Raw genomic sequence first — 55,689 nt, 5'->3', positions numbered from 1 at the left:
ACGGATAGCTCGACAACATCGAATTATTGTATCGCCATATGACGAACAATAGAGTGTATTATAACAATTTATCATGCATGTTTAATAGAGTCTCGCTCTACCCTATTGGGAGAATTTAGCCTGACGAAGGGTATGGGAAACAAAGAAACCCCACACTCTTTAGAGGTGGGATGAATTTGTTTCCCATCATGAAAATCTTATATACATAACATACATCTAATGTCTTGTTGCCAAAAGGCTACAGTCGCTCTGAAACATCAGTTCATTTTATGAACTACCATTTTGTATGGTGTCCAAAATATTGAAGAAAGGTCTTAATTGGTAACAAAATTGAAAAGCGATTGAAAGAGCTACTGGTAGAAAGAGTGAAAGAAATTGGTTGTAAATTAATATCTCTTGAAATAATGCCAGATCATGTACATATCTTTGTAGAAGCACACAACCTACAGCAACTCCAAACAGAATAGTTGCCAATTTGAAGGGATACACATCAAAAAGATTCTCAGAGAAGAATTCCCAGAACTGAAGAGTAGATTGCCAACTCTTTGGACTAGAAGTTACTTTGTTTCAACACACGGTCATGTTTCAGCCGATGTAATCAAAAAATATATCGAGGAACAGAAAGGAGTATGACAAAAAGAACATACAAGTTTCGTCTCTATCCAACGGAAGAACAGGTGAAAAAATTGGAAGATACTATCGAAACATGCAGGCATCTCTACAATGATTCACTTGGCGAAAGGCGTGTAGATTGGGATGTCGGATTCTATGAACAGAAACAGCTACTGACTCTGAGAAAGCAGGACAGCAAATATCTAAAGCAGGTACACAGCCAGGTGCTGCAAGATGTTATCCTGAGGCTAGACAAGGCGTATCAGGCATTCTTCAAGAAACTTGCCAAGTATCCCAAATTCAAAAGGAAAGACAAGTACAATTCATTTACATATCCTCAATACAACAATGGTTGGAAAATCAAGGACAACAATAAGCTTGTGTTATCGTGCATAGGTTCCATTAAAATTAAGATGCACAGGATACCTATTGGTACATTGAAAAGCTGTACCATAGTAAGAGATGTCGATCAATAGTATGCTTGCATGACTACTGACGATAATGTTGAAAAATCTATCAAGATCGATGTAACAAAATCTGTCGGAATAGATGTTGGCTTGATTAATTGGCTCGCATTGAGTGACGGCAGAATGATAGAAAATCCACTAGACTTTGACGCACAGGCAAAGAAGATCAAGAAACTACAGAGGAATCTGTCACGCAAGGAGAAAGGTTCTCACAACAGGGAGAAGGCAAGGGTTGCTTTGGCAAAAGCGTGGAGGCAGGTGAGAAGATGTCGTGATGATTTTGTACACAAGACATCAAAAATGCTTGTAGATGAAGGATATACTCTAGTAGTATTTGAGAAACTGAATATCGTTAACATGGTAAAGAACCACAATCTAGCATCGGCAATAATGGATGCCACCTGGGGAAAGCTGCGCCAATTAACTGCCTATAAGGTAGAGCGGCGTGGCGGACGTTGCATAACAGTCAACCCAAGTGGTACATCGCAGAAATGCTCTGGGTGCGGAGTGGAAACAAAAGAAAAGCTTGACCTGTCGATACGCACGTTTGAATGTCATAGCTGTGGCCTTGTACTCGATAGAGACATGAACGCAGCAAAGAACATTCTGAAATCGGGTCTGGAACAGGCCCGTGCAGAGACAGAACCTCTACTTATCCGACAACGGATAAGCAAGTTTCAGTCGAGGAAGCAAGAAGCCCACGTCTTAAGACGTGGGTAGTTCACACAAGATAACGACAGAGAATAAGGAATTATTCTATTGCTTGCCGAGGCTCACAAAGCTGGCTATAACAACTGTCAGTACCGTATTGGCAGACTGACGCGATATTAATAGTTGCAGGGACGCTCTTCTGGAGAACAAACAAAATTTTATTTCAAAGAAAAACTGTTGCTCCATATTCTTTCTGGCTTTGCTAGGCTGACGAGGCAGACCAGTAAGGCATTTGACGAACTCTTAAAGCTCTTATCTGCTAATCATAATTGATGAGTTCATCTGGAATCCAAAGGATCAACACAAAAATGTAAGCCAAACCTCTGGACCCACTCAAAATTCTATTATGATGATGATAACGTGATCAACTGTCATAATGGTTATTAGCATTGGCTACTTGCTAACTCCATTCTGAGATGCAAGACCCGTTAGAGCGACCAGTGGCATCTTATGCGACTAACCGCTTTTTGCTGATAGACGGACGGACTAATGTTGCAGTGGCGGTCAGGCAGATGCAGGTAAACAAGATGGAGGCCATTGTCGTAACTCACGGCGGCTCTCCTGTTGGAATTGTTACTGATAGCGACATCCTTGAGAAGGTGGTAATCAAAGGCGAGGATTCTGACGAGGTATTGCTGAAAGATGTCATGACATCTCCCATCATAACGCTGCCAAAGGGTTCGACTGGAAAAGAAGCACTTGAATCGATGAAGTCCAACAAGATAAAGCGCATTCTCATAACCGACAGGGAAAACGGAGGAAACGACCGGATAATAGGAATGGTCACACAAAAGACGTTGGCAAACGCTGTTCGGACTTCGGTCATTGAAAGGACTTTTCGCAAATACAGGGCGAGTATAAGGGAGCGTTACAAGCCAGTCCTTGGGAACCTCGGATTTGTCATGCAGTTTGCAGGCATCCTGATGGTAGTTCCTGCCTTCCTTGGAACCGCGCATGAAGAATTCGCCCCTACTACAGGCATGTACCTTGCAGTCGTTGGCATGTTTTCAACAGGCTTTGTGCTAAATGCGTATGGTGAACGCGGCCCGCTGAGCCTGAAGGAAGCGTCCATTCTTGTAATTTCCAGCTTTATCCTGCTGAGCTTCTTTGGCAGCTTTCCATATATGTACTTGAACCCATTCTGGCCAGAGATAGATGGTCTTTCCCTGTTTGTAAATAGCTTTTTTGAAAGCATCTCCGGATTCACCACTACAGGTATGACCATGATAACCCAGCCAGAGAACCTGCCCCAAAGTTTTGTGTTCTTCCGGTCCTATACGCAGTGGATAGGCGGTCTGAGTTTCATTTACCTGATCATGGCTATTTTCTACCCAGAGAAAAAACTGAAGGCCATAAGGGGAGTACTTGGCGGCGACGCGCTCGAGTATAGGCAGCTCATTGTAACCATAGTACTAATCTTTAGCGCATATACTGCCGTGCTCTTTCTCATACTCTTGTTCTTAAATGTATCAAATCCTGTCTACGATATATCGCTTGTATTTAGTGCCATTGTGGGTGGCGGCTTTACTCCGGATTCGACAATTGTTTCTGTTGGCAATATAGTTCATCTGCTTGTGGCCAGCGTGGCAATGATAATATCGGCCCTACCGTTTGCTTTCCATTATTCTATTTTTTACAAGAGCATGCGCATCAGGAAAATAGGCATCGAGGTTCTGGCATATATTGTGCTTCTGGTGACGTCTGCAGCAATTCTTGCGGCTATTGCAGGGATTGAATGGTTGCCAGCGGCCTTCCATTCGGTCAGTGCGTCCACGAATACAGGATTTCAATTCGTAGATATCCAAGTGCTGCCAACTGAAGCGAAAATCGTTATGATAGTGCTGATGCTTATAGGAGGAACGGCATTTTCTACTGCAGGAGGCATAAAGATAGGACGGTTTTTGCTGCTATTTCAAAAGCTTGTCAAAAGAACAGACATGATCGAAACTCCTTCCTCGATTTCAAGACTTGCAGTCGTACCTGATCAAGCGATAGATTTTAAAGCGAAAAAAGAATCAGATAAACTGCTCAGAGAGACGCTACTTGTCATCGCGCTTTTTCCCGCAGTAGCTGTGCTAAGCGGCCTTGCTCTTGGCTACCTCAATAATGCCAATACCCTTGATGCAGTATTCAGCTCAACCTCTTCGCTTACCAATACAGGGCTCCAAGTTGGATTGGTCTCTATGGATTCCGACTTGATTACCAAATCCATACTTGCAGCAAACATGATAGCAGGCAGATTTGAGATCATTGCAATTCTCTACATATTCTTTGCATCGCTAAGAAGAGTATAACAAGATCGGTGCTTGCATAGCTAATCTTCTGTGACAGGAATTTGTTGAGCCGTAAGGTGTCCGGATTATGCTGCTATGCTGCTGTCACGACCCTCATTTCAGACTTGCGGGCAGTAGTATGAACCCTTTTTATGTGGTTCTTCAACTCGCCCATGCTTCCGCCGACATCAACGTTGCATGTTGGACATCTCCATTTTTCTCCAATAACTCCCATGCAAAATGGATGCAAATATCACTTATACAGATTGCCTTTGCTAGTTCTGCAATATAATAAGATAGCTGAGCATCTTTAGAACAGGGCTTTTGAGTATATTTTGCTGTATCAAACGCCGGCCAGCTTTGCACGGCCATAAAGGCGCGCTTGATGCAGCTCTCCTATTTCGTCGCGCCTGTGCTTTCTACGCTCAAGGACATAACCACTTGTCGAGTGGTATATTATCACCATGTCTTTTGGATAGAATGAGAGCATTTCGTGGTTGGCAGAATCTGACGCCATGTGCCGCAGATGGATTCGCTCCCAAGAAAAGAGCTCGTCTATCTTGCCTCGGAAATGAAAGGTGCTGCCGCAGGGGCACTTAACATCGCGCCAGCTCCCCGAGATGTTTCGCAGCCAAGTGCTGTCATCAGACAATGCAATCACGATGAGATCCTGTGGTCTTATTATTCTATCCGCCCGTCATCTTTGTGAACCGGCTGTTGCTATTTGTGTTTCTGATGTAGTCAAGATTCGCAAGGGCCACGACTGCGGACTCTCTTACCTCTTCACTCTCATCCTTTAAGGCGTCGTTAAGTACCTTTCTTGCCTCTTCCGAGCCAATGACTCCCAGTGCGACTGCCGCCTCGTGCCGGACGAAAAAGCTCGGATCCGACCTAACTGCGTTAGCAAGGGCAGTAATCCCGCTTGTAAAACCCAGCTGGCCCAATGAAAACGCTGCTTCGTGCCTTACCAACGCATTCTTGTCCTCCTTTAGCACTTTGCCTATGGGGCTGACTGCGTTTTCGCCGGCAATATCGGCGAGGATGCAGACTGCGCGCGTGCGGACAACCGAATCTGGATGGTCCAGCAGCTCCTTGAAGTACTGCTCATTCTTAATCTCAAATTGCTTTTCCATCTCCTCGAATAGCTTGATCCTGTCATATGCCATATGTGCGACACTACAGAAAGCAAAGGGCTTTTATTTTTTCGCCCTGTCGACAGCTCGGGAGCGGATCACTTTGGCCAAGATATCATCTGTAACTCGTACGTTGCCATATGACAGAGGCATCTTTTCGGAAAATGAAGAAGAATGACATTAAGCCAACTCCAAGCCGAGAAGCAATACAAACAAGAATAGTTCCGCTAATCTTCTATTCGACTATCGTACGATTTACAAGTCGCAATTATCCCTGTCGATTAAGGTAAACTTAGAGACTAAACTCGAATGAGATATCCTCTTTTAGAGTTTTGATTAGGGCCTCAATTGCAACGCCACTGCGGGAGCCCATCGGTAGTTTTGCCAAGAGAACTTGCTACGCCAAGATTACCGCATGACGCATTTCCTTTGGACCACCTTTTCACCATACAACGAACGCGCCAAGGGTCCGAATACAATGGCCGCATTGGAGCGCGCATACTGCGTTGTGATTACATCTGCCTTTTTGCCAATATCCTCAATACTCGTCACAACACTATCTCTTGCAGCCTCGGCCTTTTTAACTGTGCCATCTAGAGTATCTGCAAGAGACTTCATTCTTTCATTCAATATCTTCTTCTTGAGCTCTCCTTTCAGCTGCCGCCCTTCGTCCTTCGAGAGCAATAACTTCCGGTTCAAGTGTGTTTTTCGTCTCAAGGTCTTTAATGTCCTTTCTAAGCGCAGTTGTGATATTGCTCAAGCTGTCATGTAATTTCACCTTGTCCTTAAGCGCTGAAGGATTCCCGCCTTCGTCATCTACCAGCTGCTTGAATGCTATGACATCTACATGAGCAATTCCTTCTTTATGAAGAGCCAAAAGGTCTTCTATCGCGTTCATTTCTTTTGCATATGTTGCTTTGAGATTGTCGATCTTTTCATCTATGCCTTTTATTTCACTTTGCTTTGTCAAGATCTCACGTTCAAAGCCAGAAAGAGGCTCGTACTTCGTTAGTATATCTTCTGTCAATTTTTCCATGGCCTGCTTTTTTCCGCTCTTCAGCCAAATTTTGTTCAAGCTGCCTTAGATCTTTTTGCAGCGCGGCCGTTTTTACTTCAATATCGGCATTTAGATTTTCTTTATCTTCAATGTACTGCGGAAGATAAGAGATGTCCCGGCCATGTTTTCAATTTCTCGGTGATAGCCAAAAGATTTTCCTTTAGCGCTTCTTGGTCGATACCATGCTTTTCGCAATAGTTCGAGATTGTCAACGCGTCAGCCAGATCGGGCCATGATTTTCCGCTTTTGCATATTGTATTCCCACACGCGTTATTGCATCTACATTTGCGGCCCCAAAGCGGACTTTTTCCTTGGCAAAAATCCCGCTAATTTTGCCGGTACTGAAGCCGTTTTTGCGATTTATCTCGTCATGGTTGTATCCTTGGTAACGTAGTGACAGGACTTCTTCATCTGGAGCTAATTCACTGCTACTCAAATTATGGTAGTTTGGCTTTTCCTGGTTAAAGGGATTTTTGTCAAAGGCGATTTTTATATAGGTAGACTACATCTGCGGTGACTGGCTGCTTGCGGCAGTACCGGGTTTGCCATGTGCGTCCTTAGAACATATTATGTGGCCGCTCGGGATCAAGAGTTCAGATACAGTTATGTTTCATTTCGTGTAGCGTCATTTGCGTCATTTTTCCGTCAGGAGACTGCCACCAACCAGTCATTTTAGTCAAAAAGTTGTCAAACTTGAGGTATCCTTAGTTGTTATTGTGGCTAAATCGATCTTGTCCGGCACGGGATACTAACACTGTTTTACGCACTATACTAAATTATCAGATGACAAAATCGACTCTAAAATGACGGATCTTGGCCAGAATTGACGGACCTGATACCTTTGCACACAGCAACAGATCAAAATACTCCAATGGAGGTTAAGATATGAGAACCCGACCAGCAGCAATCAACCAAGGGTCCAGCGCACGAGCTCGCACATACATATATCATGAATAATAAGTTACCTCTAATGTGCAAGTTATGGTAACTTATTATAGCGCCTCGGATTACCGTTGGGGCATATATGCGCGTAAGGTACTGGCGTCTAGGCATCACCGACGTTTTGAATTCGGGCTATCCTGCCGAGAAGGCCAACCACTGGGATATAAAGTGCATGCAGGGCGAGTACGAGCACTTTGGTGTTTTTTGGTACCGCTACGGCACACCATTTGATAAGGAGCCGGTGCACGGCATCTGCTTCTACTTCAACGACATACCCCGAAAGACGGTTGACGAGCTGGCATCATTTTTGCAAAGCAAGTTTGGAGGACAGCTTCTCTACCGGCAGGCCAGAGGATTTTTGCAAGGGTCAAAAGAGTTTGCCGATGGCAAGTCTGTAGCGATACTTGCCAACGAACTGAGCCTCAAGTTCAACGCCCCAGTCGAGCTCACAATAGAGTTTGAGAAGGCTACAAAAGAAGAGATAGATCAGGAGGCATTCAAGCTTCCCGCTTCAAAGGCGCTCCCGATACCCGGCCCCGACTGATATTGTATATGGCATTAGGTGCCAGCTTGATTTAATTATCTGATTGGACCTTATACATATACAGTCACGAATCATCATATCGACAACCTCAGACAAGGAAAAGGCAAGCATGCGAGACATGTTAAACAGGATCATAGAAGGCAAAGTTGACGCAAACCGCTGATACATAGACGATGTCTTGGAAAAGTTGCATGATCAAAACCACCGATATTAACCTTGAAAAACTGGTCATCGAATTAGCCATGATGGAAGCGGAGAAAAAGGCCGGCAATTTGCAGACTGCATTTCGCCACAAAGTCATGACAGTACTTACAAGGGCATTATGGAAAAGGCATTTGGAATAACCTAGTAGCGTGTAACGTTCGCCGCACATACATGCAATGTGCTCCTTTGAATTCTTGCTCTTTATAGGACTATTCTTTGCAAATTACGCTCCATATGGCAATGCTTAGCATTATATTTCTCGGGTGCTTACCTACTCAGTGTCCATGGCCGCAGGGATGACCATCCGGGAGCACATTGAGGAGCTTCGGACAAGGGTGTTCAGGGTTGCGCTCTCGATAATCATCATCACTGTTTTTGCCATGACATTTGACCTCCGGCCCGTAGAGGTCGCCGGCCTGCCGCTTGCATACCCGTACCCTGACCCGATACACAACATTTCCACCCGGCTTACGTTCTACATGCAGGACACTCTGCTCCCGGAGGGCGTTGGCCTCATCCAGACCGCCCCCGGGCAGGCGTTCTTTGCCCAGATATACGTGTCTGCACTGATAGGGCTTATCGCGTCGATACCCATTATCGTTAGGGAAATATCCGCGTTCATTTCGCCGGCGATAAGCACCAAGACGAAAATCGGGGTGTTAAACATCTTTCTTCCTGCAGTCGCGCTGTTTGTCACAGGTCTTGTATTTTCCTATTTTGTAGTCATACCATTCACCCTCAACTTTCTGTACCAGTACGGCGAGGCTCTTAACGTCGCGACCTTCCTCACGATAAACGACTTTATCTCGTTTGTAATGCAGTTCTTCCTCGGCTTTGGGGTCGCCTTCCAGCTGCCGATAGTGATGTACGGCATCTCGATGACAGACGCAGTTTCGCCCCGCTTTTGGCGCGACAACTTCCGCTATGCCGCCCTAATACTGGTGATATTTGGGGCCATAATCACCCCCGATGGGAGCGGGGTGACGATGTGGTTCGTGGCCGGTCCTATGCTCGTGCTGTACGCCGCAGGCATGCTGGTTGTTGAGAGAAGGGCGGCTGTCAAAACTAACACTTAAATTCTTAAGCAAGCTAACCTATTGCAGGAGATGGTTGCAGAAGGACTGTCAGGTCTCATAATGCAGTTCGTCGGAGGCTGGGAATGGATAATCATTATCGGCCTCATTGTAGTGGTCTTTTTCGGAGCGAAAAAGATCCCCGAGCTTGCAAGGTCATTTGGCAAGGCAACAGCCGAGTTTGAAAAGGCCAGGATTGAAGCCAAGCGCGAGCTCCAGGAAATGAAAAGCGAGGGCCGCGTCGGCAGGGAAAAGCTCGAAGCCATAGCTGACTCGCTTGGCATTGACTACACCAACAAGAACGACGAAGAGCTAAGGGCTGCAATCGAAGTAGAGCTGAACAAGAGCAAGCAGTAGTAGCTTAAAACCTTTTTATTATATTCCATTTTCACTCTAGGCTGTTGATCGGCCTCCAGCAGATCGCATCCATTGTCGACCGGTATGACCCGAAGAATGTCACTGTGGGCACCATCGGCAGCCACTCGGCGCTTGAAGTGATGGACGGCGCCAAGGACGAAGGCATGAAGACGGTGTGCATCTGTCAGAAGGGGAGAGACCTGCCGTACAGGCGCTTCAAACGTCTGGCCGACGAAATCATACTGCTTGACAAGTTTTCCGACATTATGAACAGGGAGAACCAGGAAAGGCTCAGAGAGCTCAATACCATAATGGTGGCGCACCGGGCCTTTACCGCTTACCTTGGATATGACAACATCGAGAACAATCTGAAGGTCCCGATATTTGGCAACAGGTCGCTTTTGCGCGCAGAGGAGCGCACCGCGCCGCGCAACCAATACTACCTTCTGGAGAAGGCAGGCATCCGCCACCCAAAGCTCTACCGCAAGTCTTCCGATATTGATGGGCCGGCCATGATCAAGGTGCAAGAAGCAAAGCGGAAGCTAGAAAGGGCGTTTTTCATCGTGTCGTCGTACGAAGACTACAAGAAAAAGTCAAAGCAAAAGATCGAGCAGGGGCTCGTCACCAAGCAGGATCTTGACAAGGCGACGATAGAGGAATACGTGCCAGGCACGTATTTCAACCTGAATTACTTTGTGTCCCCGCTCACCGGTGAAACCGAGTTCCTCGGAATCGAAAGGAGGCTGCAGACCAACGTGCACGACTTTGTGTCGCTCCCAGCAAGGCAGCAGATTGAGATGGACCTGCCGCAGCCATCGAACATCGAAGTTGGGCACACACCGGCGAGCATCCGAGAGTCGCTCCTTGAGAAGGTCTTTGAGATGGGCGACAAGTTTGCAGTCGCAGTCAGAAAAGAGTACCCACCGGGGGTGATCGGGCCGATCTCGCTGCAGAGCGTCGTGACGACCGACCTTGATTTTGTAGTGTATGACGTGTCCTTGCGGGTGCCGGGCAACCCCATAATGGCGACGACTAGCCCATACACCAAATATTATTACGGCCACACGATGGGAGTCGGCCGCAGGATCGCGATGGAGATCAAGGATGCGGCGGCGCAGAGGAAGTTGCGTGACATCGTCACCTGATTGGCGCGCGCACGTATGTATATGTACGTGCGCGTTTCCAGTGGTTCCAGTCGAGATATCAAAAGTATAAAAGAATTAAACTGTTATTTTATTGCATGACAAGAGGCAGTCAGACCGGGAGTAATAATATATACAACAGTGGCCGCTCTTATGGTCTCATCATTAATTCTGCTTTTCTGAATCCGCCTAGCTTGTAGATAGAAAATAGCACTATTGCTATGGACATTGCAGTAAAAATAGGCGAGTATGCTGTTAGAAAAAGTGCCTGCCCTAAAGGCAGAAGAATGCCTATGAATGAGAAGCAGGCAGGACATACACCAACCATGAATCCAACAGCTGAGCCAGCAAAACCCGTTCTCGCTGCTTCTGGCTTGCAGTCAAAGCACTTGTTTCTTGTGAACATATAAAGAGAGATAAACATGCCAAAGAAAATGGAGAATGTAATGTATAATATTGAGCTCCACGGTTTCTGCAGCAAGTCAAGGAACCATATGTCAAATGCAAGCAGCGTGTTCGTAAGCTGAATCAGAGGAAGAAGAAAGAAGATGCCTGTTGCTGTTAAAGCTGCTATGGCAGGTTTATATTTCAAAGCAGAAAGGAGCCTTATGCCTGACATTTTCTACCACTACGCGAGAAGCGGCTCCAATACCTGCTTTACCTTTGAATATTCGAGCGGGTTGACATCTACCCATTTTACAATGCCATTGCTGTCAAATACATATTTAGTATCAAGGTATCGCACATGGTATTCCTGCGGCATCTGCTCGCTCTCTGCCACATACCAGTCATCCCTTCCATAATTTTGCTTCCATTGCAGATATTGCTCATCGGTTTCCCTCGGATCTACAAATACGATTAAGACATTGAAAGCATTTCCGCCAGTTTCGTCATCAAGCTTTGCAATGTTTTGAGCTCCGATCTGGCATGGAGTGCACCATGTGGTTGTAAAGAAAATGAGCACAGGCTTGCCTACAAATGTTTGCTTTGTTATACTGCCATTCTCAGGGTCAGTTAAACTAAAGCTGGGCGCGGAGTTACCAACCTTCAATCCTTCTGCCTTTTCATTTCCTGAAACAGTAGTAAGGCTTAGACTGTTAGAAGTCTGAAATGAAGAGCTCATGGCTGCAACTGCTATTATCACGGCAGCTACTGCAGCCCCTCCTATCGTTGCATACTTCTTGTTAACCATTCTAGCATCTCTCCATTTTTGCTATCTTTTTTGATACAAAATACGTTCCAGCAGCCAAGACTACTACTGTGAGCGGAGCCATAAACTTGCTGTATATAGACAGAGAAGAGAAGGCAGCCGGGCCTATTGCAAGCGCAAGTAACCCCCCACCACAGCATGAAAAGCTTGTAAAGAAAGCAGGAACAATGCCGAATAATCCTTTTGATTCTGGTTTCTTTTGTATGCCGCATACTTTCGCAACTCGTCTTGAATAGAACATTAGGGCAGTATTGATGCCTACAAGAAATGAGGAAGCCACAAGAAAGGCAAGCGCTCCGTAAAAGATGAAGAAGAATATGTTATCGGTAGGAATAGCTGATATTCCAAGATAGCTTGTCCTGAAGACAGGAATGCCGGATGCAGAAGAAAGGCCGGGAACATATGATATTATACCGACTGTTATGATATAGATTATAGCATATGCAAGTCCAGATGCTAAGGCTATTGTCCTATACTTTGGAGTTCTAAGGACATGCTTGATAGGCCTAAACATAGGATCTGGAGTCTGAAGACTTCGCATTTACCGTCACTGTTACCTCCCGATGAATAGGATTTAAGCTATCAAGTTTATAGCGAGATAGTCACTATTGAAAAGGATAGCTATGCAAAGCTACAGAAAGGAAAGCAATTATACTATCGCTTCTACAGTTTAAGGCATGGCTAAGTCAAACAGAGCGATATGTCTCTGTCCGCTTGAAGGCGTCATAGACATAATCAGCAAGAAATGGGCGCTTTTGATAGTCAATGAGATAGGCAACCACGGACGCATACGTTATAATGATTTGATGAAGGAGATACAGGCAATAAGCCCGAAAACTTTAGCTGATACGCTCAAAGAGCTAGTCAAATACAACCTTGTGAAAAGAGAGGCATTCAATGAGATCCCGCCAAGAGTGGATTACACTCTGACAAAAGACGGCGAAGAGCTCAGGAAATCAATCATACCCATATTGCAATGGGCTCTTTCAAAGAAGGGGACTGTCATCGCCCACTGCTCCTGCTCTATATGATTCCAAAGGGAAAAAGAATAGAAAAGGAAGACCTATCTGCTTAAGGTGTCAGGCTTTCCTTTAGCTTCTGTCCTGCTTTTGACATCTTTGTCATAGTCGGGCTAATTTCAGGCAGCTTTTGCAAATGTCCCTTGCTTACTGCTAGGTCGTGGAATGCCACATGCCATCTATTTGCCCGATGGAAGTTCTGGATAAACGCATCTCTTATGTCTGTGCGCTGGCTGTTTATTGCGCCCATGTCCCAAAGCTGCATAAAGCTTCTTGCAGCAAACCATTGCCCGACTACTATCATTTGATCATCAATTGCGTTTATCTGAACATCATGAACCTTGTCAGGGCTTGTAGCATTCTGCTCAGAGACAGGCACATCATAGCCGCCATCCTGCAGTATCTTTTTCATCGACATAAAGTTTTGATTGCACACATCCATCAGATAGGTCTTGATTGCCTGCTTGATTTCGGAGTCTTTTGCCACTGCGATATACATATTGCATTGACCCATGCATACATATTCTCTTAGAAGACCTTCCATCACTACTGTGAACTCGCTTGATGATAGTGAATCTCTGTCGGCATAATGCTTCCTATATCTCTCCTCTGCATATGCGGTGTTTTTCAGTCCTGCCGAGGACTTGATCTACGTCAGATTTAGTCACCATGCTCAATACCTCCATGCAAATTATTTAGTGATTAGACACGGTTGTTAGAGAACCAAAACGCTTGCCTTCAAAACATAAATAATTCAGCCGAGGCTCCCTGTAATCTTTTAACTTTCTTCAAAGATAGTGACTATCCCGATTGAAACTTTGCTTGTTAAATAGCCGTCTGGCAAAGATTGTTCATGTTCTGCTGTGCAGGTCTTTTCGGCGGATTCGTCTTGGGAGCTGCTACTGGAATACCATGGATGCCCCTTGTCGCAGCTGGTATTGGAGCGGGCGGAGGGATACTGACAGACATCACGATATTAAGAGCGCTTGATGAAAGGAAGGAGAAAAACGCCAAGAGTCAACCAATAAATCGGGCGATAGCATGCTGTAATAGCCTCATTAGGAAAAAGAAACAGAAATCCGAAGACCTAGAACTCCCAGCCGATTAATACTATCTCCAAACATAGTCACTATTACACTATAAACTACATATCTTAAATACTATACATTTGATAGTAATACTGCAATGTGCGATTGTTGTTGTGGAACAAGCGAAATGTCGGAAAAAAGTCTGAGAAAAAGGTAGGCGAGATACTTCAAGAGATTAAAGAGACCAAGAGAAAGCAAAAGGTGTGATATACATGGCATCTCAGACTGTAACTATTTTTTACTCTACGGGCAATGAAATAGTAACGAGTGAGGAATGGCAATAATGAAAAATGGCGAATACGACCTGATAATTATCGGCGGTGGAGCGGCTGCATTTAGCGCGGCCATAAAAGCAAATATGCATGGTGTAAAAACAGCAATGATAGAGCGCGCTGCGTTAGGAGGCACATGTGTCAACGTAGGATGTGTCCCTAGCAAAAACCTGCTTGGCGTAGGAGAAATGCTTCACTCAGCAAAGAAACCCCCTTATCCTTCTGTCTTTCCATGCGATTCAGATTTTGATTTTTCCAAGACAATTGAGGCTAAAGACGCGCTTGTAAAGGGATTGCGCAAGCAAAAGTACTATGATGTATTGCAGTCGCTTGAGCATGTAGATCTTGTAGAGGCAAGCGCTTCATTTGTCTCTCCAAAGAAACTCAAAGTTGATGGCAAGCAATTCGAGGCCAATAAATTCATTATCGCCGCTGGCTCCTCGCCATCTGTTCCAAGATTCAAAGGAATAGAGAATGTAAAGTATCTGACTAACAATGAAGCGTTAGCATTGAAGGAAAAGCCGTCTTCAATGATAGTGATAGGCGGCCGTGCTCTTGGTCTTGAATTTGCACAGATGTATGCCCGGTTTGGCACCACAGTGACTGTATTGCAGAGAAGCGACAGGATAATTCCAGAGCATGAGCCTGAAATATCGCAAGGACTGCATCAATATCTAACTGAAGAAGGCATAGAAATTGTCACTGGCGTTAACGTGCAGGAAGTATGGCAGAAGAATGGAAGTAGGTTTATCAAAGTATCTGTAAATAAGCAAGAAAGAGTGTTTGAAGCAGAACAGTTGCTGATGGCAACCGGCAGAAGACCAAATACTGCTGATTTGCATCTGGAAAATGCCGGCGTCAAGCTAAGAGAAGATGGAGCTATAGTTGTCAATTCGGAGATGCGCACGAGTGCACCTCACATCTGGGCCGGCGGCGACGTTGTAGGCGAGCCTATGCTTGAAACGCTGGCGGCAAAGGCAGGTGCAACCGCTGCCGAGAATGCATTGACGGGCAGCCACAAAAAGATTGATCTGCTCTCTGTACCATCTGCTATTTTCACTTCGCCGCAAGTCGCAAACGTTGGTATGACAGAAAAGCAGATGATGCAGAAATACAATTACTGCTCGTGTCGAACTCTGTCAATGAAAGAAGTGCCTAAAGCGCTGACGGTCAACGATACAAAAGGCTTGATCAAAATGGCTATAGATCCAAAGAAGAACAATCGCATTGTAGGCGTGCACATTCTTGCAAGCATTGCAGCAGATATGATTCACGAGGCAGTAATGGCTATAAAATACAAGTTGACGATTGATGACATTATTGACACAGTGCATGTGTTTCCAACAATGTCTGAAGCAATAAAACTTGTAGCGACGGCCTTCAAGCAGGACGTAAGCAAGCTATCATGCTGTGCCGAGTAAAACTGCTTAAGACTTCCTTAATGGATATTCCTTTTTGAGCTTTTGATACAGCTCGTCGCTGCATATCCAAGGAAAATCTGGAATCCCAACGACTTTGATATTGCCATCAATGATTGTAGCTGGTACAGACGTTATGCCATAATCTCGCATCTTTCTCTTTACTCCATCGGTCATGTTATTTATATCATAGACTGTCTGTGAGCAGCCCTCACATTTGCCAATCTCAACTTCATCGGTTATATGCCTGCATAGTGGGCAGCCGGCGGAGAATATCTCTATTGCGTGATTCTGTTTCACGCCAGCATTTAGCAATTCAACGATTTAAACTGCTCTATCCAAACGTTTTCTGCATTAATGAAGCGAAGCATAACTTACGCCTTCTGCAAGTGAGGGATGGAAAAAAGGTAGATTTCCTAAATCAAATGTTGTCAGCCCAGCGCGCATCGCCACCATTATCATATGGATGATGTTGTCTGCCTCCTCTACGGACACCAGCCCGCCTATTATTTTGCCACTATCTTTTTCAAATATCGTTTTGATAAAACCGTCATTTTCATTCCAGTTGCCATTTATTATTTCTCTAGGGAATTTGTTGTAAGTAGCCTTGGCAGTAGAATATTTGATTCCCTTCTCCTTTGCTTCCCCTTCCATGACGCCCACGTGATAAATAGGCGGCTCTGTGTAATACACTTCTACTGCAAGATTCAAGTCCTGATGCTTCTTTATGTTTCCTTTAACCATGTTTATGGCAGCATACTCAGTCTAGGTTTCCAACTGTCGTCAGCTTTTTTGTCGTGTTTGTAATGTCACCACCTGCATAGATGTTTGGAACGGTAGTCTGCAAGTATTCATTGACCTTTATGCAAATCTTGTCATATTCAACTCCTACAGTGTCAAGGTTCAATCCGTCTATGTTGGGTATGCGCTTTGTCATATACAGAACCAAGTCAACTTCTGCCTTCTGCACAGTTCCATTAAATGTTTCATGGTGTACTGTAAGAGGATATTCAATTGATAGACCATTGCCCAGATCCATCTTATTCTTGCCGCTTGATTCTATCTTCTTGACTTTATCTTTCAAAAATACAGTTATGCCTTGGTCTGTGATTTTTCTGTAGAGTAACGAAGATACATCCTTGTCTTTTGAGAATAGCTCTTCTTATTGAAAGATAGATTGATTTGGCAAATGGTTGAATGTTGCATACTCCAATCCGCCAAAGCCCGCACCAATTATAAACACTCTTTTCTCGCCAGGCAGCTCTCTTAGTTTCAGTACTTGATCTCCATCTATTGCATATTGTATGCCTTCGACTGAGGGCACATGATATTTTGAGCCTGTACCTATCAGGATTTTATCTGCCTGCAAAATTTGACCGTCTTCGGTTATCACTTCATTCTTTGACCTTAGAGCTCCTCTGCTTTCAATAACTTCAGCACTCCACTCTCTCATCTTACCTGTTCTCAGCTGCATCATTCCTTTGACTATCTTTTCCTGATATTCCATTACTGATCTAAAGTCATGGATCTCGCCGTTGCCTTTTACAGAATAGCCAAACTTTTGACTTTTCTATCTTATTCTCATAGTGGTCAGCCTGCCAAATGGATTTGGTGGGGATACAACCTACCTGCAAGCATGTGCCGCCCAGACGTTCGCCTATTACTGTGGCAGTCTTGAATTCGTTAGACTCACATAATGCATGGAAATCTCATCTATGATTAATCTATCGAATAGCAGTAGGAGTAATGGCTGAGTAACCTGTTGCAACTATCAAAGTGTTAAGATCTAATGTATCAAATCTAACATGTACAGACTTTGAAATCTGTGCCCTGATGTGCTCAGGTATTCCTCCATAACACTTGTTCAGTATCTCTGTATTTTCCCATCCGCCTAAACTAGCTACATAGGCTAATGACCAATTAGTGGCTGCCAGATAATATTGAGCCATAGTGTGTCTGAATAAATGCAGCGGCTTGCCGTCAAAGTACAAGCCATCTCCTAGCGCGTAAACTCTGGTCTTTTCATTAAGCCAAGTGCCTTTGTCAAGCTCGGAAAATATCTTTCTGAACCAGATTGCGATCCTCTTTGCAAAATAGCTTGCTCTCAGACAGTTGGCTCTATCACTTTTAGCATCCTCAAAGAACATAAAATCTCTTTTTGGCAGCCTGTCATAAGCAGTTTCAACAATAGCGCGGCATTCTTCTGTAGGATACTTGACCCACCACTTGCCTTCCCTTGTCAAGTACCACGATGCTTTCTTTATCTTGGGTTCAAATTGCTCTACCCTGAACGCTGGAGACATGGCTATCCTATCCCAGCTCAATGATGCCATTGCAAAAGCTCTAGCCCCGGTATGCAGGTCAATGTTCATGAATGACCATGATTGCCAGTCATTTTTCATTTTCAAGCCGCCTGTTTACTGTTTCAATTTGCTCCGGCGTAAGCATATGATGTCTTTGTATTCGCCGAGCCTCTCAGATATGGTTGATAGACCATAACGCTTACCTTCTCCATGAGCAAAGTTGATACTATGAGAGGATAAAAAGCCGCGATACGCAACTATGGTGTTTGTACGCTGCATGTGAGGATATGCAGTATTGAACCAAGCAAGGAAATTCTGCCAGTATTCAATTGCAATTTCTTTGCGCTTTGCCGTATCTATCGGCATGCCATGACTGACCAGAGTTTCCGGCATGACCATAAGTTGATCAGATATGCCATGACTCATGCTTATCATGTACTGGATTCTATTTGCCGAAACCTTGCCTGATTTCAGATAGGTTATCCATTTTTAAATTGATGGAAGCTGGCTGTACTTTTCATTCTGGAGCTTGGCATACTCAAGGGATAATTGTTGCTGGAGCGATATGACAATGCCGCCATGACAGGGCATGCAAAGGACTTTGCTCATATCAGATTTGAAGAGTGGGATGGTGCTGGTAGCATTTCAGGTAGATGAGAGTTTCGACCAATATACACATAGAGCTACGGTTGCATCAGTATTTCGCCATTAGTGGCATCTATTACATAACCCCAGTCCCTATTGTTAGGTGCTGTAATACTTACTATCCATATGTACTGGCCTTCATAGTTAGGAAATTGGCTGTGATAAAGTGTTAGAGTGTCATGCAGTGCTGTTTTGTCAACTATAAATGAAAAGCCATTTGCTTTCACGTGCAAGAGAGTAGCTTCAATTTTCTTATCGTTAAGACTTTGTTCATCCCAATTCCCTTCTTTGATTGCTAGTTGTATTGCATCTTTTTCTGCTATCAGATTTGGAATAGCTGACCTTGTAAATTGCTGATATGCTAACAGCACGCCGGCTGTTACACCTAGAGCAAATAGAGATATTGTAAGCATTATGATAATACTTTTTCTATCACTTGCAAAAAGCTTGGAGCCTTTGGCTGAGCTCAAATTATGCATGTTATTGTGGTAGTAAGATTTATCGATTTATCCAAATGATCTTTTCAGCCTTTGGTTACTACCTGATATAGCTCATATCTGCCGCCAAACCTTGAACGCTTCATAAGCAAGCAATCCTGTGCCGGCTATTGCAAATACCATGACATAGACGCTATCTCTTCCTAGTACTATAGGTGCAGTAGCAAAATACATGACAGCTAGAGCTGCAAAAAAGGCCGCATAAAACAAAAGCCTTGGAAAACGTACCCTTCCTATATTCATGAAAAGCTCCATTATTCCTATGCTGACCTTTCTAGATGCAGAATATCTGCCATGCTCATCCTTTGTTGCCAGTCCAACTCTACAAAGTTTCTCTAAGTGATGAACTGCGACATTGACGCTTGAATAATCTGGTCTTCTTTGTACCTCTCTAGCCCCAATAGGGTCAGGAGAATCTAGCAGCATAAGATAGACTTGCAACGTTTTGCCCTGTAGTGCTTCCTTTAGTTCGGCATCCGTCGTTGCATCCTTCTTACCACTGTCATCTGCTGCTGGTGCCTACATGATAATTTCACTGTGATTTGCATGTCGCTTGATATTAAAGAAAACCTTCGTAGTGCCTGTTCCAACATTGGAACAGCTCTGAATGTCGCCTAGACAGCATTTGAACAAGAAATACAAACATTATGATAAAGTAGCAAGCAGTCGTAAAGATACCTGATGACAAACGAAAATAGCAACAACACCGATAAACGAAAAGGGCAGGAATCCAGAAGAAGGGCTATCATAGCTGCCTTGGTAGCCGGAGTTTCAGTGGCTGTCTTTACTGGGATAATTATCAATACCACGTTACCAAGAAACACATTTGCATTAGATGTAATCCATCCGCCACAGTCTGTTACTGTAACTATCCCTGCAGGCGCAAGCTTGGCTGATAACAATGTTAACTTTACGCCAAAAGACATTACAGTTGTTTTAGGAGTCAACAATACGGTAGTATGGGTAAATGAAAATGTCAATCCAGAGAGAGTCATTGGACAGGACGAGGACATGCCAGGTGGCTTTGGCAAGATAAGAACTCTGATTGAACCAGAGGGCGGAACTTTTGCCTTTACCTTCACAGAGGAAGGAACGTACAACTATCTCAGTGCCGCTCATCCATGGCTCCAAGGCACTGTGACTGTAAAGAAGGCAGACAGGTAGAGGTTTCTGCCTCATTCTTTTTTCCTAAATCCTTATTGAGCCTTGGTTATACCAATAGAAAGAATAAGTTAATTTGCCAGTATCTAGCTATAAAGCAGGTAAAGCCTAAATGGAATGGTGGCAGATAGTTGCAATAATTGTTCCGATAGTAACAGGCTTGGGCATTGCTGCGATTAAGGTGTCAAACTCAATGAGAAAGGTAGAATCGCTGAAGTTTAAGCCAAGATTTCTGTGTCCTCACTGCAGTAGGTATTATGAAACTATCGAGACTCACCTCTGTCATGTTAAATAATATGCTTCCGAGCCTCTAGTTAGTTGTCACTTCGGCTACGTCTATTTAGGATTGAGAAAGAGCTCATTAGACGCAACTTCAGACTGACTTAGGCACATGATAACTTATCCTTCAAAATGTCTGATGATGATTATTCTCCTTTTGTGGTTGTGGATTAAATGACGGCAACAATGGCAAACCCTTCAATCCCAATAACAATACGATACTGCCAATCGCTTTCAATAATAATCCTGTTAAGAAGAAAGTTTGAGATTGATCAGATTGACATTGCATTGGAACTGAAGTGCCTGAATCCATATAATGTCCTTCTAGCCACCTAAGACAATTTTCATAGGTATTTTTCTCCAAAAAGCCCTTTCCAATAAGTATAGCTCCAGCAGCGACTATGGCAATACCAACTGTAACTGTGATTCTATTCACTATACCATGTTATGGACTCTGTTACTCTTGTAGTTTTTGGATGATTTGAAAGCTGCTTTCGAGCCCTTGGTCTATCTTGTTGCATATTATATTACCCACTATCTTGATTGCATCTCGTTATGCAACAAAATCGAAACATAATTAGTTCTACTTAATTTCAGCATATCAAGAAGCTTAGCATCAATGACTTTTTGAACTGTTCATGAGTATGCAACAAGTTATGCAACGCTTTTGTTGCATAACGAGCGTGAATAGAGAGATTTTTGCAGTGAATTATTTATTGTGGGCGACTACTTTTACAAGCTGCTGATCTCTTACATTAATTCTACACCTGCAAAACGCTTTGCATCACGGTGTATAAGCCTGAGCGCATACCACAGGCCAAGCTTTGTGAATGTCACGGCAACCATCCTTACAATGGGATTAAAGTGCGCAGTGCCATACCAAACCCAGTTGGAAACTGTCTTGGCATTTAGGTACCAGCAGCGAAAGTAAAGCTCCCATTGTAATTTTGTCAGCTTGTTTGCCGTTACCGTTTTGTTGGGATCATGGTAATCTGTGTAAAGTAGTGGCGCGACTACACATGCCGTTCCATCCAGCGATTTGATCAGCTCTATGGTTTCTCTGACGTCATCGTCATCTTCTCCAGGCAGGCCAATTACAATAGTGTTTGCTATAAAGTAATAATTGTCATTGAGTAACTTGATGCCATCCCTGACTATCCAGGGCCATTCCTGAGGAGAAAATGGCTTGACTTTGTAAGGCATGTGTCTCTTTATTAATTTCGCAGACGCAGTCTCTAGCCCGATCTGCACTCCGTTCCATCTGTCCGGCCCAAAGTTGTTAATCTGTGACATCTGCCTTATGCATTCTGGCTCTGCCATTGCTGACGAGAATGTGAGGTGTACAGCACCAACGTAGTTAACATTTGGCAGAGACTTCATCTCCTTGAACAGATTTATCACAGCATCCTTGTTTGGCCTCAATTCAGAGTTGTCGCAACCATAAAGCAAGATTTCATCTGATTGCAGCCATACACTAGTGATCCCATGTTTCAGGTTGATCATCGCTTCCTTCTTTAACCGGTCAATTGGAAAATCTCTCTTCATCCTCAGGTTCGGATCGCAAAAGTCGCATCCTCTGCCGCATCCTCTCATAGCTTCTATGAGGCCGTTCGTTGTTGGGCCTTGTATGTACGGTATGTCCTTTATCGTATTTGTACGGGTAAATGTTATTTCCTGAGCATTGCCTGCTATTATATTCTGGTAGATCTCGGCGATCTTGTCATCTGCTTCCCCTATCACTAGGTGGTCTATGCCATACTCTTCTCGGATATTCTTATCAAACGATAGTTGCCACGCCCCGCTTCCGCCAACCACCACTTTAAACCCATATTTTTCTTTGAGGTCCTTTACTTTCATGCAGAGATCTCGGAATATTACTCTGTTGATGGTGACCACCTGACCTTGGGTTGTTGCAGAAGGAAATGGTCCTACTCCAAGCGGATCCATGACATTTAAGCCAACTATTTTTGTATCCTGTCCTATCGACTTGTTGATATGATCTGGGTGAGCTATGATTATGTCCTTTCTATCAAATCCACCTTGCATCAAGCCCGCTTCTATCCTTCGGAGTCCTAGGGGAGCTGCGTCGGCTTTGCCCGTGTTTTTATCAAACGGGACAGCCGGGCAGAACACCTGCTTGAACATGAATGGTGGTACATTCTCCGCAGGGAAGCACACTATGAACCCAAAAAGCATATTGTGCCTGTAATGCGACATGAGAGACCTGTCTGCAGTCAGAACGTACTGCCTTCCTTTAATCATAAATATAATAAGAAAGCAGTAACAAATTTATAAGAATTTTGACTTTGGTCAAATATACAAAACCTTTAGCACAATTACGCATCATTATTAATAAAAAATGCATTTCATGTTAAATATTAGCTTTTGTTCTATGAGAGCATGTCATTTGATACCGGTAAAGCAATCAGAGTTCTTGGAAAATAGTCATTCAATAGAATCGTTGGAAGAAGGCTGCCTCTGGTAGCAGTGTTTGGCATGACTCATTATTGCAACTTTGTGTGTCCCATGTGCCTCTTTAGCGATCTTAACAAGGAGAACCAGCTGAAATTTGCGGCAAAACATGATCTCAATACAGATCAATGGAAGATAGCTATGGCAAAGGCTGCCAAATATTGCATCTGGTCAATAATGGAGGAGGCGAGCCTACTTCAAGAAAGGATTTTCTTGAATTGATACAGCACCTGAAGAGTTTGCATCTGCCAGTAACCGTAGTTACCAACAGATCGTTCCTGCATACTTTTGACATAAAAATACTGAAAGAAAATATCGACAGCCTGTGCGTCAGTGTTGATTCAATACACAAAGACTTGTACTGCAAGATAAGAGGCGTCCTACAGAACAATACCACAGGGTGATGGATAACCTGCATGCTGTCGCAGAGCACAAGATGAACAGGTACATTAATGCTGTCATCACAAAGTGAAACACTGACGAGTTCATAACTGGCGAATACTTTGATCACATGTACAAGGAATTTGGGATTCCCACAATAACGCCAGCGCTTGTAGAGAACAGGGTAGGCGGCTTTGGATTTGACACATTGTCGCCAGATCAAGAAACTATTCGCAAGGTTGCTCAGGGCATCTTGAACTACACCAAGACTCATGACAAACCTTTCATTGGCGTGCCGCCCCTTTACTGGAAACAAATAGTTGATTTTGGAAGACCCATGTTCAAAGAATGTGGCGTGTGGAAAAGCCTGACTATACAGGCCAATGGCATGGTACGAATACCTTGCTGGAAACTAGCAGTACCGACGCAGCAGTACAATATACTGCAGTACGACATAGGCGAGCTCTGGAACATGCCGGAATGGGAAAACCTGAAGGTCTGTCATGACTGTGAGTACTTGCATGCGTATGGGTTTCATCGCAGAACGTGACGACGATTTTTGAACAAAGCAGGCAAGCAATGGCTAGAACTTTCGGCGCATGAGGTTGTTGTCAATTTTTTCTGGCGATGTTATTATTATACCAGATGATAGAGGCCTGTCAGAATTCGAATGCTTTAGCGTAATTGAGCTATATACCATTAGAACGATTATTATTAACGCTCTATCGCTTCTTCAAACAGGTTCTTCCTTACCTTGATTGGAATGTCATAGTAAGCTGCCAGTGCAATCGAGTCTGAAGCTCGGTAGTTCCGCAGCACCAGCTCGCCATCCTTCTTGCTCTTGAAGTAGAGGTTTGCCCGCAGCACAGAGCCGCTCTGGTAGACGTGCACTTCGACCAAGAGCAGATCCTGCATCACTGCGATCTCTTCTACAAGGTTGTATATCGTCGGGATGCTGCCTTTGTCGCCTTCCTGAAAGCGCGAAATATGCCTTGCAACTTCGCCGGAAAAGGCGCGCATTGGGAACTCTTTGCCGTCCTCAGACTTGAGCACGACGACTCCTTCCAGTCCCACTTGGTCCACGAACCCCACGTAGCTTATCCGGGCTGGGATGTATTCTTCGTCCTGAAGGTCTGGCATTGTGTCTACTATACACGTACCAAGAATTAAGGGTTTATCAGAATCCGATAGGATTTAATTTGCAGTCGGCCGATCCTGTTCTGGTCACATCAGGCATGGACGAGAAGCGCTGGCAGGGCTTGAGAGAAAGCGGCTTTAGGATCTTTTTTGTAGGACTCTTCTCGCTCGTTATTGCTTTCATAGTATACTCGCGGCTCACTGTGCCTTCCGCAGACCCTCTGGCCGTGCAGGCGCAGCAGCTGAGCAACCTTGCATACGCTGTCCTTGCAATAACTGCAGCTTCAATGGCGTCAATGCTGTATGGCGTATACACAATCTTTCGCGCGGAACAAATGCGCACCGCGGGAAGCGACAGCCTGATCTCGTTTATCACCGGCGCGTTTGCCAACAGGACATACTGGAAGATAATGGCGGTCGCGGCAATAGGCTACGGGGTCTTTTTCGGCTTTTTATCTCAGATACTGGTCTACCGGCCGGACGTATCGCTCACAGAAAGGGGAGTCGAAGTGTCGTCAGTTGACCTGACTCTCTGCTGCGCAGCCCCCGGCTACATGCCAATGTTCACCGTCTACATTACCGACCACTTTTTGATATTGATAATTCCGCTAAACGTGATACTGGCCACCGTCGTTTCTGGGCTGGTCGGCTTTAACGTGGCCCTCAGCATCTTTGCCTACAGGCTAAAGAAAGCAATGCGCGCCACCACGTCGCTTGCAGGCGGAGTGGGCGCGACATGTGGGCTCTTTGTCGGGTGCCCGACGTGTGCCGGCAGCCTCTTTTCTGCCCTTATCGGAGTTGGCGTCGCAGGGGCAGGAACAAGCGCAAGCGTGCTGGCGCCGTTTCAGACATTGTTTATCGCCGCAAGCATCCCTGCTCTAGTAATAGCTCCCTTCCTGATCGCAAGGAGCATAAGGTCGGTCTCAAACTGCAGGCTTACTTGACCTTGGCCACGACCTCGAACTGCGGCAGCCTCTTTGATATGCTGTCAAGATACATCTGGACGTGCGGCTCTGCTGTCCATATCTTCTCGTCGCCAAAGAGGTAGCCGTACCTCTGCGAGCTCCCTATCTTCTCTCGCTGCCTGAGCGCGGCGATATAGCTTGCCGGGACTGACGAGTCGTCAAAGCCGTGCTTTCTTGCAATGGCGCCAATGACATCGTGCATGCCAGAGCCGTGCTGCGCCGCCTCCTTGACGCGGTAGGCGATGTCTTTTGGAATCCCCAAGCTCTGTGCAAGCCTGCGGTGGACGTGCTTGCCAAAAGTGTCATGCCCTCCCTTTACGTTCAGCCGGAGCTCGGTTGCCAGCGCGACCCTAATGACCTCGGTGTCTAAGAAAGGCTCACGCAGCTCAATGCTGTGTGCCATCGTTATCTTGTCCTCCCGTTCAAGCGTCTCCTTGTATAGCAAAAGCAGATCCTCAACCATGCGTTCCCGCAGCTTCTTGTAGCCTTCCTTTTCAACCACCTTGGGGTACCACGAGTAGCCACCGAACAGCTCGTCCGCGCCCTGCCCGGTGAGCATCACCCTTATGTCATCTTCATGAGCAAGCTTGACTGCGCTGTAGACTGGCAGCGCCACTTCGACCTGCCCGGCGTTTGCGTCTTCGATCACATTGATCACTTCGGGTACCAGCTTTTCTACTGCATCTTGGTCAAGCTCGGCCACCTTTAGCTTCAGGTCGAGCCTCTCGGCGATCTGGCGTGCATAGGCGATGTCATGAGAGCCCTTGACACCGCCAGTGTAGCATACCACTTCGGGCACCATCTTGGCTGCCAAGTATGCGACAAGGACGCTGTCGATGCCGCCAGAAAATATTATTCCTATCCTTTGAAAGTCCTGCGTGCGCTTTTCCATCGATTCAATAAGTGCCTTTCTGTACCCTTCCACCGCGGATTTCATGGTCCTATGCACTATCCTGACTTTTGGCGGGATCGGGTCGGCCACGTGGAAGCTTTCAAGCTGGCCGTCTGATGATACTACAGTCGCGCTGCCCGGCAGTATGGACCTTGTCGGCTCGGACATCCCGATCCTCCAGAGTGCCTTGCGCTCTGATGCAAAGGCGACAAACCTGCCGTTGTCTGCGTAGTACAGCTGCCGCACTCCTATCCTATCCCTGACAAGTGCCGTCTTGCCAGTCTTTATGTCCTGAATTGCAAGCGCGTACACTCCGTCAAGCTCTGCAACTGTACGCTTGATCGCGCCGATCAGGCTGTTCCTGCGAAGATGATCTTCAAGGAGGTGGACAATGACTTCGCTATCAGTCGTCGTTGAAAACTTGTGGCGCTTTTCCAGCTTTTTCCTTATCTTCTTGTAGTTGTATATCTCGCCGTTGTGCTCCAGAACAAGCCGGCCGTCGCAGCTGCTAAATGGCTGCGCGCCACACGTGCCGCCAACTATTGCAAGGCGCGTGTGCCCAAGAGCACTCTTGCCGCTCATCTTCTGGAACTGTGGCCGCATCGTGGCAATAGAGTTTGACTTGATGATGTGTCCATCGGCAACCAGCCCAGCCCCGTCCGGGCCGCGGTTAATCATGCATAAGAGCATCGAGCCTACAAGCGGCACGACGTTCTCACCATTTTTGCTCACAATACCTGCTATCCCACACATATTTTCCTCTAACCAAATTTCAAAAGCCAAGCCTTGCCGTAGGTGGCAGATAGCTTGACTTAACCGACTTAACTACCCATTAATGGTTTTTAAACATTTATGCAGCAAATTCTAATACTTTTAGGAGATCGGACTCCTGTACGATTTTGTCAGCTGCCTTTGCTATTTCGCTATCCTTTGGCATGAACACGACCCCTACTCCAGCGCGCCTTATCATGCAAATGTCAGACTTGGTATCGCCGACTGCTAGTGTGGCTTGTATTGGTACGCCGAACTGCCGCGCAGCTTTTTCCAAGTGGTAGCGCTTGCACACCGAAATTTTGCAAAAGCAGCCGATCTTCTCCCACCCAAGCGGCATCTTGACCTTGCCAGTGATCTTGCCGTTTTCCATTTGGAGCTCGTTTGCCGACACAAAGTCCAGCTGCAGCCTGTCCGCGACAGCGCTTGCGGCAACAGTGTAGCTGTCGCTTATTATCCCTATCTTGTAGTAGCCCCTTTCTCTTAATGCCGCAACGGTCCGCTCGCAGTTCTTTGTAAGCGGTATCGACTCTATCGCATCTAGCAGGTCCTTTTTTGTCAGGCCGGCAAAGAGCGCGGCTATAGCTTTTGTCTGCTCGTGCCCCAGCATGCCCTCTGACTGTTGTATAGCCCTGACCTTGTCTGATAGGTCGAACCTATCTGCTAGCGCAAAGACCAGTCGACCCTGTATGAGCGTGCCATCCATGTCAAACCCTGCAAGCTTTGGCATCAACAATCTATTACTGTGCGTATGTAGAAGCCTTGCTTAGAACTTTTGCAAATTGCCGTATGTCGATGTCCTTGAAAGGGTCTATCTTGACCGGCGCAGGCGGCTCCTGCTGGCCTTCTTCCAACATGTTCCTTGTGCGCAGGCTCTCCAGTATCTTTTCGCGAAGCTTTGGCGGGCATATCTTGCTGTGGTATATCGATCCCATAGATGCCACCACCATCTCCTTCAGGTGGTCCTCGCCCTTGTCCTCGTGAAAGTGAGGGTTGCGGGTCTCGACCTGCATCACCTCCACTCCTTTGTCCATCGCGTCCTGATATGAAGTTGGGATGATGCCGCCAAACTCCTCAAGCACGTTCACTATTTCATACGGCTCTATAGAATAGCCGGACGAAAACGTCAGGAGCTCTGCCAGCTTGAGCGACATGCAGTGTTCGCCCGAGTTGCCGGTGCGCATTACCTCGGTCTCAAAGCCGGTGTAGTACGATATGAGCGAGTTCAGGTGCTGGTTCGTCAGCTCTGACACCCGCCCCCACTTGCTAAAGTAAAGGCCGGTCTCTGACATTTTTGGCTTGTAGATCCACGACACCCTGACCATGGTATAAGGAGTCTTGGACATGGCTATGCCGGAGGCGAAAATCTTGACATACTCGTTGACTGCGCCGGGGACATAGTTGTCCGCGTCAATGAATCCTACATATTCTTTGCCGGCCATCTTGGCAAGCAGCATGCCAAGGACCATCCCTTCCGCCTTGCCGCTCCTTACCACCCCGTCGGGCCCAAGCATGCTGGTGTATCCCACTTCATTGAGCGCTTCTGACAGGCCGGGGTCGCGCTGATGCAGGATCAACGCGTTGCGCCCTACAAACTTGTTGAACTGCTGGAGCGCGTCCTTTTCCAGCATGTACCTGTCCACCGGCTGGCGGGGGCTGTTTGACACGATTATGACAAGGCAGTCGTGCGGCACCCCGCTGAGCACCCCTTCGAGCAGCCTGAGCCGTTCGCCCTTGATTGGGATCACTATGGCCATCTTTCTCTCGATCTCGGAGATCTGCTCGTTTCCAACCTTCATGAGTGTCTCTGACATTGACTTGCCATCGTCAAAGCCCGAGTCCAGCTCGTAGACCCGCTGCACCCCATGCAGGCTCGTAGCTCCAAACCTTTCAGTGTACCTTGGCAGGTCCAGTTTCATTGTTGTTGCATTAGAAAAGACGTTCTGATTGTTTATAATTATTAGCAACTTTCACTGTACTAGTCTCTGCTAGACCACAACAGTGATTTCTTTGATCACAACATTGTGCAGAATCGGGGTGCATGTCATGCAGACGATTGGAAAGAACCTGACCGTATAGGTGCCCGGCTTGTCCGGCGTCCAAGACACCCCGGCCGTTATTGTTATTATCTTCTGCCCGCCCAAGTCCTCTGAAGAAAGAGTCTGCTGCCGAGATGTGTAGTATGACCTTGCTCGTCCTTGACCTCAAAGATAGCCGTCTGCAAGTTTTCAGGGTATTGGAAGCAGTCCATAAATACAGATCCCTCAATCAACAGTTGTGTCCCTGCGGTTGCCTGGCTGATGATGACATTGCCAGCCCGATCCTTGACAAACAGATCAGGAGCAATCACGGGGCCGTCGCACCGCTCATTGACAATTATCGTTGTTTCTGCGACCTTGTTCATGACGGCGGTAGCATTTGCAGCAAAAGCTGGGAACAGGATGATAGCCGCTGCCAGCACACTAACTATAGTGTGAACTGCCAGCCTTGGCAATAAGACCTGCTTGGCCTAGCAAAAATAAAAGCATTGTGCATTCTTAGTCCATTATCAGTAATTGTTTATAATGTCTGCCAGTCAGTCTCTTGCTGTGCAGGACAGAAAGTATCACAAGAAAAAGGCTTTAGTGGAAAAGTTCATCAAGAAATCCGGCAAGATCGACCATTCTGTCATACTAAACAACGTTGATGTAGATTATGACACGCTCATGAGGATACTGTCGGACTTGCGCAGCGAAGGGCGTATCAAATAATAAATCCAGCCACAGCTGCTAATAATCAAACCAGAATAATGCACTTTTTTAGCACAAAACGCGCGCTGCATTAACGCGCATTTTTTCAGTGATGTCGTGTTTAGACAGCGTTGCAGAACTGCGCCATCATGCGCTCAAGGCCGCCCTTTATCCTGCCTTTGGCAAAGACTCCTAGCACAGAGCCTAGCTTGCCCAGCTTTAGGTCCAAGTCCACAGACACCCTTGTTGTTGTCCCGCCGGCATCATCCGGCTCGAACGTTATTTCTACCACCGTCCCTTTAGTGTCACCTTCTATAACTTCGCTCCTCAGACGCCGGCTTGGGTCTATCTCATGTCGTGTAATCTGGTGAATCTCTCTGCCGGCATACACGATGGTTTCCTTGACAGTCACAATGTTGTTGCCTGTCCGTTCAAGCACCTGCAGCGATTTGTACCTGTCCGGCAACCTGGAAGGCAGCCTTTCAAAGTCGGTGATAATTGAGAATATCTTGTCCTGCGGTGCGTCGATCGTCTTGAATATCTGCACTCTGACCATATGTCAGAACTGACAAGGCAGTTTTTAAACCCACTTTGATGATGATGGATATGTGTAGTGGCCTGTTACTTCCAGCTTTTTACAAGAACACGGGGCGGTAACAGAATAATAAAAAATGAGCATTAGTGATTTGTCGCTGCAACTGGATCTGGCTGCGGCCCAGATCGTTACAAGCGTGTTTGGGAGCGGCATTGTTTGCGATCAGCATAGGCATCCAGCTTGACCGTTCCGCCGGTGGTAAAGGACATGATAGATCAGGTCATGATAAGCCAGCTGATAGTGTCTGAGATCCAGTACGATATCGTGCAACAGGCCCTTGATAACTATATCGTCCTTTTGGCAGGCATCGGGGGAATACTGATCATAATTGGAACCGCCTATGGGTCTGCAAAAATAAACAGGATATGCAAGAAGATCAACAAGGCTGCAAAGAACATCGAAAGCGTCTAGCCAGCACGTTATGGCGCAAGGCAGAGACTAACTAGTATCTACCCTTGCCTTGTGTTTTAGGATCGTTTGTTGTCATTTTTATCTCCAGACACCTGTCTAGTAATCTCAATTGCCCTTAGGATCTCGATGGAGTTCTTGCGCAAGCCGGCAAAAACAGCTGAAGACATGGCAAAGCAGCTGGCACCTGCCGAAGAACACAAAGAAAATGAGGATACTTTCATCCAGAACACAAGAAGTATTTCTCTGCTCCAAAGATCTGAGCCGCAGAGGGTACTGAAGGAACTACTACCCTTTTCTACTTCTTTTATGAAGCTCGTCATTATTTTTTACTCTAGGTCATCCTGGCCGCTGGCTGAAACATGGTAGCCAAGGGCAGGCGATCATATAACACCTGTGGAACATCGGTGTGTGTATGTCCTTTTTTATACAAACTAACCCTTTTCTTCATGCCCTCATGCTGATTGAGATTGTACCTCAAGGCAGCCGTGACCTCAAATGATAAGCAGATTTGTCAATCGTGAGAAGGCGGTAAGAAGTACGGCGTTGTCTTTTGCCGTGGTGGGTACAATAATGCACGGGCTCAACATCATGCACGCAACGAATTCCACAGTAAGCTAGGTGTGGTCCATCGTAGCGATAATCGGCTTCTTCCTTACAGTGTCGAACTTTGTGAACAAGCAGTCGTTATTTGAAACAGGCAAAAGGTGGCACAGCAGGCAGGGCAACCATCCCCAGAATAATGCAAATCATGCGACGGCCAAGAACGACGTGTTTTGGAGGGAAAAGTTATACAAATGGTAAAAGCACCTCGCGCGGAAATAGGAAAAGTTTGCGCCCCCATCATGCCGATAATGAACGAGATAGAAGAATCGTTATTGTCCTTGGATCTTATGAGCTTGGCGTCCGCGTCTATGAAATATTTTGATACCTTGTAGGTAAAGGCAATCGCAGTCTCCAAAGAAAAAACTGCTTCCTGAAAGAAGCACGATATTTCTTGATTCTGCGGCCCACTGCTCAGTGAGCCTATCGATGTTTTCCTTGCTTACCAGTTCAAAGAGCACGCCAAGCATCTTTTTGAGCACTGCCACCGGCTTAAACGATTTGTAGAATCGTTCACCCTTGTGTACTACTAATTGCATTGTGCAATATACGTACTGAAAAAGAGCTTCGCGAACGATTGTGTTTTTCGAAGAAAAGGGAGCTCTGGTCTCCTCGCCTACATACTAATGTAGAGACGGCACAAAAATGAGCATAGGGAGGAGGGATTTTGTCTTTTTACTCCTTGTCTATGAACTCGTCTGGCGATGGTGGCTCGGGGTTGAGTCCCTTCCTCTTCCTCACGTCTCCAACCAGCGTCCGAAATATCGAGTTTGGAACTGGCTGCCATGCCTTGAAGTAAGTGTTCCACAGCGCCTTGCCTGCTGTCGCTCCCCTCATCTTCTCTGACAGGTCGAACGTTTCAGAAGCCGGCACTTCACCCTGCATGATTGCAATGATGCCCTTCTGCTCCACATTCAAGAGCTTGCCGCGCTTGCCTGACAGCACGCTTGACACTTGCCCTATCAGGTCTTGCGGGCACTTGATTTCTATTCCAAGTATCGGCTCTAGCAATACAGGATCTGCGATGAGCATCGAGCCCAGCATGGCCCTCCTTGTGGCCGGCATCAGCTGCGCAAGGCCCCTGTGCGCTGGGTCTTCGTGCGGCACAAAGTGGTGCAGGACGAATTTCACGCCCCTTACCTGCTCGTGGGCTATCGGCCCATTGCGGATTACGTCGTCAAAGCCTGAACGTATTGAGTCCATCGACTCTTGCAGGAACTGGACACCTTTTGTCTCGTCCACTAGCATGTTGCCGCTCACGTCGATCGCAGCCACGCTCCTCGCCTCGTCCGCGCTCCATCCCTTGTCCCTCAGGAGCTTGGCCATCTCCTTCTTGTCCATGTCCTCCTTTATCTTGCCCGTCCTGATCATTTCAAGGATGTCATCTGGCAGTGGCTCGACGCGCATGAATATCTTGTTGTGCTTGTTTGGAGACTTGCTCATTATGGGGCCGGCCTTTGCGCGGATGGTTTCGCGGTAGTTGATGAGCGGTTGAGTCGTCACGATTTCAAGCCCCTTTTCCTGCAGAAGGGAAGTTGCGATCTCTAGGTGCAGCACACCCATTCCTGCCATCAGTGTCTCGCCAGTCTCCTCGTTGATCTTTACAATGAGGTTCGGGTCTTCAACAGTGATGGTGCGCAAGCCCTCGACCAGCTTTGGCAGGTCCTTGGGGTGCTTTGGCTCGACTGCAATGGTTACCACAGGCTCCGACACGTACTTGATCGATTCAAACGCCTGCGCGCCTTTGACTGTAGATATCGTCTCACCTGCAATGGCATAGTCAAGCCCGAGCAGCGCCGGGATGTTGCCGGCAGGAAGTACGCTTACTATTTCTCTAGTGTTGCCCATGTAGATGTTGACCGACTGAACCCTGCCTGGCCTCTTTGCATCGATAAGGTAGACTTCATCGCCGTCCTTTATCGTGCCAGAGTAGAGCCTGCCGGTGGCGACTCTGCCGGCCTGTGGGTCGACGTTTATTGTGGTCACCATCATGAGCGCGGGGCCCTTTTCGTCGCAGGCCAAAAGCGCCTTTCCAATGTCAGAGTTAAGGTCGCCGGGCCAGATCTTGGGAATCCTGTACCTCTGCGCGACATGGGGCGGCGGGTGGTGTTCCACGACCATGCCGAGAACCGCGTCTGACAAAGGCGATCTTTCTGAAAGCGACTTGATGAGTGCTGGGTCGTTGCTTGTGTAAGCGTCATAGACGTCCTTGAAGTTGATGCCAGTCTTTTTGGCCATCTTGAAGTTAAAGCCCCACCTGTCCTTGGCAGAGCCAAAGGCCACGCTGTTGCCCTGTATGCTGACCTTCCACTTTTCCTTAACCTCCGGCTCGGCGTAAATGTCGACTAGCTGGTTAAAGTGGCTGATGATGTTCATAAGCCACTTTTGCATCTCCTCTGGACCCAGCTTTAGCTCCTTGACCAGCCTGTCTATCTTGTTAATGTAAAGCACGGGCCTTACGCGCTCCTCTAGGGCCTGCCTCGTGACGGTCTCTGTCTGGGTCATGATGCCCTCTACAGAGTCCGATACTACAACCACGCCGTCGATCGCGCGCAGTGCGCGTGTCACCCTGCCGGTAAAGTCGATGTGGCCGGGCGTATCTATCATGTTGATGACGTATTCCTTGCCGTCTGTTTCATAGAACAGCGTGACGTTAGCTCCCCTGATTGTCATCTGGCGATTCTGCTCGAGCTTCATAGAGTCGAGCGCCAGAGCCTGGCCTGCGACAGACGGGGAAATGATTCCCGATGCGGCAAGCAGGCTGTCACTCATGGTCGTCTTGCCGTGGTCTACGTGGGCAATGACGCCAAAGTTGCGTATTTGATCCTTGTTACCAATTATCCTCAATATGTCCTGAGTTGACTTGAACTTTGGCATGCTTCAATCGAAAAAAGTTTTGAGCAGGACTATTAAATGTTGCCAAGAATTAATAGTGGCAGGAAGGAACCCGGAGACGACATATGGAGATAACACTAGGTCACACGCCGGACGCGGACGACGCGTTCATGTTCTACGGCATCGCATCAGGCAAAGTCAGGTCTGGCTTTGCAGTAAAGCACGTGATCCAAGACATTGAAACGCTCAACCGCCGTGCGCTCAAACACGAGCTGGATGTGACTGCAGTATCTGCCCACGCTTACGCTTACTTGAACGATTATGTCATACTAAAGAGCGGCGGGAGCTTTGGGCTCAACTACGGCCCAATAGTCATTACAAAAAAAGGCAGCAGCAAGGTGACGACACCGGAGCAATTGCAAAAGGCGACGATCGCGATCCCGGGGAAAATGACCTCGGCCAACCTCTTGTTAAAACTGGCAATCGGGGGCAGGTTCAGGGAGATAGAGATGTCGTTTGAGGCAATACCAGACGCGGTCGCGACAGGCAAGGTAGATGCCGGCCTTGTGATCCACGAAGCGCAGATAACTTTTGACAAGACAAAGTTTGCTAGCGCGCTAGACCTTGGCCGCTGGTGGTCAGATAACATGGGCGGCCTGCCTGTTCCGCTTGGCATCAACGTGGCAAGCACCCGGACAATGAGCAAAAGCCAGATCACAGAATTCAGCGACATCTTTACAAAGTCAATCAAGTACGGCCTTGACAATATTGACGCCGCAGTTCGCTATGCAATGCAGTACGGGCGGGGCCAGCCAAAGGAAACTATAACGAAATTCGTGAAAATGTATGTCAACGAGCTGACGCTCAATATGGGCCGCAGCGGCAAGCAAGCGATCGAAAGAATGTTTGAAATTGCAAAAGAAAAGAAAATAATTGACGCAGACGTTGCAGTAAAAGTAGTCTAGCTAGCTCGTCTGCATCACAGGAAGCGGCCTTGCCTGGAGTGTCGCGGTAAGGTCCTTCGAGTGGCCGTCCCTGTACACCGTTATAGTCACCTTGTCTCCCACAGATGTGTGCTCTTCTATGTAAAAGAAGATGTCTTCGATTCTCTTGACCGCGTGCCAGTTGATCGCAGTTACAACGTCGCCCGCAGGAATGTCATTTCTGGTTGCGCCAATAATGCCTGCCTTGTCTGCCGGTCCCCTGGGTGCCACTGAGGCTATGGCCACGCCCTTGAAGTCCTTTGGCAGCTCCATCTTTTCTGCCAGATCCGGTGTCAGGCTTGTTCCAGCTATACCGAGCCACGGGTGGTCGTACTTGCCGTCCTGTATTAGGTGAGGCACAATGCGCGCCACTGCATTTGATGGGATTGCAAACCCGACGCCAGAGAATTCACCAGTGCTGGAACTGATAGCTGTGTTGACCCCTACCACGTTACCCTGCAAATCAAGCAGCGGACCTCCAGAGTTGCCGGGATTGATTGCGGCATCAGTCTGGATGACGTTTGGTATCGAGAATCCCATCTCCTCGTTTGGAAGTAGCCTGCCTACTTGGCTCACTATCCCTGTGGTCATGGTATCGCTCAGTCCAAACGGGTTCCCAATCGCGATCACCTGCTGGCCTACCTGCAGCTGCGAAGAGTCACCAAGCGAGAGAGGAGTTAGATGTTCGCTTGAAAAGTCGTCTGTTATCTGCAGCACAGCAATATCGCTGAAAGCATCTGTCGCCACAACCTTGGCAGAATACGTGTTGCCATCGATAAATGTGACGTCGACTGTCTTGGAGCCGTCGACAACGTGGTTGTTGGTTATGATCCTGCCTTGCGTGTCATAGACAAATCCAGAGCCAAGTCTGGTTGACTGCTGCTCAAGCGGATTTCCGTTGATTATTATGTTTGGGATGACTGTCTTGACACTGCTGGTTATCTGGACTACCGAGCCGCCGGCTTTCTTGAATACTTGATTCAGCGCCGCGCTTTCTGCGTCAAGGATTGCAGATGCATTGCTGCTAGAAACTGTTGTTGTACTTGCTGTACCTTTATTGCTACATTGCTGCGATTGTCCTGCATTTATGTTTGGTAATGTCTGCATCGCCGGGCTGACAAGCTGTCCCAAGGCCAGTCCGCCATCGCGCACCACTTGGATTGCAAGCGCGGAGGACAGAAGCGCTGAAATTATAGCAAGGATTGCTACCTGTTTCTGCACTGTCTTCTTCACCAATATGGCCTACGGGGGGAATTACAAATAACGTCTTGCTGAACTATGTTAATTGATCCTGCATCATAATATCGCTGAGCTTTTTGGAGCAGCTGTGTGCCACTCTATGTTCTGGATTTGCGAACTCCATATTATTACACGATTGGATATTCTTTCATTTTCTTATGCCCTGTCAGCATCTTGTGCTCATCAACTTCTTCGCCTAGGATAAATACGAGCCTGCAGTGCTCGCAGACATAAAACCTGTCTATCGCTTTTCCTTTTTTGCTTGTATCTGCATCCTGCTGCGTGTCGCTAATCTCCGATTCCAGCTCCCTTATTCTTTCTTCTACGGGCACCACATGATTCCAGATCGTCTCAAAGACGTACCACTGCTGCCTTATCATCGAATCAACATTGCTGTACACGCCGTCTATCGGTGGCTTTTCTTCTGAAATATCTGGAGATACCATGAATTCGCTATCGCTCAAGATAAAATTCCCTTTGACGCCTTCAAGGTGACGAAGCTCGTCTACATTTTCATTTGCCTTTTGCAGTATACGAAGTTCTCTCTCGTAACGTCGGTGATGTACCGCAGTTTTACTCCGCGCGCTCTGCAGCCCGCTTTGGTGCCTGCAGCGACTCTATGTCGGTTGTAAAAGTCAACGTATAAGAATTCAAGCAAGCAAGAACCTGAGACCTTGCGTTGTCAAAAAAGCTAGCCAAGTTTCTAAAAACCTGCTGCCGGTCGCATAGCAACTCTGTCCTTTGATCTGCTTTCTGATTTACCATTTTTTCATTCTTGTAATGTTAGAAACTCGATATTAGCCTAGATCTTTTTTGACAAAAAGAGCCATAGATAGCTGGCTGCTGTCTCCCCTAATCCAGTCTGCGAATGATATTAAAGAACGTGTCACGCTGAGCTGGGATGCGCTTGATCTCTTTGATCAGGCTTGCCAGCTCCTGTGTCGATGTGCCTGTCTCCTTGCCTGCCGCTTTGAATATCTCCTCAGAGAACGCAGTGCCGACCATGTCGTTCCCGCCGTATGAGAGCGCCACTTGGGCGACTTTTTTGCCAAGCGCCACCCAGTACACCGAAATGTTGTTCAGCACGTTTGCTAGCAACAATCGCGACACTGCTACCACGCGAAGATCGTAGGTTGATGGGCTTTCGGCAGTGACAAGCCCCTTTTGCTCAAGCTCAGTGTTTTCAAGACTGAATTTCAGTGGGATAAAAGTGGTAAAGCCCTTTGTCTTTTTGTGGAGGTCCCTTATCCTTATGACATGGTCAATGATGTGCTCTGGCTTTTCCACGTGTCCAAAGAGCATAGTGCAGTTGCTCCTTAACCCAAGCTCATGAGCTTGGCGCGCGGTATCAAGCCATTCTTCGCCGGAGCACTTGCCTATCACTATCTGCTTCCGGGTGTCCTTGTGAAAGATCTCCGCGCCGCCACCGGGAAGCGAATCGAGACCGGCTGCCTTGAGCCGGGAGAGCACTTCCTTGACAGAGTTCTTTGTAAGTCGTGCGATAAAGAATATCTCTGCTGGTGTGAACGCCTTTATCGTGACCTTTGGAAATTCCGCTTTTATGGCCTTCATCATCTTTTCATAATAGTCAAGCCCCAGCTTTGGGTGGAATCCTCCAACTATGTGCAGTTCAGTAGCGCCAAGCTGCCCTACCGCTATCTTGGAGCGGGCAACTATCTGCTCAGTCGACAGCGTATAGGCATCGTTTTCGTTGCCCTTTCTGTAGAACGCGCAGAGCGGGCAGCTGGCCGCGCAAACATTGGTATAGTTCAGGTAGTAAGACGCAACAAATGTGACAACATCGCCGCAAAGCTTTTGTCGGGCCTTGTCCGCAGCCGCTCCAAGGAGGAATAGGTTCTCCTCCTTCATTAGCTGGACGCCATCGCTGTACGACAGCTCCTCTCCGGCCAGAGCCTTCTCTAGCGCCGGCGTCCCGCCTGCCACGGTATCGCTCTTTTGCAACCGTGACTGTCTGCACCAGAGTTGGTTATAAATTGTAGTCAAAGAATAAATATCAATCAAAGCCCGTAAGCCATGTCCGCATTTGCAAAATAGACTGCTCTCTGACTTTCTGAAAAAGTCAGACATTAGCGACATTCTTGACAGCGCCCTGCAAGGGCGCAGACTTGGCCTCAACGACTGCATCAGGCTGATTAAATCTGACGATGTTTACTCGATGGGCCTTGTCGCAAACACTCTGAGACAAAGGCTTTACGGCGACACCATCACGTTCATCAACAACATCATCTTGAACTATACCAATGTTTGCATCACATTCTGCAAGTTCTGCGCGTTCTACCGCCCGCCGGGGCACGAAGAGTCGTACACGGTGCCGGTGGAAGACATTGTAAAGCGCGTGGCTACATCACGCGAGATGTTTGGCATAACGCAGGTCCTGATACAGGGCGGCCACAACCCGAACCTGAAGCTGGAATACTATGAAGACGCGTTCAGGGCGATCAAGCAAAAGTGCCCCGAGGTCGGGATAAACGGCCTCTCGCCTTCAGAGGTAGACATGATAGCCAGAGTCGAGCGGAGCAGCACAAAAGAGGTGCTTGCCCGGCTAAAGGCAGCTGGCATGGACACTTTTGCTGGAGGAGGCGCAGAGATATTGGAAGACAGAGTCAAGCAGGAGATCAGCCCGCTCAAGATAAAGAGCCACGAGTGGCTGCGAATAATGGAGGAGGCCCACCAGCTGGGCTTCAAGTCGGTAGCCACAATGATGTACGGCACTGTGGACACGGAAGAGGACCGCGCAAGACACATCATGAAGATAGCGCAGCTGCAGGAAAAGACAGGCGGTTTTCTGGTGTTTATCCCATGGAGCTTTGAGCCCAACAGGACAGAGATCCAGGCAGAGGGCAAGATCAAGTATCCTGCTGGTGGGTTGTTATTATTGAAAATGATCGCAATTGCAAGGATAATGTATTACGGCCTTATCCCGCACTTGCAGTCGTCTTGGCTCACAAACGGCATCGGGATGGCACAGCTAGCACTCAATCACGGTGCAGACGACTTTGGCGGCACACTCATTGGCGAGGAAGTGGTAAGCGCGACGGGCGCCCGCTCGACAGAGCTGACGTCAGACAGGATAATTGCCGCTATCAAGCAGGCAGGGTTCAGGGTCGCCGAGCGCGACAATTCGTACAAGATCATCAAGTACCATTAAAGTACTCGGGCCACTTTCTATCGACCAGCGCCTTTGTCTCTTCGTCGACCACTGCGAGCTCTTGGATTTCTCTCATGTAGCCTTCCTCCTTCCATTTTGTCGTAGCGTCGATGCCGAGCTTTGATCCCAGATTCACAAGCGGCGACGCCGGGTCGAGCGTGTCTGTAGGCGTGTTGTTAATGATGATGGTATCGCGCGCCGGGTCTGCCCGGGTGGTCACCGCCCATATCACGTCGTTCATGTCGTGCACGTTGATGTCGCTGTCGACTACTATGAACATCTTGGTCAGAGCCAGCTGCCCCATGCCCCAAAGCCCCATCATTACTTTTTTTGCCTGCCCGGGGTACTGCTTCTTTATAGACATTATCGCAAGGCCTTGGAACCAGCCGGCGGCCGGCATGGCAAAGTCGACCACCTCTGGGTGGAACATCTGGATGAGCGGGAGGAAGGAACGCTCGATTACCTTGCCGATGAAGGCGTCTTCTAGGATCGGCTTGCCCACCACGGTCGTGAGGTAGATTGGCCTGCTGCGCCTCATTATCCCTGTAAGCGTGAACGTGGGGAACGGCTCTGCCGGCGTGTAGTAGCCGGTGTGGTCGCCAAACGGCCCCTCCATCCTGATGTCGTTTGGATCGACGTACCCTTCAAGCACGATCTCTGCATTTGCAGGCACGTCGAGATCGACTGTCCTGCACTTTACCAGTTTGACCCCCTTCTTTCTGGTGATACCGGAGAATAGGTACTTGTCCATGCCTTCGGGCACAGGCGCCACTGCGCTGAAAACGGTTGCAGGGTCCGCGCCGACCACAATCGCGACTTCGATCTTTTTGCCCTGCTCCTTCATCATTTTGTAGTGCTGTGCGCCGCGCTTGTGCGTCTGCCAGTGCATTATCGCGTGCCTGTCATCTATTATCTGAATCCTATAGACGCCGAAATTGCGGATTTCAGTCTCAGGATGCTTTGTGACAGTAAGGCCAAAAGTGATGAAGCGCCCGGCGTCGCCGGCGAACGATTTCAAAACTGGCATCGAGTTGAGTGATGCCTTGTTGTCAGTTTCTACGACTTCATTGACAGGCCCATTGTCGACATACTTGGGGCCGTACTCGCTTATTTCCGACAGCTTGGGCAACATCTTTAGCTTGTTGAGCATGCCTGATGGCATCTTCATTTTCGTAAGCTCGGTGATGCGCCTTCCAATCTCGGTAAAGTCTTGGGTTTCAAGCGCAATTTCAAGCCTCTTCATGTTGCCAAACGCGTTGCCAAGGACCTGCATGCTCGAGCCCTCAACGTTCTCAAAGAGCACCGCAGGGCCGTCGGAATACATCAGCCGGCGCATGATCTCGGCTATCTCCAAGTTCGGGCTGACCTTCGCCTTGACCCGCTTAAGCTGTCCAGCCTGCTCCAGAGCTTCAATGTATTCGCCGAGGCTTTCAAAGGGCATGCATATACACACGCCAGCTACTCTGGATATGAAAAATATACCTTTGCATTGTTTCATAATCAGTAAATAGTCTTTGATGCCACGTGAAGCATGTCAGAACAAGACAGACAGTATGAGGAAGGCGCCGGAGGAACAGAAGTAGAAAGAAAAGATGATCCACTGAAGCAGTATAGAGAAAAGGAAGCAATGACTCCGGCCAAGATTAAGGAGCACGAGCCAACGGCTGTCAAGCGCGAAATGACCGAGGAAATAGTCGAGAAGGGACAGGAGGGGGGAAACCCTGAAGAGGCCAGAGAAATAGCAAGGAGCAAAGGGATGGCAAAGGGGACAGCTGGTGCTGCAGAAACCGGCGACCAGTACGAGCAGGGCGCTGCTGGAACAAACAAGTAAGCTGCCCTTTATTTTTACACTACCACCACCATGACTGCCGACAACAAGAAGAAATTCCCGGAAGTGCCAAAGGAGGCAATAGTCAGGCCTGAAGATGAAAAGCCTGCCAAGATGGAAGTAAAGCCTGAAGAAGTAGAGAGCAAGGACGAGGTTGAATACGAACAGCTAAAGTCTGCCGACCACGACATGGACAGTGACGACAACCCAGATCTAGATCCTGAAGTATAGTAATACTATAGTCAAATATGATGTCCCTATTTGCTATTCTAGCATACAAGAGTTTGCCAAGCAGGAAGAGATAGGTAGGACGCTGGCCTCAGATAAATTCCCAAACAACATGGATGGTTTTTGGTTTTCGATCCGCCAAGATATCATCCTAAACCCGTTCGACTTTGTCACGGTCAAGCATGTTTTTGACACATAGACAGTAGGGATTGCAAAGGAGCTCCGGGCTATGGACGAAGCCGGCGCGGCGGCCAAGGTGGCAGTGATGGCAAACACGGGAATTGAGAGCAGGCTTGGCAGGAATATCCCAATAGGCATGCCTGTTGGCGCAAACAAGCCGGTCAGGTTTGCAAAAGAAAAGGAAGTGATGTTTGCCCTCGGCATACCAGAGATGGAGAACCCTGTCCCTGCTGGCGTGATAGAGATGACAAACGGGCAGAGGGTGCCGGTGTCATTTGACATTTCCTACATCCTCCCATCCTGAACCATGTCTACTAGGCGTGGCCTCTAAGCGACAGGCACAGGCAGGTAAATACGCGGACAGACCTGTTTGAATTCAAGGGATAGCCGCAGGAGATGATCGCGCACAAGTCCACGCTGCTGCATTTCCTTGGGCACATCCAGCAGTTTTGCAGATCGCCGCTCTTCATAGACAGGAAAAAGACGAGCGTGTACCTTGTAAAGCAGATAAGCAGGATCAAGGCCCGGCGACGTTTTCGTGATTGACATTGCCATGATCCCGACGGTGAAAGAGCAGGGGTTCGTCATGGGCGACGTCATAAAGAGCGTCGATGAGCTCTGTGTTGCAAGGCAAGAGGCAGCAGAAGGCAAAAGGCCGCAGTATATCCTGATATTTATCGATGAAATAAACAGGTTCGTCCCGAGGCGGGGCGGCAGCAACAGCGCGTCTTCTTCGGTGGCAGAACAGATCGTGAGGATGGTCATAACGGGCAGGTCGAGGGGGACGATCCTGTTTTCGGGCAGCAGTTAAAAAGCATGGTGGACCCGGTGTTGCATGAAGGCACTGGCATGCACATAATGGCCAAGCTGGGGCAGTCAGAGCTTGCCACCCAGCCTTACTCTATGCTGGACGAAAGCACGAAAATGAACATCGTCCGGCTCAATAGAGGCGAGCTTGTGATAGTGCATCTGGCGTTCCGGCACCCAGTAAAGATCGTATTTCCAAAGGTGCAGTTCAAGGGTTAGTGCGGGTATGCTCTTCTAGGAACTTGCCCATGTTCTTGCGCACAAGCGGGATTATCTTTTTCATGATCACATTGTGCACGTTTTCTCCGTCGACGTCAAACGACAGCAAGAGCACATAGGATAGGCGGCTGTTTTCGTCTGCTATCGGGATGGTCGCCCTTATCAGTTTGGCATAGTGCGACATCGCATAGTTGATCCTGCCAAGCAGGTATTCCCATCGCAGGCGGGTATATTGGCGGGTCGCAGCCGTGATGGCGTACTGCGCCCTCTCCTCAGGGTTTAGCAGGGGCTTGAGGCCCTTCCTCTCAGCAGTGGCCATGAGCTTGCCGTCCTCGTCTGCAATGCCGGCAAACCTGATCGACTTGTCAAGCGTAATCACCTTGTCACAAAACTCTTGAAAGAATGGTTTCATCCAATCACACTCACCATGGACAGGGTATATTTGATTTTCGTACAAGCAAATACTTATATGAGTTACAGGAAGGATTCTGTCTGATTTGTCTGCTCAGGAAATTGTGACGCTGGAAGACCGCAGGAACTCGCTTTTGAACAGGCGCGAGGTAAAGGCGCTGTTCAAGGGAGCCGCCGGCAAGCTCAAAAAGACCGAGGCGGCGGAAAAGATGGCCGGCCAGCTCAATGTCGATAAAAAGCAGGTCATACCGATAAACCTCGTATGCCACACAGGCATGACCGACGTTCACGCCGTATTCTATGTCTATGACGACGAAAAGGAGGCGGCAAAGCAGCTCCCGCGCTACAGGTTACTGCGAACACTGCCAAAGGAAGAGAGAAAAAAGATAATAGATGAAGAAAAGGCGACCAAGCTCAAGGCCAAGCAGGAAGCGGCAGCTTCCAAGGGCGCCGCTGCTGGAGGTGCCAAGAAGTAATAATGGCTGACAAGAAGGCTCCTGCCAAGGGAGAAGTTGCAATATACAAGTTCTACAAGGTTTCAGGCGACAAGGTGACGAGGAGCAGGCGCGACTGCCCGAGATGCGGCAAGGGCACCTTCATGGCCGAGCACAAAGACAGGTTCACCTGCGGCAAGTGCGGCTTTACCGAATTTACTCACAAGGAAACCGCCAAGAAGGGCAAAAAGTAAGCAAAAGATCTATTTTGCAATTTCTTTAATCTCTTTTTTGATCGCACGTGCCACCGACGGCGCCAGCACGGGATAGAACGACTCGATATAGCGCCTGCTCTTGGCAAGGCGTGCGACATTGCCATAACCGGCAATATCGACATATCCTTTCAGGAATTCCCTTGTTATTTTCGCTGCCATGCTGCTGTTGCTGGTGCCCTTTAGGCCCCAGCTTATAAACTGGGCAAGGTCCCATGCTGGGTCGCCAGCCTGAAACATAAACTGCTCTACGTCGGTGAAATATTGGTCGCCGCTGCCACTGCTGGCAATCACGTTCTTGGGCTTTACGTTGCCAAGAGTAGAGCCGGCGCTGTGGATCCTTGCAATCTGCGCGCCTGCTTTCCCGATAAGCGCAATGTCGTCGCCCCTGCCTCTGATGTAGTCCTTTATTACGCTAGCAAGGGTCCTACCCTCGATAAACTGCGTTACGAGGATCTTCCTGTCAAGGACCACTGCCTCTATCGCTGGCGTGCGCAGGCCGAGGCTCCTTATATACCGGATTGCCTTGTATTCCGAGCCAAGCCGGAAGAGCGGATCGACCCTGAACCTTTTCACTGGCGCAGTCCACAGGCTCAGTGCAGCCCATTTCACCGCCTTTGATTTTGCAAGCTCTTTTACTACAACCTTGCGCCCATCCTCTAGCATGTACAGCACCGTCCTGCTATTGACATTACCAAGGCGCTTTTTTCTCGCCACTGAATAGCCGAGGTCGCCCAGCCAGTCCCTGCTGCCGACTATTAGCCTGCCCTCTGGCAGCGTCCAATATGCTCCTTTTGGGCATGCCATGAAATAGGGCATTTCTACATCCTTGCCTGTGTGGTGGCGCCTTATCTTGGACTCGGCCTCGCTGACTGCAAGGTGCATGATCTTCCTTCCTGCGTAGGTGTGCACAAAGTACGAGCTGAATTCCTGTAGTCTCTTTGTAAGCTTGAGACGCGTCTGGCCTCCTTCCACAAAGACGCGTTTGCCAGACACCTGCAAAAGCCCGTCTTGCCTTGCAGCAAAAAGTTCTCTGTCTTCTGAGACAATATCTGCAAGCGCCCTGCGGTAGCCTCCAAGTGCAAATTCAAGATTGCGCTCGTTTGAAGAAGCGTAGGTCTTGTAGTAGCTATACGCCGCGCTTGGGTACAGCGACATCCTGCGCCTTATCTTGGAAAATACCACATACTCCAAAGGAAAAATGATCTCTGTGCCCAGCACGCCCGTCAAACACACAATGTCCTGCACCTCCTCCAAAATGACGCGCCGCTTGTAAGCCTGCTCGACCTGCGCAAAAAAATCTGCGTTGGTAATGGGCTCGTAGATGTGCAGCAGACGGCCCACTACAAACTCGCCGAGAAAAGCGTTTTTTGCATCGCGCTCTAGCGCCGCGCGGTCGACTGCAAGCGCGGACAGCTTTACGCCGGACTCGCTGAAATAGACGTACTTGACCACGTAAGGATAGTTCTCAAGGACGACCAGTACGTCAATGTCGCTGTCAGGCCGGGCATAACCTGCGACTCTGGAACCATAAAAGCATGCGGCGACTACAGCGCAGCCCTTTGCGACCTTGACGATGCATTTCTTGATAACTTCGAACTCTTGCGGGGAAACGCTACTGCTACTAGACATAGCCGGTTTTTTTCTTTCTCAGCTTCACGCTTTCAAACTCGGCTATCTTGTCCTTTACCACCTGCTCCACCTGCAGCCTTGCCATTGCTTCTATTGGGATTTTTATCACGTTTGCATCGATAGGCACCTTTGTCGTCGGCAGGCCCTTGTCCATCCACATCTTGATCACCTTGTCTTCCAACTTTAAGTCCCTAAAGCCTTCAGGGAAGCGGGTGGTGATGTGCCTTATTAAAGTCGGGTCTGACCTGAACACGGCGCGCTCTTCAAGTAGCCTTCCGGTGTCGGCGTACGTACCTTCAAAGAGGGTGCCGGACACCTCGTCTGATATCACCTTCATCTTGACTATCCTGCTCACAAGCTCCAGATAATGCATGAACTCATGCGCCAGAATCGCGTGTATAGTACCCTTGAGACCGTAGGCGATCAGGGGCGCGGTTATCTGCACGACTACTCTGAGCAGGTTGTCGTCGCCCACCACAGGTATCGTCCTTGCAAACAGTATTCCCATTTGGGTAAACTCGACTGCCGACGTCGAAACGACAAGGCTTGGCTCGACGTAATAGTAAGGATACTTTAAGCCGGATGCCTCTTCGACTCGCTTGATTCCCTCTGTTACAAGCGGGAACCTTTTGATCACAAGGTCGTAGACTCTTTGCAGGATCTGGCCAGCTTTGTAGGCGTCATGGACTTTGTAGAGCGGGTCAAAGCTGCTGCTCATCTTTCTTTTGCTGTTGTCTGATTGCCCTGCTGAAACAAAAACGTTACTGCTGAAGTGATACGTCAAGTATGTCAAACCCGACGCATTCGCACTTTTTTCCAAGAATTTCTGAAATGTTTGGCTTCATGTACTCTTCACCGCCCACAAATTGCTTTATCATCATGCCGCCGTCTGCGACCATGGTGAGTGAAAATTGGTTGTCATTGATCCGGCGGGCCCAGGCCGAGTAGATCTTTTTTGTCGCCATCTTTGACCTGTTCTCATAACTTACCTCTGCACCGGCAAGCGAGCCAAGTTTTTTCATGTCGTCTTTTGTCAGCTCTTTTTCGCATTTTGCATGGATCCTTGTCTTGACCTTAAAGCGCGGCTGGAGATCCGGCTCGTCCTCTTCTTCGATTACAGACAGCGTTGCCACGACGCCGCTGCCACTGATTCTGCTCCTTTTCAATTTTCTTTTTTTGGGGTTATAGATGCGGGCATAAAACGGCCTGCCGCTTCCAAGCACAAGGCTGCTCTGGTCCTCGCTTCCGATCCACGAAAATTTCGGTGCCTGCCCCCCTGTCATTTCCACAAGTCCCTTTGCGATGACACCTTCGACGCTACCGTTGCCCGACAGGCCGCCGGTATTATTGCATGAGCTGCAGCCCCGGCCTTCGCAGTCTGGGCACCTGTCCTGCTTTTGCGGCACGCCCCTTGACTTTTTGACGTACCGGCCAGACAGCATAAGCGGCCTTGACTTGACTGCAACATCAACATTGTTTTCCTTGTCTATGACAAGGCTTACCGTGAGGTCGGGCTTCATGTACTCGGCTTTTTTTCTAATCAGACGGGCGAGCCGCATCCCAAGCTCCTTTGTCAGCTGGTTCTTGACGCTCTCCCTGCCACGGATTTTAAGGCGCGCCCTCATGGCGTCTTCCCGCTCGTAAATCTGGGTTGGCAGGGTGGCGCCGATGACGAACGTCTCAAACTCGTAGTCCCTGACGGCACCAATTATCTTATCCACTATCGAGTCAATGCTGTCCATCAGGCCGCGGCAGATGTAGCATTGCCGGCGGTCAGGCTTTGATCTGCCGCCTCCGGCAGCATTATTTCTTTCAAAACATCGCCTGCAGAGTTTGTATTGCCTTAACAACAGCAAAATTGCCTGGGCATCAGCCAAGATTGCCGCCAAACCTTCTGAATAGGTCGCCCAGACCGCCCCTTCCCTTGTTGTGCTTGATGATGTCCTTTGAAGTGTTGTACTGCTTTATCATCTCCTTGATGTCGCCTTCGGTCAGGCCGCAGCCTCTTGCGATGCGCTTTCTTCTCGACTCGTTGATGATATTTGGGTCTTTCTTTTCCTCCTTTGTCATCGACTGGATGATAAAGCGCCACCTCTCCATCTTGACCTGCATCTCCTCGACCTTGTCCTCCTTGATCATTCCGCCCATACCAAGGTTCTCAATGATGTTCCTAAATCCCATCTTGCTTGCCGAGTCCATCTGAGCGTAAAAGTCCTCGATAGTCATCTTGCCCTTTGCTATGCGCTTTACCTGATCCTCGTCTGCTTGGAGTTCAAGCCCCTTTGCCATCTCTAGCAGCGCCTTGATGTCGCCCATGCCAAGCAGCCTGCCTACAAAGCGTGTTGGCGAGAATTGCTCTAGATCATCGATGCGCTCGCCGGTGCCGATAAACATTACCTTGGCGCCTGTCGCGGCAGATGCTGCAAGCGCGCCACCACCTTTTGCAGTGCCGTCGAGCTTTGTAAGGACGATGCCTCCGACAGGGGCGGCCTTGTGGAAGGCTTCTGCCTGCTTGAACGCCGACTGGCCTATAGTTGCATCAATGACCAGCAACACAAGGTCAGGGGTCACTACCTTGTGCATTTCTGTCATCTCCTGCAGCAGGCCCTCTTCTTCCTTGTGCCTTCCGGCGGTGTCTATGATAATGACGTCGAGTTTTTGATCCTCAAAGTGCTTGAGGCCGTTTCTGGCTATCGCCACTGCATCCTTGGCATCCTCCTCGCCGTACACTTCAACGTTTATCTTGCTGCAGTTCATTTTCAGCTGAGTCAGCGCGCCAGGGCGCCAGGTGTCTGCCCCGATCACTCCTACCCTGTAGCCATGCTTTGTGAGCCATCTTGCCAGCTTGGCAGTCACCGTGGTCTTGCCGCTGCCCTGAATGCCCAGCATGAGGACGATATTCTGCTTACCGGGGTTGAAGAATGATGTTGCAAGTGAACGTTCGTCTTCTTGGGCCTTATCGATAGTCTTGATGACCTCGCCAGAGTAGCCGAGCATCTTGGCAAGCTCGCCATACAATATCGTTACAATGTGATCCTTGCGGGAGAGCCCCTTTGGCGGCTGCTCCTTCAGTGCCCTCTCCTTGAGATTCTGGGTGATAGAGAGCACAAGACGCACGTTGACATCCGACTGGAGCAGTGCCCGCTGGACGTCCTTGCACAGTGAGTCGATGATCTCCTCGTTGATATCAGAGGCCCCCACTATTTTCTTCAGGGCTCCGCGGAGGCCTTCGCGCAGGTTGTCAAACATTTCCCTTTCTTTACTTCTCTACTAATGACACATCCCGTATTTCAAATATTCCCCTCTGGCCGTCCCAGTGCGTAGTGGCCGCGTTTATTTGGAGCTTTTTGCGAAACAGCGGGCAGTCAACGACCAGTGTCTCGGCCTCGCCACCCTCAAACGTCAGGTTAAAGCCGTACTTTTTGGCAAGTGCTGCCAGCCTGCCCAGCGCTTCCTTGTCGATCTGCCTGCCCAGCCACTCTTTTTCAAGGCCCATGACAGACACCCCCACGACAATTATTGAAAAGCCACACTCGACAAGATCGTTCATGTATTTCTGCGGCTCGATGTTCCATAGCGGCGCAACCGCCGCGACATTTAGCCGTACGCAAATTTCTTCAAAGGCCTGCTTTTGGTAGTTGCTGGAAATGCCGCCGTAGGCAATGCCCTCAATTCCATAAAGCGACTTGGCCTGCGCGATTGCTCCTTCAAGCGCCTTCAATTCGTCCTCTTTTGCCCTGCCGCTCACCGAGAACCCGATCAGCGGGATCTGCATCGCGTCCGCAAGGTATTCGGTGACCCAGCTGTTCGGATAATGGAAGAGCGGGCTGTCGTCAGCAACAGGATGCATCGTGACAAGGCACACCACCTGATGCCCAATTTCCTTTGCGCGATAGATCGCATACGTGCTGTCCTTGCCGCCAGAAAAGAGCGCTGCCAGCTTCACGTACAAAGCTGCCAATCGCGCTCAATATTAACTGTGATTAGCGACTAACTAACTGTTTATATCACCAAAGGGGTATAACCTGCATTTGCCATTGGACGTATTGCTTGAAGCAAGAAACCTCAGAAAGTATTTTCCAGTAAAGAAAAGTTTCCGCCAGCTTCTGCAGAAATCTGGCCCGGACTTCGTCAAGGCCGTGGATGACGTCAGCTTTACCCTTAAAATGGGAAAGGTGCTAGTGCTTGCAGGGGAATCCGGGTCTGGCAAAACAACAGTCGCAAGATTGGTGATGCGTGCTACCGACCCCGATAGCGGCTCGATAATATTTGAAGGAAAGGATGTCACCCATTACGCTGGCAGCCAGCTCAAAGAGTTCCGCACGGCAGTCCACATGATCTATCAGGATCCTTATGCTTCGCTCAACCCTCGCATGAAGATAATGGATATTGTCAGGGAGCCGCTTGACATCCACGACAAGACAAGCTCGAAAGAGCAAAAGGCAGAAAAGGTCCTGTCAGCACTCCGCGACGTCCGGCTCGAGCCGGCAGAAGAAATAGCCGGCCGGTTCCCGCACATGCTGTCAGGAGGCCAGAGGCAGAGGGTCGCGATAGCAAGGGCGCTCGTTCTCCGGCCGCGGCTCATCGTTGCAGACGAGCCCGTGTCGATGCTTGACGTGTCAGTCAGGGGCGAGATACTGGAACTGATGCAGAGCCTGAAGGAGAGGTTCAACATTTCCTACATCTACATAACGCACGATCTGTCGACTGCACGCTATGTCGGTGACATCCTAGCTATAATGAATACCGGCAAGATAGTCGAAGTGGGCCCGATAGACAGGGTCCTCTCGGACCCATACCATCCCTATACTAAGGCCCTTATTGGTGCTATACCTGAGCCACCAAGTGTATGAGATAATCAGTTTCACTGAAAAGCATATTAGTAATTATTCTTTCTCATTACCAGTGCAAAAAGCACCAGTACTGGCTTCCGGTATAATCGTTGTACTGCTCTTGTCTACCTTTACCGGATTTGTAAACCCAGCCTTTTCACAGTCTTCTGACGAAAAGGGCCCGTATGTTGACCAGGTTACATTCATCTGGCGGGATGATGAGAACCTTGCGCTTGAAGAAGTCAGGGCAGGCGACTTTGACTTATACTTTTTCAGGATCCCGCTTGAGGCAGCCGACGACGCAAAGAACGATCCGCGGCTGAACGTGTATGATAGGACCGCCGGCTCTCAGGGACTTTTCGTAAACCCAGCGCCGTCAAGGGACGGAAGCACGCTCAACCCGTTCCAGTTCAGAGAGGCCAGGTACGCGCTCAACTATCTAATAGACCGCGAGTTCGTGGTCAACGAGATCCTCAAAGGATACGGCAGCCCGCTTGTTGACCCGTTTGGCGTCTACTCTCCAGAATACCTGAACGTCATAGACATCGTAGAGTCCTTTGGGTTCAGGTACAACCCGGCGCTTGCCGAGAGTATGATCTCCAAGGTCATGATCAGCGCTGGCGCTGTAAAAGAGGACAACAAGTGGATGTACAACGGCAATCCAGTCGCGGTCAAGATCCTGATAAGACAAGACGACGCGCCGAGAAAGTCAATGGGTGAACTGATTTCTTCAGAGCTAGAAAAGATCGGATTTACAGTCCAGAAAGAGTATGGAGACCTGAACAAGGCAAACTCGGTGGTCTACGGCTCTGACCCGCAGGACCTGCAGTGGCACATTTACACTGAAGGCTTTGCAGGTACGGCGGTGTTTGTCAGGTACAACCCGATAATTCCTGCTCAGATGTATGGCCCATGGCTCAGCAGGATGCCCGGAGCCTTGAACCCAGCATACTGGAACTACAAGAATGCCACGCTGGATGAAGTCACGCAGAGAATAGCGCTTTTCAACTTTACTTCAGAGGAGGAAAGGAACGAGCTTGTAAGGGAAGCGGTAAAGATGGGAATTCAGGAATCAGTCAGGATTTTCGTTGCGCAAAAGACCGATCCGTTCGTCGCATCTTCCAAGATAGACGGTCTTGTAAACGACTTTGGTGCAGGAATAACGAGCAAGTATTCGCTGCTAAACGCAAGGCCTACGGACGGCAGTAATTCCCTTGACATCGGAGTCAAACAGATCCATCAGGGGTCATGGAATACGATAGCTGGCCTGCAGGACACATACAGTAAGGACATCTACTATTCTGTAGTTGATCTGGACACCTTCAGAGACCCATACACAGGCGAGATAATCCCATTCAGGACAGAGTGGACAGACATTTCAACTGAAGGGCCATTGGGCACACTTGATGTGCCGGCAGACGCGCAGATGTGGGATCCGACGTCGCAGCAGTGGAAGCCCAGGGGCGAAGGCGTGAAGGCGATAAGCAAGGTCACCTTCAGGCCGCTCTATTCGAACTGGCATCATGGAATACCGATGGACATTTCCGACATGATGTATGCGGATTACTTTTCGACAGAATGGGGAACCGATTTGGGCGCTGGAGACCTGACGGTTGACCCCGAATACACGCCGCAAGTAAGTGAGAGTCTAAAGCTTGCCAAGGGCACCAGGTACGTTGCCCCTGATAAAATTGAAGTCTATGTGGACATCTGGCATTATGACGAAAAAGAGATCGCCGACTCTGGCACCTTCTTCCCTGTAGAGCCTTGGGAGATAATGGCTGCTTCTGAGAGGCTGGTCACTGCAGGCAAGCTCACATACTCAAGGAGCGAAGAAGCCGTCAGGGGAGTCGGCTGGTATGACCCGATAGTGCCCGCCCACACCGAGATGATAAAGCAAGAACTTCAAAAGATGAAGAGCGAGAATTTTGTGCCTCCTGCCTTGAGAGATGTAGTAACCGTCAAGGATGCGATTAGGCGCTATGACGCGAGCATCAAGTGGATCGAAGATCACGATAATGCGGTAATAGGCAATGGCGCATTTTATCTTGACAGCGTCAACCTGGCAGGCGGAACGATGACAATCAAGGCGTTCAGGGACCAGTCATATCCGTTTGAAGTGGGCCATTGGTCCAAATACGAGGCTCCACGGCTGGCAGACATCAGCAGGATAGACGTCCCGCAATCAATAGCAATAGGCCAGCCCACGACCATGGCAGTAGACGTTGAAGTCGCAGGTCAGCCAAGCAGCGACGCAACCGTTAGTTATTTCGTCTCAGATAAGGACGGCAACGTAGTGGCCAGAGGAGAGGCAGCTCCTGGAGTCGCGGGCCGGTTCAAGATCGAACTGACGGCAGAAGAAACGTCAAAGCTATCACCCGGCCCCAATCAGCTGAGGATATTTGCGAGCAGCACTGAAGCGCTGCGCCCGGATATTACAACAAACACCATCCTTGCGACAATATCAGCCACCAATAACGATAATAACCCGGCCACAAACGGCCAGACTAGCAACAATAACAACAACCCAACTTTGCCGCCACAACAGCCTTCTGGTTGCCTTATCGCAACGGCGGCATTTGGGTCAGAGCTTACGCCGCAGGTGCAGTATTTGCGCAACTTCCGCGACCACTACATCCTGTCAACTGTGTCAGGGTCAGCTTTCATGAACACGTTCAACTCTATCTACTATTCTTTCAGCCCACAGGTTGCAGACTATGAGAGGGAGCAGCCATGGCTTCAGGCAACGGTAAAAGCAGGGCTATACCCGCTGTTTGGCATACTAACCGCTGCCGAGCGGGCCCACTTTGTCGCAAACGGCGGCGAGGCAGGAGCTCTAGCTTCAGGAGCCGTCGCAAGCGCTCTGATAGGGGCGGTCTACCTGTGGCCGGCGGCAGTTTCGACGCAGCTTCAGAGAAGGTTTGGCACCGTGACCAAGATATCGCTTGTAGTTCTGTCGCTTGCTGTGGCGTTCACTGTAGCAGGCATAATAATTGCAGGCAGTGTACAGCTTTTGATGGCAAGCACGGCGCTCTTTGTGATATCACTTGCTAGCATTTCTGCAATGGCTGCGGGCAGGCTCGTCAGGGTGGCCTACAGCAAACTTAGCACCGGCAGATATTAATAGAAAATAGCTCTATCCGGAGGTAGACAGAATTGGGGGGCTTTGGCCGCTTTCTCATCAAGCGCTCGATAAACATGGTTATCGTGCTTTTTGCCACACTTGTCCTTACGTTAGCGCTGCTTGGCCCCACGATGGATAGGGTGCTACTTGAAGCGATCAGGTTCTACATCGTGGAAGAGGTGAACCATAGTGACATCAGGTTCCAAACTGCCGAAGAACGGGAGGCATTTATCAATAACAGGATCGACTTGCAGGTCAAAAACATCGGCCTTGACGAGCCTTGGTACGCCCCAAAGCGCTTTATAAACACCGTCCTGAAGGTCATGGTTCTTGACCTTGGCAAGTCCAGCTACTTGACAAGCGAAAGCGGTTCGGTAAGTGTGCGCGACATTATACTTGAAAAGATGCCCAAGACTATACTGCTCTTTACCACTTCGACTCTGATAGTTACCATCATCGGGATCTACCTTGGCACATATGTGGCCAATAGAGCAGGCTCGATATGGGACAGGCTCAACTCCGCGTTTGCGGTCTTTAGCGGCAGCTTTCCAACATGGTGGATTGGCATGCTCATGATCTTTGCCTTTGCATTTACTTATCACATTTTCCCGGCGCGTGCAACGCCCCTGACGCCGCCGTCCGACCCGGCTTATGCGCTTGACCTTTTCTATCACATGCTGCTGCCACTGATAACAATAGTGCTTGTCAGCTTTGGCTCGTGGGCCTACACTGTCCGGTATTTTGTGATAGGAATTCTTGGGGAAGACTATATTGCAGCAAAGAGGGCTGCAGGCATATCAGAAAACAGGATCCTTTACTCTCATGCCTTGAAAAACGCTGCGCCTCCAATCATCACGGTCATTGCATTGAGCCTCGCCGGCTCGTTTGGCGGTGCAATAACTATTGAGGCGGTGTTTGGCTGGCCGGGCATGGGCAGCCTGTATTATCAGGCAATAGGCTTTCTTGACATCCCGGTCATAATCGGGCTGACCTACATTTCCACGCTCATTTTCATAATCACTGTGTTTCTCACGGACATTGTCTATGCTTACTTTGATCCGAGGGTGAAGGTTGCATCATGACAGCAGCCAAAGTTGTTTCACGCTCTGAGCTACTAAGGGAGTTCAGGCGCTCCAAGAGTGGCCTTGCCGGCGCTGGGATACTGCTTGTCCTCATACTGATGACAACCTATGCGGCGGTCGCGGTGCCGCTTGAATCATTCAGGCAGTGGAACAACCCCAACTTTTGGATCGACACCCCCAAGTCTGCTGCGCCGGCTTGGACAAACCTGTTCGGGCCAAAGGTGCCGGAGCACATCTTCATGACAGCAAAAGATGCAGCGGTATCAAGCTCGGTTCAAGGAGGCGTGCGCACCGTGACGCATTCATACACGGTGAACTTTAACTATGATTCGTACCCGAGCGACTTTATGATGCTGTATTCTGCGAGGTACGGCAGCACACAGCCGGCTCTCCAGATAGACGTGCTGCGGCCTGACGGCAAAGAATTCAGGATCTACTTTGCTTCGCTTCCTTCGTCACAGCAAGGTAGCAATGAGTTCTCGGCAAGGGTATTTTCCACGGACAGGCTGATCGCCGACAACCTGCGCAACTATCTGGACGATTTTGCATACAGGCAGGATGTTTCAAGGCCGCAGGTAATGATATTTTCAGACTCACAACAAGACAGTGTGTTGAAGGGCACGTACGTAATCCGTGAAACCTTTTACCTGTTTGATTCAAACGACTCGGTGACCAACTCCGGGGTCATATTGGGCGGCGAGGTCTATGGACTCATGGGCACGGACGAGCTGCGCCATGACTTGGCGATCGGAATCCTGTGGGGAGCGCCGGTGGCGCTTTTCATAGGGCTCACCGTTTCAATAGCCGGCATGATCATTGGTCTGATATATGGTGTTATCGCAGGCTACAAAGGAAACCGCACTGATGAGGGCCTGATGAGGATAAACGACGTATTTTACTCGCTGCCGCCACTTCCGCTGCTCATCATATTGTCGATCACGGTCGGCAAGAGCATATTCCTGATCACCGGTTTTCTTGTAATTTTCGGCTGGGTCGGCATGGCGAAAATAAGCAGAAGTATCGCGCTCCAGCTAAAGAACCTGCAGTACGTCGA

68 protein-coding genes and 2 pseudogenes (1 of these 70 only partly in view) are annotated in these 55,689 nt (G+C 48.5%); 34 read left to right on the top strand and 36 right to left on the bottom strand.

Going from position 1 to position 55,689, the window contains the following annotated elements; all coding sequences use genetic code 11:
- The first annotated feature begins 227 nt into the window (after positions 1-227).
- The 4 genes and pseudogenes from tnpA (at position 228) to NGAR_RS12940 (ending at position 4,084) form a co-directional block, all read left to right on the top strand.
- A pseudogene (tnpA, locus tag NGAR_RS12950) lies at positions 228-633 on the top strand (IS200/IS605 family transposase).
- The gene (locus NGAR_RS18535) at positions 630-1,088 is read left to right on the top strand and encodes an RNA-guided endonuclease InsQ/TnpB family protein (RefSeq protein WP_015020212.1); all 459 of its coding nucleotides are present in this window, start codon (positions 630-632) and stop codon (positions 1,086-1,088) included. The pseudogene tnpA and the gene NGAR_RS18535 overlap by 4 nt, the downstream one beginning before the upstream one ends.
- A gap of 9 nt (positions 1,089-1,097) precedes the next feature.
- A complete protein-coding gene (locus NGAR_RS18530) occupies positions 1,098-1,799 on the top strand; it encodes an RNA-guided endonuclease InsQ/TnpB family protein (protein ID WP_015020211.1) in 702 nt (233 codons plus the stop codon).
- A gap of 407 nt (positions 1,800-2,206) precedes the next feature.
- Positions 2,207-4,084 (top strand): potassium transporter TrkG, encoded by a 1,878-nt coding sequence (locus NGAR_RS12940; RefSeq protein ID WP_148681452.1) that lies wholly within the window; start codon positions 2,207-2,209, stop codon positions 4,082-4,084.
- A gap of 73 nt (positions 4,085-4,157) precedes the next feature.
- Here NGAR_RS12940 and NGAR_RS17780 read toward each other — a convergent pair whose 3' ends face one another.
- The 5 genes from NGAR_RS17780 to NGAR_RS12920 all read right to left on the bottom strand — a co-directional run bounded on the left by NGAR_RS17780 (position 4,158) and on the right by NGAR_RS12920 (position 6,689).
- Positions 4,158-4,298 carry a hypothetical protein gene (locus NGAR_RS17780; RefSeq protein ID WP_187147506.1) on the bottom strand — a complete coding sequence of 47 codons (141 nt, stop codon included), beginning with the start codon at positions 4,296-4,298 and terminating at the stop codon, positions 4,158-4,160.
- Between the two features lie 108 nt (positions 4,299-4,406).
- On the bottom strand, positions 4,407-4,715 hold the full coding sequence (locus NGAR_RS12935; protein WP_148681451.1) for a hypothetical protein: 309 nt from the start codon (positions 4,713-4,715) through the stop codon (positions 4,407-4,409).
- 34 nt (positions 4,716-4,749) lie between these two features.
- The gene (locus NGAR_RS12930; protein WP_228369183.1) at positions 4,750-5,229 is read right to left on the bottom strand and encodes a HEAT repeat domain-containing protein; all 480 of its coding nucleotides are present in this window, start codon (positions 5,227-5,229) and stop codon (positions 4,750-4,752) included.
- 589 nt (positions 5,230-5,818) lie between these two features.
- A complete protein-coding gene (locus NGAR_RS12925; RefSeq protein WP_015020206.1) occupies positions 5,819-6,271 on the bottom strand; it encodes a hypothetical protein in 453 nt (150 codons plus the stop codon).
- 190 nt (positions 6,272-6,461) lie between these two features.
- Positions 6,462-6,689, bottom strand: coding sequence for a hypothetical protein (locus NGAR_RS12920; protein ID WP_015020205.1), 228 nt, complete (start codon positions 6,687-6,689; stop codon positions 6,462-6,464).
- Positions 6,690-7,277: 588 nt separating this feature from the next.
- Between NGAR_RS12920 and NGAR_RS12915 the strand changes: the two genes are divergently transcribed.
- From NGAR_RS12915 to NGAR_RS12900, 5 genes are all read left to right on the top strand, one after another.
- Positions 7,278-7,739, top strand: a complete 462-nt coding sequence (locus NGAR_RS12915) for a hypothetical protein (protein WP_148681450.1) — start codon at positions 7,278-7,280, stop codon at positions 7,737-7,739.
- 191 nt (positions 7,740-7,930) lie between these two features.
- The gene (locus NGAR_RS17775; RefSeq protein WP_187147505.1) at positions 7,931-8,083 is read left to right on the top strand and encodes a hypothetical protein; all 153 of its coding nucleotides are present in this window, start codon (positions 7,931-7,933) and stop codon (positions 8,081-8,083) included.
- 144 nt (positions 8,084-8,227) lie between these two features.
- Positions 8,228-9,019 carry a twin-arginine translocase subunit TatC gene (gene tatC, locus NGAR_RS12910; protein ID WP_015020203.1) on the top strand — a complete coding sequence of 264 codons (792 nt, stop codon included), beginning with the start codon at positions 8,228-8,230 and terminating at the stop codon, positions 9,017-9,019.
- 30 nt (positions 9,020-9,049) lie between these two features.
- Positions 9,050-9,373, top strand: coding sequence for a twin-arginine translocase TatA/TatE family subunit (tatA, locus tag NGAR_RS12905; protein ID WP_015020202.1), 324 nt, complete (start codon positions 9,050-9,052; stop codon positions 9,371-9,373).
- Positions 9,374-9,417: 44 nt separating this feature from the next.
- Positions 9,418-10,518, top strand: coding sequence for a formate--phosphoribosylaminoimidazolecarboxamide ligase family protein (locus NGAR_RS12900; protein WP_015020201.1), 1,101 nt, complete (start codon positions 9,418-9,420; stop codon positions 10,516-10,518).
- A 148-nt stretch (positions 10,519-10,666) separates the two neighbouring features.
- Here NGAR_RS12900 and NGAR_RS12895 read toward each other — a convergent pair whose 3' ends face one another.
- Genes NGAR_RS12895 through NGAR_RS12885 form a run of 3 tightly spaced genes read right to left on the bottom strand, consistent with a single transcriptional unit; the run spans position 10,667 to position 12,239 of the window.
- Positions 10,667-11,134 carry a hypothetical protein gene (locus tag NGAR_RS12895; protein WP_015020200.1) on the bottom strand — a complete coding sequence of 156 codons (468 nt, stop codon included), beginning with the start codon at positions 11,132-11,134 and terminating at the stop codon, positions 10,667-10,669.
- Between the two features lie 9 nt (positions 11,135-11,143).
- On the bottom strand, positions 11,144-11,707 hold the full coding sequence (locus NGAR_RS12890; RefSeq protein WP_015020199.1) for a TlpA family protein disulfide reductase: 564 nt from the start codon (positions 11,705-11,707) through the stop codon (positions 11,144-11,146).
- Between the two features lies 1 nt (position 11,708).
- Positions 11,709-12,239: a hypothetical protein gene (locus NGAR_RS12885; RefSeq protein WP_015020198.1), complete on the bottom strand. Its 531-nt coding sequence runs from the start codon at positions 12,237-12,239 to the stop codon at positions 11,709-11,711.
- A 163-nt stretch (positions 12,240-12,402) separates the two neighbouring features.
- Here NGAR_RS12885 and NGAR_RS12880 point away from each other — a divergent pair, with 163 nt between their 5' ends.
- Positions 12,403-12,756: a winged helix-turn-helix transcriptional regulator gene (locus tag NGAR_RS12880; protein ID WP_015020197.1), complete on the top strand. Its 354-nt coding sequence runs from the start codon at positions 12,403-12,405 to the stop codon at positions 12,754-12,756.
- Between the two features lie 40 nt (positions 12,757-12,796).
- On the opposite strand, the gene NGAR_RS12875 is transcribed toward NGAR_RS12880, so the two are convergent.
- Positions 12,797-13,375, bottom strand: coding sequence for a DUF3231 family protein (locus tag NGAR_RS12875; protein ID WP_015020196.1), 579 nt, complete (start codon positions 13,373-13,375; stop codon positions 12,797-12,799).
- A 258-nt stretch (positions 13,376-13,633) separates the two neighbouring features.
- Between NGAR_RS12875 and NGAR_RS12870 the strand changes: the two genes are divergently transcribed.
- Complete coding sequence (locus NGAR_RS12870) at positions 13,634-13,852, top strand: hypothetical protein (protein WP_148681448.1); 219 nt, start codon at positions 13,634-13,636, stop codon at positions 13,850-13,852.
- Positions 13,853-14,115: 263 nt separating this feature from the next.
- Positions 14,116-15,525 (top strand): mercury(II) reductase, encoded by a 1,410-nt coding sequence (gene merA / locus NGAR_RS12865; RefSeq protein ID WP_228369182.1) that lies wholly within the window; start codon positions 14,116-14,118, stop codon positions 15,523-15,525.
- Between the two features lie 6 nt (positions 15,526-15,531).
- On the opposite strand, the gene NGAR_RS12860 is transcribed toward merA, so the two are convergent.
- From NGAR_RS12860 to NGAR_RS12825, 7 genes and pseudogenes are all read right to left on the bottom strand, one after another.
- The gene (locus NGAR_RS12860; protein WP_187147504.1) at positions 15,532-15,822 is read right to left on the bottom strand and encodes a thioredoxin family protein; all 291 of its coding nucleotides are present in this window, start codon (positions 15,820-15,822) and stop codon (positions 15,532-15,534) included.
- 54 nt (positions 15,823-15,876) lie between these two features.
- Positions 15,877-16,266, bottom strand: coding sequence for an NAD(P)/FAD-dependent oxidoreductase (locus NGAR_RS12855; RefSeq protein ID WP_015020192.1), 390 nt, complete (start codon positions 16,264-16,266; stop codon positions 15,877-15,879).
- Positions 16,267-16,282: 16 nt separating this feature from the next.
- Positions 16,283-16,657: pseudogene (locus NGAR_RS19125) on the bottom strand (FAD-dependent oxidoreductase); the annotation flags it as partial.
- Positions 16,658-16,684: 27 nt separating this feature from the next.
- Entirely contained in the window at positions 16,685-17,029 is a 345-nt protein-coding gene (locus NGAR_RS19120) for an FAD-dependent oxidoreductase (protein WP_015020190.1), read from the bottom strand.
- A 217-nt stretch (positions 17,030-17,246) separates the two neighbouring features.
- Positions 17,247-17,924 carry a hypothetical protein gene (locus NGAR_RS18520; RefSeq protein WP_228369181.1) on the bottom strand — a complete coding sequence of 226 codons (678 nt, stop codon included), beginning with the start codon at positions 17,922-17,924 and terminating at the stop codon, positions 17,247-17,249.
- Between the two features lie 584 nt (positions 17,925-18,508).
- Complete coding sequence (locus tag NGAR_RS12830) at positions 18,509-18,940, bottom strand: PepSY domain-containing protein (RefSeq protein ID WP_015020187.1); 432 nt, start codon at positions 18,938-18,940, stop codon at positions 18,509-18,511.
- A gap of 81 nt (positions 18,941-19,021) precedes the next feature.
- Entirely contained in the window at positions 19,022-19,393 is a 372-nt protein-coding gene (locus tag NGAR_RS12825; protein ID WP_187147503.1) for a hypothetical protein, read from the bottom strand.
- A 255-nt stretch (positions 19,394-19,648) separates the two neighbouring features.
- On the opposite strand from NGAR_RS12825, the gene NGAR_RS12820 reads away from it, so the two are divergent.
- Positions 19,649-20,131 (top strand): cupredoxin domain-containing protein, encoded by a 483-nt coding sequence (locus NGAR_RS12820; protein ID WP_015020185.1) that lies wholly within the window; start codon positions 19,649-19,651, stop codon positions 20,129-20,131.
- A gap of 403 nt (positions 20,132-20,534) precedes the next feature.
- Here the strand turns inward: NGAR_RS12820 and NGAR_RS12815 are convergent, their stop codons facing one another.
- On the bottom strand, positions 20,535-20,843 hold the full coding sequence (locus tag NGAR_RS12815) for a hypothetical protein (protein ID WP_148681444.1): 309 nt from the start codon (positions 20,841-20,843) through the stop codon (positions 20,535-20,537).
- Positions 20,844-21,157: 314 nt separating this feature from the next.
- Complete coding sequence (locus NGAR_RS12810) at positions 21,158-22,669, bottom strand: B12-binding domain-containing radical SAM protein (protein WP_015020183.1); 1,512 nt, start codon at positions 22,667-22,669, stop codon at positions 21,158-21,160.
- Positions 22,670-23,007: 338 nt separating this feature from the next.
- Between NGAR_RS12810 and NGAR_RS12805 the strand changes: the two genes are divergently transcribed.
- Both NGAR_RS12805 and NGAR_RS12800 read left to right on the top strand, forming a co-directional pair.
- A complete protein-coding gene (locus NGAR_RS12805) occupies positions 23,008-23,283 on the top strand; it encodes a radical SAM protein (RefSeq protein WP_015020181.1) in 276 nt (91 codons plus the stop codon).
- A gap of 107 nt (positions 23,284-23,390) precedes the next feature.
- Positions 23,391-23,810, top strand: coding sequence for a hypothetical protein (locus NGAR_RS12800; RefSeq protein ID WP_015020180.1), 420 nt, complete (start codon positions 23,391-23,393; stop codon positions 23,808-23,810).
- Between the two features lie 164 nt (positions 23,811-23,974).
- Here NGAR_RS12800 and NGAR_RS12795 read toward each other — a convergent pair whose 3' ends face one another.
- Positions 23,975-24,400 (bottom strand): bifunctional nuclease family protein, encoded by a 426-nt coding sequence (locus NGAR_RS12795; protein ID WP_015020179.1) that lies wholly within the window; start codon positions 24,398-24,400, stop codon positions 23,975-23,977.
- A 59-nt stretch (positions 24,401-24,459) separates the two neighbouring features.
- Here NGAR_RS12795 and NGAR_RS12790 point away from each other — a divergent pair, with 59 nt between their 5' ends.
- A complete protein-coding gene (locus tag NGAR_RS12790) occupies positions 24,460-25,341 on the top strand; it encodes a hypothetical protein (protein WP_015020178.1) in 882 nt (293 codons plus the stop codon).
- On the opposite strand, the gene asnB is transcribed toward NGAR_RS12790, so the two are convergent.
- The 5 genes from asnB to NGAR_RS12770 form a co-directional block, all read right to left on the bottom strand.
- Positions 25,334-27,007 (bottom strand): asparagine synthase (glutamine-hydrolyzing), encoded by a 1,674-nt coding sequence (gene asnB, locus NGAR_RS12785; protein WP_015020177.1) that lies wholly within the window; start codon positions 27,005-27,007, stop codon positions 25,334-25,336. The genes NGAR_RS12790 and asnB overlap by 8 nt on opposite strands.
- Positions 27,008-27,104: 97 nt before the next feature.
- The gene (locus tag NGAR_RS12780) at positions 27,105-27,755 is read right to left on the bottom strand and encodes an HAD family hydrolase (RefSeq protein WP_015020176.1); all 651 of its coding nucleotides are present in this window, start codon (positions 27,753-27,755) and stop codon (positions 27,105-27,107) included.
- A 10-nt stretch (positions 27,756-27,765) separates the two neighbouring features.
- Complete coding sequence (mpgS, locus tag NGAR_RS12775; RefSeq protein ID WP_148681441.1) at positions 27,766-28,944, bottom strand: mannosyl-3-phosphoglycerate synthase; 1,179 nt, start codon at positions 28,942-28,944, stop codon at positions 27,766-27,768.
- A 69-nt stretch (positions 28,945-29,013) separates the two neighbouring features.
- The gene (locus NGAR_RS17770; protein ID WP_187147501.1) at positions 29,014-29,169 is read right to left on the bottom strand and encodes a hypothetical protein; all 156 of its coding nucleotides are present in this window, start codon (positions 29,167-29,169) and stop codon (positions 29,014-29,016) included.
- A complete protein-coding gene (locus tag NGAR_RS12770; protein ID WP_015020174.1) occupies positions 29,151-29,519 on the bottom strand; it encodes a hypothetical protein in 369 nt (122 codons plus the stop codon). The genes NGAR_RS17770 and NGAR_RS12770 overlap by 19 nt, the downstream gene beginning before the upstream one ends.
- 70 nt (positions 29,520-29,589) lie before the next feature.
- Here NGAR_RS12770 and NGAR_RS12765 point away from each other — a divergent pair, with 70 nt between their 5' ends.
- Complete coding sequence (locus NGAR_RS12765; protein ID WP_148681440.1) at positions 29,590-29,775, top strand: hypothetical protein; 186 nt, start codon at positions 29,590-29,592, stop codon at positions 29,773-29,775.
- Between the two features lie 100 nt (positions 29,776-29,875).
- Here NGAR_RS12765 and NGAR_RS12760 read toward each other — a convergent pair whose 3' ends face one another.
- The gene (locus NGAR_RS12760) at positions 29,876-30,310 is read right to left on the bottom strand and encodes a type II toxin-antitoxin system RatA family toxin (RefSeq protein WP_015020172.1); all 435 of its coding nucleotides are present in this window, start codon (positions 30,308-30,310) and stop codon (positions 29,876-29,878) included.
- A 219-nt stretch (positions 30,311-30,529) separates the two neighbouring features.
- Between NGAR_RS12760 and NGAR_RS12755 the strand changes: the two genes are divergently transcribed.
- From NGAR_RS12755 to NGAR_RS12745, 3 genes are all read left to right on the top strand, one after another.
- Positions 30,530-30,760, top strand: coding sequence for a hypothetical protein (locus NGAR_RS12755; protein WP_148681439.1), 231 nt, complete (start codon positions 30,530-30,532; stop codon positions 30,758-30,760).
- A gap of 165 nt (positions 30,761-30,925) precedes the next feature.
- On the top strand, positions 30,926-31,126 hold the full coding sequence (locus NGAR_RS12750; protein ID WP_148681438.1) for a hypothetical protein: 201 nt from the start codon (positions 30,926-30,928) through the stop codon (positions 31,124-31,126).
- A 252-nt stretch (positions 31,127-31,378) separates the two neighbouring features.
- Entirely contained in the window at positions 31,379-31,561 is a 183-nt protein-coding gene (locus NGAR_RS12745; RefSeq protein WP_015020170.1) for a hypothetical protein, read from the top strand.
- 474 nt (positions 31,562-32,035) lie between these two features.
- On the opposite strand, the gene NGAR_RS12740 is transcribed toward NGAR_RS12745, so the two are convergent.
- Complete coding sequence (locus NGAR_RS12740; RefSeq protein ID WP_015020168.1) at positions 32,036-34,237, bottom strand: elongation factor EF-2; 2,202 nt, start codon at positions 34,235-34,237, stop codon at positions 32,036-32,038.
- Positions 34,238-34,320: 83 nt separating this feature from the next.
- On the opposite strand from NGAR_RS12740, the gene NGAR_RS12735 reads away from it, so the two are divergent.
- Positions 34,321-35,160 (top strand): menaquinone biosynthesis family protein, encoded by an 840-nt coding sequence (locus NGAR_RS12735; RefSeq protein WP_015020167.1) that lies wholly within the window; start codon positions 34,321-34,323, stop codon positions 35,158-35,160.
- Here NGAR_RS12735 and NGAR_RS12730 read toward each other — a convergent pair whose 3' ends face one another.
- The 3 genes from NGAR_RS12730 to NGAR_RS12720 form a co-directional block, all read right to left on the bottom strand.
- Positions 35,161-36,411 (bottom strand): S1C family serine protease, encoded by a 1,251-nt coding sequence (locus NGAR_RS12730; protein WP_015020166.1) that lies wholly within the window; start codon positions 36,409-36,411, stop codon positions 35,161-35,163.
- Between the two features lie 134 nt (positions 36,412-36,545).
- Positions 36,546-36,881, bottom strand: a complete 336-nt coding sequence (locus tag NGAR_RS12725; protein ID WP_015020165.1) for a hypothetical protein — start codon at positions 36,879-36,881, stop codon at positions 36,546-36,548.
- 388 nt (positions 36,882-37,269) lie between these two features.
- Positions 37,270-38,379 (bottom strand): radical SAM protein, encoded by a 1,110-nt coding sequence (locus NGAR_RS12720; protein WP_015020163.1) that lies wholly within the window; start codon positions 38,377-38,379, stop codon positions 37,270-37,272.
- Between the two features lie 82 nt (positions 38,380-38,461).
- Between NGAR_RS12720 and mqnC the strand changes: the two genes are divergently transcribed.
- A complete protein-coding gene (mqnC, locus tag NGAR_RS12715) occupies positions 38,462-39,586 on the top strand; it encodes a cyclic dehypoxanthinyl futalosine synthase (RefSeq protein ID WP_015020162.1) in 1,125 nt (374 codons plus the stop codon).
- Here the strand turns inward: mqnC and NGAR_RS12710 are convergent.
- Complete coding sequence (locus NGAR_RS12710) at positions 39,573-41,027, bottom strand: menaquinone biosynthesis decarboxylase (protein WP_015020161.1); 1,455 nt, start codon at positions 41,025-41,027, stop codon at positions 39,573-39,575. The genes mqnC and NGAR_RS12710 overlap by 14 nt on opposite strands.
- Positions 41,028-41,117: 90 nt before the next feature.
- Here NGAR_RS12710 and NGAR_RS12705 point away from each other — a divergent pair, with 90 nt between their 5' ends.
- From NGAR_RS12705 to NGAR_RS12685, 6 genes are all read left to right on the top strand, one after another.
- Positions 41,118-41,417: a hypothetical protein gene (locus NGAR_RS12705; protein WP_015020160.1), complete on the top strand. Its 300-nt coding sequence runs from the start codon at positions 41,118-41,120 to the stop codon at positions 41,415-41,417.
- A 30-nt stretch (positions 41,418-41,447) separates the two neighbouring features.
- Positions 41,448-41,645, top strand: coding sequence for a hypothetical protein (locus NGAR_RS12700; protein ID WP_148681437.1), 198 nt, complete (start codon positions 41,448-41,450; stop codon positions 41,643-41,645).
- 226 nt (positions 41,646-41,871) lie between these two features.
- Positions 41,872-42,126 (top strand): hypothetical protein, encoded by a 255-nt coding sequence (locus NGAR_RS12695; protein ID WP_015020159.1) that lies wholly within the window; start codon positions 41,872-41,874, stop codon positions 42,124-42,126.
- A gap of 92 nt (positions 42,127-42,218) precedes the next feature.
- Positions 42,219-42,368, top strand: a complete 150-nt coding sequence (locus NGAR_RS17765) for a hypothetical protein (protein WP_187147499.1) — start codon at positions 42,219-42,221, stop codon at positions 42,366-42,368.
- Entirely contained in the window at positions 42,361-42,633 is a 273-nt protein-coding gene (locus NGAR_RS12690) for a P-loop NTPase family protein (RefSeq protein ID WP_015020158.1), read from the top strand. The genes NGAR_RS17765 and NGAR_RS12690 overlap by 8 nt, the downstream gene beginning before the upstream one ends.
- Before the next feature lie 5 nt (positions 42,634-42,638).
- Complete coding sequence (locus NGAR_RS12685) at positions 42,639-42,848, top strand: hypothetical protein (RefSeq protein WP_015020157.1); 210 nt, start codon at positions 42,639-42,641, stop codon at positions 42,846-42,848.
- Here the strand turns inward: NGAR_RS12685 and NGAR_RS12680 are convergent.
- Positions 42,838-43,260: a hypothetical protein gene (locus NGAR_RS12680; RefSeq protein WP_015020156.1), complete on the bottom strand. Its 423-nt coding sequence runs from the start codon at positions 43,258-43,260 to the stop codon at positions 42,838-42,840. The genes NGAR_RS12685 and NGAR_RS12680 overlap by 11 nt on opposite strands.
- 85 nt (positions 43,261-43,345) lie before the next feature.
- Between NGAR_RS12680 and NGAR_RS12675 the strand changes: the two genes are divergently transcribed.
- Complete coding sequence (locus NGAR_RS12675; RefSeq protein WP_015020155.1) at positions 43,346-43,735, top strand: 30S ribosomal protein S24e; 390 nt, start codon at positions 43,346-43,348, stop codon at positions 43,733-43,735.
- A 2-nt stretch (positions 43,736-43,737) separates the two neighbouring features.
- Positions 43,738-43,947 (top strand): 30S ribosomal protein S27ae, encoded by a 210-nt coding sequence (locus NGAR_RS12670; RefSeq protein WP_015020154.1) that lies wholly within the window; start codon positions 43,738-43,740, stop codon positions 43,945-43,947.
- Positions 43,948-43,956: 9 nt separating this feature from the next.
- Here NGAR_RS12670 and NGAR_RS12665 read toward each other — a convergent pair whose 3' ends face one another.
- The 5 genes from NGAR_RS12665 to NGAR_RS12645 are packed head-to-tail and all read right to left on the bottom strand — an operon-like array spanning position 43,957 to position 49,543.
- Complete coding sequence (locus NGAR_RS12665; protein ID WP_015020153.1) at positions 43,957-45,597, bottom strand: nucleotidyltransferase domain-containing protein; 1,641 nt, start codon at positions 45,595-45,597, stop codon at positions 43,957-43,959.
- Complete coding sequence (locus NGAR_RS12660; RefSeq protein WP_015020152.1) at positions 45,590-46,315, bottom strand: hypothetical protein; 726 nt, start codon at positions 46,313-46,315, stop codon at positions 45,590-45,592. Before NGAR_RS12660 ends, NGAR_RS12665 begins: the two co-directional genes overlap by 8 nt.
- A 43-nt stretch (positions 46,316-46,358) precedes the next feature.
- Positions 46,359-47,474: a tRNA pseudouridine(54/55) synthase Pus10 gene (locus NGAR_RS12655; RefSeq protein ID WP_015020151.1), complete on the bottom strand. Its 1,116-nt coding sequence runs from the start codon at positions 47,472-47,474 to the stop codon at positions 46,359-46,361.
- Positions 47,467-48,846: a signal recognition particle receptor subunit alpha gene (locus NGAR_RS12650; RefSeq protein WP_015020150.1), complete on the bottom strand. Its 1,380-nt coding sequence runs from the start codon at positions 48,844-48,846 to the stop codon at positions 47,467-47,469. The genes NGAR_RS12655 and NGAR_RS12650 overlap by 8 nt, the downstream gene beginning before the upstream one ends.
- A gap of 10 nt (positions 48,847-48,856) precedes the next feature.
- Positions 48,857-49,543 (bottom strand): diphthine--ammonia ligase, encoded by a 687-nt coding sequence (locus NGAR_RS12645; protein ID WP_148681435.1) that lies wholly within the window; start codon positions 49,541-49,543, stop codon positions 48,857-48,859.
- A gap of 100 nt (positions 49,544-49,643) precedes the next feature.
- Here NGAR_RS12645 and NGAR_RS12640 point away from each other — a divergent pair, with 100 nt between their 5' ends.
- The 4 genes in view from NGAR_RS12640 to NGAR_RS12625 are tightly spaced (at most 52 nt apart) and all read left to right on the top strand, a layout consistent with a single transcriptional unit that may run on beyond the window.
- On the top strand, positions 49,644-50,450 hold the full coding sequence (locus NGAR_RS12640; RefSeq protein WP_148681434.1) for an ATP-binding cassette domain-containing protein: 807 nt from the start codon (positions 49,644-49,646) through the stop codon (positions 50,448-50,450).
- A 52-nt stretch (positions 50,451-50,502) separates the two neighbouring features.
- On the top strand, positions 50,503-53,553 hold the full coding sequence (locus NGAR_RS12635; protein ID WP_187147498.1) for an ABC transporter substrate-binding protein: 3,051 nt from the start codon (positions 50,503-50,505) through the stop codon (positions 53,551-53,553).
- A 32-nt stretch (positions 53,554-53,585) separates the two neighbouring features.
- Positions 53,586-54,635: an ABC transporter permease gene (locus tag NGAR_RS12630; protein ID WP_015020146.1), complete on the top strand. Its 1,050-nt coding sequence runs from the start codon at positions 53,586-53,588 to the stop codon at positions 54,633-54,635.
- Positions 54,632-55,689 carry the 5' portion of an ABC transporter permease gene (locus tag NGAR_RS12625; RefSeq protein ID WP_015020145.1) on the top strand. Its footprint extends 331 nt past the window's final position, so 1,058 of the gene's 1,389 nt are visible here — the first part of the coding sequence; its start codon is at positions 54,632-54,634; its stop codon lies off the right edge, out of view. Before NGAR_RS12630 ends, NGAR_RS12625 begins: the two co-directional genes overlap by 4 nt.

Source organism: Candidatus Nitrososphaera gargensis Ga9.2, assembly GCF_000303155.1.
Classification (GTDB): Archaea; Thermoproteota; Nitrososphaeria; order Nitrososphaerales; family Nitrososphaeraceae; genus Nitrososphaera; species Nitrososphaera gargensis.
This window is presented reverse-complemented; position numbering and strand designations above follow the sequence as displayed.

Excerpts from the sequence above, each read along its gene's own strand:
- NGAR_RS18535 (WP_015020212.1), top strand. The coding sequence starts at position 630 with ATGACAAAAAGAACATACAAGTTTCGTCTCTATCCAACGGAAGAACAG.
- NGAR_RS18530 (WP_015020211.1), top strand. The coding sequence starts at position 1,098 with ATGACTACTGACGATAATGTTGAAAAATCTATCAAGATCGATGTAACA.
- NGAR_RS12940 (WP_148681452.1), top strand. The coding sequence starts at position 2,207 with ATGCAAGACCCGTTAGAGCGACCAGTGGCATCTTATGCGACTAACCGC.
- NGAR_RS17780 (WP_187147506.1), bottom strand. The coding sequence starts at position 4,298 with ATGGGAGTTATTGGAGAAAAATGGAGATGTCCAACATGCAACGTTGAT.
- NGAR_RS12930 (WP_228369183.1), bottom strand. The coding sequence starts at position 5,229 with ATGGCATATGACAGGATCAAGCTATTCGAGGAGATGGAAAAGCAATTT.
- NGAR_RS12915 (WP_148681450.1), top strand. The coding sequence starts at position 7,278 with ATGCGCGTAAGGTACTGGCGTCTAGGCATCACCGACGTTTTGAATTCG.
- NGAR_RS17775 (WP_187147505.1), top strand. The coding sequence starts at position 7,931 with ATGATCAAAACCACCGATATTAACCTTGAAAAACTGGTCATCGAATTA.
- tatC (WP_015020203.1), top strand. The coding sequence starts at position 8,228 with ATGGCCGCAGGGATGACCATCCGGGAGCACATTGAGGAGCTTCGGACA.
- tatA (WP_015020202.1), top strand. The coding sequence starts at position 9,050 with ATGGTTGCAGAAGGACTGTCAGGTCTCATAATGCAGTTCGTCGGAGGC.
- NGAR_RS12895 (WP_015020200.1), bottom strand. The coding sequence starts at position 11,134 with ATGTCAGGCATAAGGCTCCTTTCTGCTTTGAAATATAAACCTGCCATA.
- NGAR_RS12890 (WP_015020199.1), bottom strand. The coding sequence starts at position 11,707 with ATGGTTAACAAGAAGTATGCAACGATAGGAGGGGCTGCAGTAGCTGCC.
- NGAR_RS12885 (WP_015020198.1), bottom strand. The coding sequence starts at position 12,239 with ATGTTTAGGCCTATCAAGCATGTCCTTAGAACTCCAAAGTATAGGACA.
- NGAR_RS12880 (WP_015020197.1), top strand. The coding sequence starts at position 12,403 with ATGGCTAAGTCAAACAGAGCGATATGTCTCTGTCCGCTTGAAGGCGTC.
- merA (WP_228369182.1), top strand. The coding sequence starts at position 14,116 with ATGAAAAATGGCGAATACGACCTGATAATTATCGGCGGTGGAGCGGCT.
- NGAR_RS12855 (WP_015020192.1), bottom strand. The coding sequence starts at position 16,266 with ATGGTTAAAGGAAACATAAAGAAGCATCAGGACTTGAATCTTGCAGTA.
- NGAR_RS19120 (WP_015020190.1), bottom strand. The coding sequence starts at position 17,029 with ATGGAATATCAGGAAAAGATAGTCAAAGGAATGATGCAGCTGAGAACA.
- NGAR_RS18520 (WP_228369181.1), bottom strand. The coding sequence starts at position 17,924 with ATGAAAAATGACTGGCAATCATGGTCATTCATGAACATTGACCTGCAT.
- NGAR_RS12825 (WP_187147503.1), bottom strand. The coding sequence starts at position 19,393 with ATGCTGCTAGATTCTCCTGACCCTATTGGGGCTAGAGAGGTACAAAGA.
- NGAR_RS12820 (WP_015020185.1), top strand. The coding sequence starts at position 19,649 with ATGACAAACGAAAATAGCAACAACACCGATAAACGAAAAGGGCAGGAA.
- NGAR_RS12810 (WP_015020183.1), bottom strand. The coding sequence starts at position 22,669 with ATGATTAAAGGAAGGCAGTACGTTCTGACTGCAGACAGGTCTCTCATG.
- NGAR_RS12805 (WP_015020181.1), top strand. The coding sequence starts at position 23,008 with ATGGAAGATAGCTATGGCAAAGGCTGCCAAATATTGCATCTGGTCAAT.
- NGAR_RS12800 (WP_015020180.1), top strand. The coding sequence starts at position 23,391 with ATGTACAAGGAATTTGGGATTCCCACAATAACGCCAGCGCTTGTAGAG.
- NGAR_RS12795 (WP_015020179.1), bottom strand. The coding sequence starts at position 24,400 with ATGCCAGACCTTCAGGACGAAGAATACATCCCAGCCCGGATAAGCTAC.
- asnB (WP_015020177.1), bottom strand. The coding sequence starts at position 27,007 with ATGTGTGGGATAGCAGGTATTGTGAGCAAAAATGGTGAGAACGTCGTG.
- NGAR_RS12780 (WP_015020176.1), bottom strand. The coding sequence starts at position 27,755 with ATGCCAAAGCTTGCAGGGTTTGACATGGATGGCACGCTCATACAGGGT.
- mpgS (WP_148681441.1), bottom strand. The coding sequence starts at position 28,944 with ATGAAACTGGACCTGCCAAGGTACACTGAAAGGTTTGGAGCTACGAGC.
- NGAR_RS12765 (WP_148681440.1), top strand. The coding sequence starts at position 29,590 with ATGTCTGCCAGTCAGTCTCTTGCTGTGCAGGACAGAAAGTATCACAAG.
- NGAR_RS12760 (WP_015020172.1), bottom strand. The coding sequence starts at position 30,310 with ATGGTCAGAGTGCAGATATTCAAGACGATCGACGCACCGCAGGACAAG.
- NGAR_RS12750 (WP_148681438.1), top strand. The coding sequence starts at position 30,926 with ATGGCAAAGCAGCTGGCACCTGCCGAAGAACACAAAGAAAATGAGGAT.
- NGAR_RS12740 (WP_015020168.1), bottom strand. The coding sequence starts at position 34,237 with ATGCCAAAGTTCAAGTCAACTCAGGACATATTGAGGATAATTGGTAAC.
- NGAR_RS12735 (WP_015020167.1), top strand. The coding sequence starts at position 34,321 with ATGGAGATAACACTAGGTCACACGCCGGACGCGGACGACGCGTTCATG.
- NGAR_RS12710 (WP_015020161.1), bottom strand. The coding sequence starts at position 41,027 with ATGCCCTTTGAAAGCCTCGGCGAATACATTGAAGCTCTGGAGCAGGCT.
- NGAR_RS12705 (WP_015020160.1), top strand. The coding sequence starts at position 41,118 with ATGTCAGAACAAGACAGACAGTATGAGGAAGGCGCCGGAGGAACAGAA.
- NGAR_RS12700 (WP_148681437.1), top strand. The coding sequence starts at position 41,448 with ATGACTGCCGACAACAAGAAGAAATTCCCGGAAGTGCCAAAGGAGGCA.
- NGAR_RS12695 (WP_015020159.1), top strand. The coding sequence starts at position 41,872 with ATGGACGAAGCCGGCGCGGCGGCCAAGGTGGCAGTGATGGCAAACACG.
- NGAR_RS17765 (WP_187147499.1), top strand. The coding sequence starts at position 42,219 with ATGATCGCGCACAAGTCCACGCTGCTGCATTTCCTTGGGCACATCCAG.
- NGAR_RS12685 (WP_015020157.1), top strand. The coding sequence starts at position 42,639 with ATGGTGGACCCGGTGTTGCATGAAGGCACTGGCATGCACATAATGGCC.
- NGAR_RS12680 (WP_015020156.1), bottom strand. The coding sequence starts at position 43,260 with ATGAAACCATTCTTTCAAGAGTTTTGTGACAAGGTGATTACGCTTGAC.
- NGAR_RS12670 (WP_015020154.1), top strand. The coding sequence starts at position 43,738 with ATGGCTGACAAGAAGGCTCCTGCCAAGGGAGAAGTTGCAATATACAAG.
- NGAR_RS12665 (WP_015020153.1), bottom strand. The coding sequence starts at position 45,597 with ATGTCTAGTAGCAGTAGCGTTTCCCCGCAAGAGTTCGAAGTTATCAAG.
- NGAR_RS12660 (WP_015020152.1), bottom strand. The coding sequence starts at position 46,315 with ATGAGCAGCAGCTTTGACCCGCTCTACAAAGTCCATGACGCCTACAAA.
- NGAR_RS12650 (WP_015020150.1), bottom strand. The coding sequence starts at position 48,846 with ATGTTTGACAACCTGCGCGAAGGCCTCCGCGGAGCCCTGAAGAAAATA.